Source organism: Shewanella sp. HL-SH4 (genome assembly GCF_051164845.1).
Classification (GTDB): Bacteria; Pseudomonadota; Gammaproteobacteria; order Enterobacterales; family Shewanellaceae; genus Shewanella; species Shewanella glacialimarina.
Genome location: NZ_CP195037.1, coordinates 2150245 through 2207915 on the forward strand (window position 1 = coordinate 2150245; position 57671 = coordinate 2207915).

A 57671-nucleotide genomic window follows, 5' to 3' on the forward strand; every position below is an offset into this window, starting at 1 on the left:
TGAGGTGTTTGAAGCAATAATCGCATCTTCAGATACATAGCCTTCAACTTCAGCCAGTACAGTGGCCTTCACTTTTGGATGTTCAACAACCGCTTCTACAACGATGTCGCTATTTTTGATAGAGGCATAATCTAGTGACGGCGTGATGTTGTTTAATACTTTAGCCATTTTCTCTGGCGTAGAGCGACCGCGTGCAACTTGTGTTGTTAGAATTTTAGCCGCTTCGTTCAAGCCTAACTCTAATGCTGGCTGAGCGATGTCTTTCATGACAATTGGCGTGCCTTTACTGGCGCTTTGGTAAGCAATACCACCGCCCATAATGCCTGCACCTAATACCGCAGCTTGGTTAACATCTTTCGCTAATTTACCTGCTTTTTTCGCTTTGCCTTTAACTAATTGGTCATTTAAGAAAATACCAATTAATGCCGTCGCAACGTCAGTTTTAGCCAGCTTAATAAAGGCCTGTGCTTCAACTTGTAATGCACCAGCGCGATCTAAAGTCGCCGCTTTTTCGATAACATTCACAGCTGCCATTGGCGCTGGATAATGTTTACCGGCAATAGAGAACACCATGCCTTTGGCTGTGGTGAACGACATCATAGCCTCAAGCTTACCTAGTAGCAGCGGTGATTGCTTTTGCTTACGACGAGCTTGCCAATCTAAGTTACCCGCTAATGCGTCATGTAACATCTGAATAGCTGCTGTGTGTAGGTTTTCTGGAGCGACTACCGCATCAATAGCACCCACTTTAAGTGCATCGTCAGGACGTTGTTCTTTACCTGATGTGATCCATTCTAATGCATTGTCAGCACCGATTACGCGAGGTAGACGAACCGTACCACCAAAGCCAGGAATTAAGCCTAATTTGGTTTCAGGTAAACCGATAAGTGCATTGGTATCAGCAACACGTAAGTCGGTTGCTAGAATCGTTTCACATCCACCGCCTAAAGCAAAACCGTTAATCGCTGATACGGTAGGGAAAGGTAAATCTTCAAGCTTATTGAATACTGCATTAGCTTGTTCAACCCAAGCGAGCAGTGTGGCATCGTCTTGCTTAAATAATTCTAAAAATTCAGTGATATCAGCGCCCACAATAAATGTGCTTTTAGCTGAGGTAAGTATTAATGCTTTGATATCAGTCTTTTGTTTGATGCTATCTAGTGCAGCATCTAAAGAGGCTAGAGTCTCTCTGTCAAATTTGTTTACCGAGCCCGGTGCGTTAAAGCACAGCTTGGCAATATTGTCTTCAAGTAACTCAACCTGGATGGTAGGGCTTTGGTAGATCATTGCTTGCTTCCTTATTGCTTAAAGCGATTTCAACATCTTTATAATCGTGTAGTTATCAAGCTTGTTTCACAGCAGTATAGGCCATCATTTGACCAGTTACACAACAGTGTGCGACTAAATGACAGAAATTACAACACCCAATTTAAACGACCGTTTAATTTTTGTCTACTAAGGTGATTTTTATCCTTTGTGGTAAACTGTGAGTGTTTGCCAACTACTGAATAGGAATCAAAAAATGGATCAGCTGGATAGCTTATATCATGCACATATTGCCGAGTTAAATCGTCGGGTTGCTGAGATCACCCGTCGTGAGAATTTTGCTGGCGTCGTTATTCATTCAGGACAACCCCATCGTCAGTTTTTAGATGATATGAATTATCCATTCAAGGTGAATCCTCATTTCAAAGCATGGCTGCCTATTCTTGATAATCCAAACTGTTGGGTTATTGCCAACGGGATTGATAAGCCTGTATTGGTCTTTTATCGTCCAGTGGATTTCTGGCATAAGGTTAGCGATGTGCCAGAGGCATTTTGGACTGAACATTTTGACATTAAGCTACTAACCAAAGCAGATAAAATTGCTGAGTTTTTACCGAAAGATTTGAGTAATTGGGCTTACATTGGTGAGCATTTAGATGTTGCTGACGTATTAGAGTTTAAGTCCCGTAACCCTGATGCGGTAATGAATTACTTGCATTACCACCGAGCTGATAAAACGCAATATGAGCTTGAGTGCTTACGTCGAGCAAACAAAATTGCAGTTAAAGGTCATAAAGCGGCCAAAAGTGCATTTTTTAATGGTGGCAGTGAGTTCGAGATCCAGCAACAGTATTTAGCTGAAATCAGCCAAGGCGAAAACGAAATGCCATACGGCAATATCATCGCCTTGAATCAAAATGCGGCTATTTTGCATTACATGACATTAGCCCACGTAAAGCCAAAGCAGCGTTTATCGTTTCTTATTGATGCAGGTGCAAGTTACCATGGGTATGCCGCTGATATTACCCGTACTTATGCGTTCGAGAAAAATCGTTTTTCTGAACTTATTACGGCGTTAAATCAGCAGCAACTGGCCATTGTCGATGCAATGAAACCCGGGGTGAAATATACAGATTTGCATATTATGACCCATGAGCGAATTGCGCAGTTATTGATAGACTTTGAATTGGCTCATTCTGATGTGGCTGCGTTGGTTGATTCTGGTGTCACGCGGGCATTTTTCCCCCACGGATTAGGTCATATGCTTGGTTTGCAGGTACATGATATGGGCGGATACTCCCATGATGAGCGCGGCACTCATATACCAGCCCCCGAGAATCATCCTTTTTTACGCTGTACTCGAACTTTAGCGGCCAACCAAGTGCTGACGATTGAACCTGGTATTTATATTATTGACACCTTGCTCAATGATTTAAGTGACCATGCTAAGCAGTTAGTTAACTGGCAAGCAGTTGATGTAATGCGACCTTTTGGCGGTATTCGCATTGAAGATAATGTGATTGTGCACAGTGATCGAAATGAAAACATGACAAGAGAGTTAGGTCTTGACTGAGAGTTACTCAATACCTGATTCCAACTTGTTGATTGAAGAGGAGATAAAGCATAGTCGCTTTATCTCTTTTCTATTTCATTGCCCAGACCAAGATGTTATGAAGTTAACACTTACTAACATGAAGCGCGATTACCCAGGGGCGAGTCACTATTGTTATGCCTTTATAGCCGGAGAGCCCAATGAGATGGTTAATATTGGTTCCAGTGACGATGGCGAACCTGGTGGTAGCGCTGGACGCCCTATGTTAGCAAGCTTACAAGGCGCCAATGTGGGTGAGGTTGGTGCAATAGTTGTACGTTACTTTGGTGGCACAAAGCTTGGCGTTGGCGGCTTAATGCGTGCTTATAGTTCAGGCATAAAGCTGGGCATTAGTCAGTTAAGTCTACGGACTAAGAATATTCGTTACCCGATCACCCTAAACTGCAACTATGCACAGTTAGCGGATGTTGAATATTTAGTGGCTCAATATGACGGGGTTATTTTAGCGAAAGCGTTCAGTGACAAAGTCGATATGACATTCGAGTTAGCAAAAGATGCCTTAGCTGATTTTAATACTCACTTAGCCACAATGACGCAAGGAACGCTTCAAGTGAAGTTTACTGTATGAGCTGGGCTGAACTTATGCCAAAATGCCTTACAAAGTTAATTTTTCATATTTTTATAACATCGAACTAACAGAAGCCTTTAATGCAATATAAAACAATTATAAGAATCACAGGTTTGCTGATGGCCTTGTTCTCTATCACTATGCTTCCGCCTGCTTTGGTGGCGGTGTTTTATAAAGATGGTGGCGGTACTGCGTTTGTTCAGGCGTTTTTTGTCAGTTTATTTTTAGGTTTTTTACTTTGGTATCCCAACCGTAAGCATAAAAGTGATTTACGTACTCGTGAAGGCTTTCTTATTGTGGTGTTGTTTTGGACGGTATTGGGATCCATTGGGGCACTGCCGTTTATTTTCTCCAAAGTGCCTGATTTAAGTTGGACCGACAGCTTTTTTGAATCCTTTTCTGCGCTGACAACCACTGGGGCGACTGTTATTGTCGGCCTAGATGACTTACCTAAGGCGGTATTGTTCTATCGCCATTTATTACAGTGGATGGGCGGCATGGGTATCATCGTGCTCGCCGTGGCTATTTTGCCGTTACTGGGTATTGGGGGCATGCAGCTATTTAAAGCCGAGATCCCTGGGCCAGTTAAAGACAGTAAAATGACCCCAAGAATTGCCGAAACCGCCAAAGCGTTATGGTACATTTATTTGATGTTAACTATCGCCTGCGCCACAGCATTTTATTTTGCCGGTATGAATGCTTTTGATGCTATTTGTCATGCGTTTTCCACTATCGCCATTGGTGGTTTTTCCACTAAAGATGCCAGTATTGGCTATTACGATAGTTCGGCGATTAATATTATCTGTGCGGTATTCTTACTCATTGCCGCGGTTAACTTTAGCGTGCATTTTGCCGCTTTCACCCGTCGTGGAATTAACTTTAAAATTTACTTTAAGGATGCTGAGTTTAAGGTATTAATCGGCGTTCAAGTGGTGCTAACTGCCATTTGTTTTACCACTTTATATTACTCGGGGGTTTACGACACCGCTGAGCAGACATTAGATTATGCTTTTTTCCAGGTGGTTTCGATATCAACTACCGCTGGCTTTGGCACCGAAAGCTTTCACTCCTGGCCGCTGTTTTTACCCGTATTACTGATATTTTCAAGCTTTATTGGCGGTTGTGCTGGTTCAACTGGCGGGGGGATGAAGGTTATTCGACTTATCCTGTTGGTATTGCAGGGCTCGCGTGAGCTTAAGCGTTTGGTTCATCCTAAAGCTATGTATTCTATCCGTATTGGCGGTGCAGCATTGCCAGACCGTATCATTGATGCGGTATGGGGCTTCTTCTCGGCTTATGCGTTAGTGTTTGTTATTTGTATGGTGATCTTAATGGCGATGGATATGGATGCTATTACCGCATTCAGTGCGACTGCTGCGAGTTTGAATAACCTTGGTCCAGGGCTAGGCGATGTTGCCAATAACTACGCTAGTATTACCGATGGCGCTAAGTGGGTGTTGGTTATTGCCATGCTATTTGGTCGTTTAGAAGTGTTTACTCTTTTGGTGTTATTTACGCCGACATTTTGGAAAAACTAATGCAAAGTTTAATGGTTTACTCAACTGTGGATGGTCAAACGCTTGCCATTTGCCAGCGTATTAAGCAACAACTTGAGCAATCTGGACATGTTGTTACATTAAAGGATGTCGCTCAGGTCTCTCAGAAAGATATCGAAAGTGCCACGCAAATTATTATTGGTGCGAGTATTCGTTATGGTAAACATCGACCCGCATTATATGATTTTATTGCCAGAAATAAGGCCGCAATTGAAAGCAAAGCTAATAGCTTTTTTACGGTCAACGTAGTCGCAAGAAAACCTGAAAAAAACACCCCTGCAACTAATCCTTACATGCAAAAGTTTTTACTGTTATCACAATGGCAACCACAGTTGTCTTCTGTGTTCGCAGGTAAGATCGACTACCCTAAGTATGGTTTTGTCGATAAGTTTATGATCCGCTTTATTATGTGGATGACCAAGGGCCCTACGGACACATCTGCCACGTTTGAGTTTACTGATTGGAATAAAGTAGATGATTTTGCGGCTCAGTTGGTGCAACAAGCTTAATCCAACAAGCTTGCTGCATTAAGCTATATGTACAATATCGATAATAAAGTGGAAGTGTCGATAACAGAAGTAAATATTTAGGCGCAATAACGGCGATGTAAAATAGAAATCACCTCAGTCACTTGCTCGTTTTTTAACGTATAAAACACCACTTGCGAACTCTTACGAGTGTTAACTAAGTCTTCTGCGCGTAATACGGCTAAGTGCTGTGATAAAGCAGACTGACTGAGTGGCACGGTCTCATTCAACTCAGTTACGCTGAGCTCTTTATCCAACAACAAGCACAGAATCATTAAACGATAAGGGTTTGCTATCGCTTTCAGCCATTTTGCAGCTGTTTCTGCGTTTTCTAGCATCGATGAAATATCGATATTTTGCTGCATGGGAGGATCCTTGGATACGAGTGATATCCGAATCATACTCGTGCTGTGTGTAGATCTCAATTATCGGTGCTAATAATATGAGCTAATTCTAATTTGTGATCACTTCATCGGTATCTTAAGTCTTTTTTTGCCACACTCATTCTTTCTTTATCAATAGAGGTTCACTATGTCCAAAGTTTTGGTGTTGTATTATTCTCGAGGTGGCCATACTGCACAAATTAGCCGTGCTATCGCGCAACAAATATTGGCCAAAGGAGGAGAGTGTGATGTGCTCAATATTAATGAGGTTAAGCATAATATTGATTGGACCCAATACCATGCCATCGCATTAGGCGCCTGTGTACTTTATGGTTCATACCATAAATCGGTATTTGAGTTTGTCGAACGTTATCAGGCTGAATTGGCAAAAGTGCCCAACAGTTTCTTTTGCGTTAACGTTGTTGCCCGAAACCCAGAAAAACGTGTACCTGAAAACAATAAGTACCTACAAAAATTTTTACAGCTTTCACCTTGGCAGCCACAGGATGTCAAGATTATCGCAGGTAAGGTCGATTATCCTTCTTGGCCCTGGTACGACAGTTTAATGATCCGTCTTATTATGAAAATGACTGACGGCCCAACGGATCCTAAAGCGATTATAGATTATACCGATTGGGAGGATGTTAAGCGTTACGCTGAGCATGTGTTAGCTATGACTTAATAGCGTTGAAAAATTAACTAAATTGGGCATTAACCGGCGGCTATTGTGGGCGCTAGACCCTTACTACCAATTTACTTAGCGATTTACGCTGCAATTATATTAATAACGCCAAAATTGTGGATGACAAAGCACCGCGACGGTTAAGATTTCAAGGCGTCCCAATAACATACCAAAAGCTAACGCCCACTTAGCCACATCAGATAAGCTTGAGAAGTTACCAGCAGGACCGATAATTGGCCCCAAACCAGGACCTACATTGGCAACCGCAGTAATAGCACCGGTAAAGCTGGTTATAATATCTAAGCCTGTTAGCACTAAAATCATTGATAATCCCAAAATAACGATGAAAAAAAGCATAATGAAGGTGACTAATGAGCGAACAATATCTTCACTGACTTTATGGCCATTGAAGGTATCTTTAAACAAGCCTTTAGGGTGGAATTGCTGTTTAATTTGCTGGCGCATAATGACCATTGAAATTTGAAAACGAAATATTTTAATGCCACCTGAGGTTGATCCCGAACAGCTGCCGATCAACATCAAAAACAAAAATGCGGTACTGGCAAACGCACCCCATGCTTGATAGTCGGTTAAGCCATAACCTGTAGTGGTTACCACTGAAATAACATTAAAACTGGATAAACGCAGTGCATCGATAAAGCTTAAGTTTTTGTGCAATGACAGCCACAACGCAATACTGAAAGATACTGTAGCCACAAACAATAAGAAGCCCTTTACTTGCTGATCATTCCATATTGAAATATTGCGTTGCTGTATTGACTGGACAAACATCAATAGGGGCAGACCTCCTGCCAACATAAAGACAATACCCACCCAATGTGCCGCATTAGAGAAGTGAGCCATTGAGTTATCTGATGTGGAATAACCACCGGTAGAGAGGGTGGTCATGGCATGATTAATCGCTTCAAACCAGTTCATACCTGCCTGGTGATAGCAAAATGAACACAATAAGGTTAAACAGCCATAAACCCAGAAAAGATTTTTAGCCATATATTGTGTTCTGGGAGTAGCTTTGTCGCTCCAGTCGGATGATTCAGTTCTAAATAAACGCATGCCACCGACGTTTAAAAAAGGTAATACCGCGACGGCCATGACAATAAAGCCAATGCCGCCCAGCCATTGTAATAAAGAGCGCCATATTAGAATGCTGTGATCCATATTATCTAAGCCAGACAATACGGTTGACCCAGTGGTGGTGATCCCTGACATAGTTTCAAAGAAGGCGTCGGTATAAGTGATACCGTGATATAGCGCAAAAGGTAATGCTGCACAAAGGCTCACCGCTAGCCAGGTGGCGCAAGTCAGGACGAACATATCGCGAATGTTTAACCGAATATCATGTAGACGACCAGATTGAATACAAAAAATAGCTACACTGCCGGTAAATATAGCCGATAGCATGAAGTCACCTATGGTTTCTTCACCATAGATGAGTGCAAAGCTCATAGGGATTAGCATGAATCCGGTTAAGATTGACAAAAATATGCCAATCACAAACACCAATTGCTTGATATTTATCATGTTGGATTAAAAGAAAAACGCGCTCGGTTGGAACAGTTTTTCAACATCGCCAATAAATTTCTTATTTACTAAGAAAAGAATCACATGATCCCCTTGTTCAATAACGGTTTTGTCGTGGCCCATCAGCACTTCATCATTACGCACAATTGCGCCAATGGTCGTGCCTGGTGGCAGTTTGATATCACTAATTTTTTTGCCCACGACTTTAGATGTGCTGGAGTCTCCGTGAGCAATCGCTTCAATCGCTTCAGCTGCACCACGGCGTAATGAATAAACGTTACAAATATCGCCCTGGCGAATATGTGTCAGTAATGCTGAAATAGTCGCTTGTTGTGGAGAAATAGCAATGTCGATATTAGCTTCTTGGACTATATCGACATAGGCTTCGCGCTGAATTAACACCATGACTTTCTTCGCACCTAATCGCTTAGCAAGCAGGGCTGACATAATATTGGCTTCATCATCATTGGTGACCGCAATAAATACATCTGTTTGGTCGATATGTTCTTCAGTTAGCAGCTCTTGATCCGATGCGTCACCACAGAAAACCGTGGTGTTTTCAAGCTTTTCTGACAACATTTCAGCACGCTCTTGGCGATGCTCAATCAACTTAACAGAATGATTTTTTTGTAACCGCTTAGCTAAACCAAAACCAATATTACCACCGCCAGCAATCATAATGTTGCGATATGAGTTATCCAGCTTTTGCATTTCACTCATTACCGCACGAATATGGCGGCTGTCGGCAACAAAAAACACTTCATCATCGGCTTCAATAATGGTGGTACCACGGGGCATGATAGCTTTACCTTGACGGAAAATAGCTGCAACCCGGGTATCAATATTGGGCATATGTTCACGCAGGGTAGCAAGCGCGTTACCGACTAAGGGGCCGCCATAGTAGGCTCGTACCGCCACCAGACTCAGCTTACCTTCTGCAAATTCAAGTACTTGCAGTGCGCCTGGGTATTGGACTAAACGATGTATGTAAGCAGTGACTAACTGTTCTGGTGCGATGAGTTCATCAATGATAAAACCGCCACGGGGTTTGGTATCACCGGATTTTACTTCAGAGTTAATAAATAGTTTATCGCGCAGATCTAAATAAGGTTCTGAGCGGATGCGGGCAATTTTAGTGGGAGTACCAAACAGTGAATAAGCAATTTGACAGGCTGCCATATTACATTCATCACTGTTGGTGACCGCAATTAACATATCGGCATCTTCTGCACCGGCTTCTTTTAATACGCTAGGATGCGCCCCATGGCCTACCACTACGCGTAAATCAAACTTGTCCTGAAGTATTCTTAGTCTAGCTCGGTCATTGTCAACGAGGGTTATGTCGTTATTCTCACCGACTAAGTTTTCTGCCAATGTGCCGCCAACTTGCCCTGCGCCCAAGATAATAATTTTCATAACCTTGCAAATATCCTTACTGTGCTTTAACTAAGCGAGCGTAGTAGAAACCATCCATATTGTCTTGGCCAGGAAGGATCTGCCAGCCAATATCCTGTGCATTTGATTGCTGACTAATTGGCACTAATTGCGCATCGGGTGTGCGCGCTAAAAATTGTGTCACCTGCTGGCTATTTTCTTCGGGCAAAATAGAACATGTTGCATAAAGTAATGTGCCACCCGGTTTTAACCACTGCCAGCAATGATCAAATATTTGCTGCTGTAATATGGCTAATTCTTCAATATCTTTATTCTTACGTAACCATTTAATATCAGGATGACGGCGAATCACTCCGGTTGCTGAGCATGGTGCATCGAGTAAGATGCGGTCAAACTTTTCACCTTGCCACCATAGATCAATATTAGCTGCATCACCATGAATAACTTGCGCTTTTAAATTCAATCTGTCGAGGTTTTGTTGTACTCTCACCAAACGTTTTTCGTCAAAATCGACCGCTATGACGTTTGCTTGGGGAGCTTGCTCAATTATGTGACAGGTTTTACCGCCGGGGGCAGCACAAGCATCTAATATGAGCTCGCCATTTTGTGGTGCTAGCAAGGTTGCCGCCCATTGCGCCGCACCATCTTGTACTGAAGCTGCGCCATCCATAAAGCCTGGCAAGGCGTTTACATCTTTTGGGCTGTCGAGCAAAATAGCATTTGGGCTTGGACCTTCGCTGGCATCAATATTATGCTGTGCTAACGTGGCTATATACGCCTCTCGACTGTGTAATTGCTGATTGTTGCGCAACCACATAGGCGGGCGCTGGTGGCTTTGTTCAATTATATCTTGCCATTGTTCAGGGTAAGCTTGTTGTAATCGCTTAATGAACCAGGCTGGCGTGTTATAGCGCAAGGTCTCGATATCTGTATTGAGCGGCATTTCATTACGTTGAATATTACGCAGTACGCCATTGACCACTTTAACCAAACCGTCAAACTTCAGTTGTCTGCAAGCTTCAGCTGTTTCTGAAATAGCTGCGTGGGCGGGTATACGGGTAAAGTAAAGTTGATAACAGCCAACAAGTAACAGCTGATAAACAATGCGCTGTTTACCTTTAAACGGTTTTTCTAGGCAGTCGCTGACGCATTTGTCTAGTTGAGGTAACTGGCGCATCACCCCATAGCAAATTTCCGCCATCAAGGCTTTGTCTTTACCACTGTCTAAATATTGCTGTTTATCGGGTAAGGCTACCGATAATGATATACCCTTTTCGAGTACGTCAAAAATGGCTTTGGCGGCTAATGCACGCACATTCATGCTAGTTAGCCTCTGAATTTAATTGGGTGCCAACACTAAACCAATCGGCACGTGAATTAAGAATGTCAGCGACCGACAAGGGCTTTTTATTGGGGAGTTGCATTGTTTCAACAATTAAGCTGCCGTCGGCTGTTGCAATGACAATGCCGTGCTTATCTGCTTGAGTAATAGTGCCGGGCATGGCATTGTTTGGTGTCGTGTCATACCGTACTTGCCACACTTTAATGCTACTTTGTTGGTGCTCGAAATAACTCACTGGCCAAGGATTAAATGCACGTACTTCTTGCCATAACTGTTTAGCGGATTTATGCCAATCTAGTTTAGCTTCTTCCTTTGACAGTTTCTCGGCGTAATTGACCAAAGACTCATCTTGTTTTTCAGCAGGCAGCATATCTTGGCTTAATTTTGCTAAGGCATCAATTAATGCATCCGGTCCTTGGAGAGCCAGCTTTTCATATAGGCTTGCTGAGGTATCAGTATCTTCAATTGGCAGTGATGTTTTAAGTAGCATGTCACCGGTATCTAAGCCAATGTCCATTTGCATAATAGTCACACCGGTTTCTGTATCGCCAGCCCATAATGCGCGTTGAATAGGTGCAGCACCTCGCCAGCGTGGCAAAATAGAACCGTGAACATTGATACAACCTAAGCGCGGCATGTCTAACACCACCTTAGGTAAAATAAGACCATAAGCTACTACCACCATAATATCGGCGTTTAGGGTAGCAAGTTCTGCTTGGGCGTCTTCAGTACGCAATGAGGGTGGCTGAAAAACGGCAATGTTATTTTCAACCGCTAATTGTTTCACTGGACTTGAGGTCAGCTTTTTGCCACGCCCAGCCGGTCTATCTGGTTGAGTGTAAACGGCACAAACATTGTGCTCTGATGAGATCAGTGCTTGTAAATGACGCGCAGCAAAATCTGGCGTACCAGCAAAAATAATGTTTAACGGTTTCAAATTCAGTCCTATGCGTCTTTAGCGGCGATACGAGCTTCTTTTTCAAGCTTGGTTTTGATGCGTTGGCGCTTCAGTGGCGATAAGTAATCCACAAATAGCTTACCTTGTAGGTGATCCATTTCATGCTGGATACAAATCGCAAATAGCTCGTCTGCTTCCACTGTAAACTCTTCACCATGGCGATTAAGCGCCTTTAAGGTGATATGCTCGGCACGGTCTACTTTAGCGTAAACACCCGGAACAGAGAGGCAACCCTCTTCGTTAGCAAAGTCGCCATTTGAGGCGACTATTTGTGGGTTAATGAAGATTGTTGGGCGTTCAATTTCGTCCTGCAGGTCCATAACAATTAACTGCTGATGAAAATCAACTTGAGTCGCTGCTAAACCAATACCTTTTTCGTGGTACATTGTTTCAAGCATGTTATCGATTTGTGTTTGCAATTCTGAGCCAAAGTCGCTCACAGGCTTGGCTACAGTGCGTAAACGCTCATCCGGAAAACGTAAAACATTAAGTAATGACATATATAAACTCTTAACAAGTCTGACAAATTTTAGCTAGTTAGCTATACTGACGGTAGAAAATAGGATAATTTTAATCCTTACCGACCTTCAATAACAGTAAAAAGCTCAATTAAAGGGCTTAATAACATGGACAACACCATGAAACGGATATTACTACTTGCTTTTATAACATTGAATATCTTTGGATTAAATGCAGATACACTGACTTTAAAAGCGGGACATCCCGACACATATGTCGTTAAAAAAGGCGACACGCTTTGGGATATATCAGGGTATTTTCTCCAAGATCCATGGCGCTGGCCTACATTGTGGGGGGTTAATCCACAAATTGCTAATCCTCATTTAATTTATCCTGGCGATCGTCTTACACTGGTTTTTATAGATGGTCAGCCACGTTTAGTTAAAAAACAACATATCAAAAAGGGCGTGGAAGGGCATATTCTGCCCAAAGGTGGCGCAATTCCGGCAATCGACTTAGCGCTCATTGAACCTTATTTAGTGCAAAATCGTGTAGTTGAACAAAGCTGGTTAGATTCTCAGCCAATGGTATTAAGCGGTGAAAGCCCTTCTAAGCATCATATTCTTAATGATGTTATTTATGTCAATGCGAATATGCCAGTAGGTCAAAAGGTCGCTATTTATGAACATGGACGTGAATTTTTAGACACCCAAACCGGTGAGTTGCTTGGCCGAGAAATTATTCTGAGTGCCAGTGGTCGTGTAACGGCTGATGGCGATATTTCAAAGGTGAAGATACTGAGTAATTTACGTGAAACTGAAGTGGGATATTCGGTTATTCCTGTTGAAGATGACGCGTTAATGTCTGCCTACTTCACCCCTACAGCTGCAGAGCTAGGTGTGCCAGCCAGTGTTATTGCTACCGTAAGTACTAACCGTGAAGCAGGTAAGCTGGAAGTGGTTTATCTTGATAAAGGATTAGATGCGGGCGTTAAGCCTGGGCATGTTTTTGCTATTTATCGTGATGGCGAGGAAGTGGTAATAGGCAGTGATGGTCAGCCTGTACGGGCAATTGAACGTACATCGTATGACAAAGTAGTCGCTCATTTTTCAGATGATAAAGTATTTAAGGTACCTGACGTTTATCACGGTAATCTAATGGTTTTTAAAGTCTTTGATAAAACCAGTTTAGGTTTGATTATGATGAGTGATCGTCCTGTTAGAGTAAAAGATAAATTGGTTACGCCAGCCAATTTGACCTTTAAAGGTGAATAATTTCTGATAATCTGGTCGACTGGTTAGTTGTTTCTGCAGTATCCGGGCTAGGACCCGCTCGGATTAAACAATTATTAGTGCACATGGATGTTGAAGAGTTAAGGCAAAGGCTGCAATTTGAACCTGATGCCTTACCGCTTTCTTCTCAATCTTTGAGGGCGTGTAAAATCGATTTAGATAAAGTCGATAGCGCCCTCGACTGGCTTGAGCAAGCTGATAATCATCATCTTATCTGTTTATCTGACCCTTTATATCCTCCACTGTTACAGCAAATATATGACCCTCCCTCAATTCTTTTTGTCAAAGGGCAAGTAAACGGATTATTACCGCCTTCAATCGCTATAGTGGGTAGTCGTAATATGTCATTACATGGCGCAGATACGGCCGCCAGTCTCGCTCGTGGCCTTTCTTGTTCTGGGTTTAGTATTACCAGTGGGATGGCTGCGGGTATCGATGGTGCAGCGCATAAAGCTGTGGTGGCTAATAATGGCGTGACATTAGCAGTATTGGGTTGTGGGGTAGATGTTGTCTATCCTAAAAGGCACAAATCGTTATACGACAATATTCAGCAAGATGGCTGCATCATTAGTGAGTTTTGGCCTAAAGTGAGTCCGGTAGCGGGGCATTTCCCTAAACGTAACCGCATAGTCAGTGGGTTGAGTTTAGGGACTGTTGTTGTTGAGGCTGCGCGTAAAAGTGGCTCACTGATTACGGCTCGATTAGCAATGGAGCAAAACCGCGAAGTTTTTGCTGTTCCAGGGTCGACGGTGGCGGGATATCATCAAGGTTGCCATGATTTAATTAAAAATGGGGCAAAACTTGTGGAGGATGCTGCCGATATAATAGAAGAATTAGGGTGTTTATCTGAGTATCACCTTGTACAATTGCATCATCGTCACCATATACAAGCAAGCGAAATGAGTAATTTGCCATTTCCTTCGCAGTTAGCTAGTCTGTTAACAAGTGTAGGGTATGAGACTACAACAGTTGATGCAGTAGTCGAGCACAGTGGAAAACCGATAGATCTGGTGTTAGTAGAATTGCTTGAACTTGAGTTACAAGGGTGGGTTGCAGTAGTGCCCGGTGGTTACGTCAGACTAAAGAGGAGTTAGCCATGTTTGATATCCTCATGTATTTATTTGAGAACTATGTCCATAGCGAAATAGAGTTATTGGTTGATGAAGATGAATTAACCAAGGAACTGACACGTGCCGGTTTTCATCAGGTCGATATTATTAAAGCCTTGGCATGGCTTGAACGTTTAGCGGACTTACAAGAAAGTGATAAACCGTATTTATGTAACCATGCACAGCATTCTTTCCGTATTTATACTAAACAAGAGGCAGCCAAGTTAGATGTGCAATGTCGCGGCTTCTTATTGTTTCTAGAGCAAATCCAAGTCTTAAGTGTTGAAACCCGAGAAATGGTTATCGACAGGGTTATGGACTTAGATGAGCCGATATTGGTATTGGAAGATTTAAAATGGGTGGTATTGATGGTGTTATTCAATGTCCCTGGAAATGAATCCGCTTATGAACAAATGGAAGATTTAATCTTCGAGCAGCCAGATGGCCATTTGCATTCGTAGTGTTGCTAAGCATTAAATAAAAAGGAGGCTATGCCTCCTTTTTCGATCCCGATAGGGTAAAATTGTTCTAATTTAGATAAAGCCTATTCAAATCAAACATAACAATTAGATGAGTCATGTCAAAAATTGATCAACAATTATTTACTGCCCATGAGCATGCTTTAGAAAAAGAGTATGAACTCTGCCCAAAGTGTGGCTGCGAGTTATCGCTAAAGCATAGCAAACATGGCAGTTTTGTTGGTTGTAATAATTATCCGACATGTGATTATACCCGGCCTTTAGTACAACACGAGTCGATAGAGACCCAAGTGATTGCTGGTTCAAGTTGCCCTGAATGTGGGCATGAATTGGCGGTTAAATCAGGGCGATTTGGTATTTTTATTGGTTGTACTCACTACCCGGAATGCCATCATATTGAAAAGCATGATCACAGTAATGAAGCGGAAGCGATAACATGTCCACATTGTCAAAAAGGACAGTTAGAGTCGCGTACTAGCCGCTATGGGAAAACGTTTTTTGCCTGTAACGCTTACCCAAAATGCAAATATATTGTTAATTACCCGCCTGTTAATGAGCCGTGTCCTGATTGTGGTTTTGGCATTTTAGTCGAACGCAAAGGGGCTGCAGGCTATCGTTTAGAATGTCCTCAAAAAGCCTGTAAATACAAACGGTCACTATAATTTAACTTGTGTTAAGGATTAATCATGTTGCAATTGCAACCCGATGCTGTAGTTAACGTTATTTCTAAAGGTGGCGTAATTGCTTACCCAACCGAGGCTGTATTTGGATTAGGCTGTGATCCCGATAACGAGATTGCTATACAAAAACTACTCGATGTAAAGCAACGGCCATGGCAAAAAGGACTAATCTTGATTGCCAGTCATTATGAGCAATTAGCTAACTATGTCGATGAGTCTCAGTTAACCTCAGTTCAGCTTGAGTTTGTGCTGTCTAAATGGCCTGGTCCATTTACGTTTGTAATGCCCATTAAGTCGAATGTTTCATCATTATTGTGTGGCGAATTCTCTTCTATTGCCGTTAGGGTATCAGCGCATCCTACTGTGCGAGCCCTTTGCGACACGCTGCACAAACCGTTAGTATCAACCAGTGCTAATCTAGCTGGAGAAGCGCCCGTAATGCAAACAAGGCAAATTTTAACCGATTTTAACGGCAAAATAGATGCGCTGGTGCTGGGAGCATTAGGCGAACAGCACCAACCTTCGACTATTATTGATGCACGCACTGGACACGTTATTAGAAATGGAAACTAATTTTATGCAAAAAGGCTCAGATACCTTAGTTGTACCTAATGTAGAACAAGTAAAAACATTTTTATTGTCACTTCAGCAACGAATTTGTCAGCGTTTAACTGCGCTTGATGGTAAGTCAACTTTCAATGCTGAGTCTTGGAAGCGTGAAGAGGGTGGTGGCGGCACCAGTATGGTGTTAACTCAAGGTAACGTATTCGAACAAGCTGGGGTGAACTTTTCTCATGTTATGGGCGCGGCAATGCCTGCGTCGGCAACTGCACATCGTCCTGAATTAGCAGGTAGAAGTTTTGAGGCTATGGGAGTGTCATTAGTTATTCATCCAAATAATCCTTATATTCCAACAACCCATGCTAATGTGCGCTTTTTTATTGCCAGTAAAGAAGGTGCAGATCCTGTGTGGTGGTTTGGTGGTGGATTTGATTTAACGCCTTATTACCCGTTTGAGCAAGATGTTGTTAGTTGGCATCAAACTGCACATGATTTATGTCTGCCATTTGGTGAAGACGTTTATCCTAAATATAAAAAATGTTGTGATGAGTATTTCTTCTTACCCCATCGTAATGAAACTCGTGGTGTCGGTGGATTGTTTTTTGATGATCTGAATGAGCCAGGATTTGAACAAAGTTTTGCGTTTATGCAAGCTGTGGGTAATGGTTTTATTGAAGCCTATGAGCCTATTGTTGAGCGTAATAAGGCATTGGAATACCAAGATGAAGAAAGACAATTTCAGCTTTATCGTCGTGGACGCTATGTTGAGTTCAATCTAGTTTATGACCGAGGCACTTTGTTTGGCTTACAAACGGGGGGGCGCACAGAGTCTATTTTAATGTCTATGCCGCCTTTAGTTCGTTGGGAATATGGCTTTACGCCAGAAGCGGACACTCCAGAGGCTGAATTATATGAGTACTACCTTAAACCGCAAGACTGGCTAGGGCTGAACAAGTAAGTGTTAGCTATTTACTGATTACGCATGTGATCAGCTAAAGTTGAAATAGCCTGAATAATCGCCTGACGATGTTCAGGCTTTTTTATACATTTATCAATAGCTGCCCGCATACAAATTAGCCATTGGTCACGCATAGACTCATCTATTGAAAATGGCATATGTCTGGCCCGCAGTGCCGGATGACCATATTTTTGTTGATAAAGTGGTGGTCCGCCGAGCCAACCAGTTAAAAATTCATATAGCTTGGCTTCAGATTCTGCTATTGGTGCGCGATGAAGTGCCAGTAGTGTTTGAGTTTCTGGTCGTTGTTGCATTTGTTGATAAAATTCATGGGCAATCGCTCTTATCACTTTATCACCACCAATTAAATCATAAGCATTAGATTGCTCAGCATCTCTGTGATGATCTACTTGCTGTTTTTCGAAAATTTTCTTCAGCCAATTCATTGTGATACCGTCTATTTGTTTGTTAATTATTATATATCATTTAATCTTTTTCTTACCAGTAACAACCAATGACAACTTTGGGTTAATGTTTTGAAACGATTTAGTTAAATCTTTTTATGTTGTTTGTTCGACTATCTTGCTAAATTGACCTCAATTTCAAAGGAGAACAATAATGACTAAGATGATGCCATCTTTAGTGATGATTGCTGTCACTGCTGCCCTTATGGGATGCAACCAATCAGAAGCTCAAGATCCAAAAGTAACAATTAATAAAAATCCTTATCCGAGTACTTATCAAGCCTTACCCAGTAAAAAAACGATAATCAAAAATGCAACAGTGTTAACTGGTACTGGTGAGAAAATCGAAAATGCTGACCTGATTATTATTGATGGCAAGATTAGTGCTGTTGGGCAAAATCTAGTTGCAGATGACGCCACTGTCGTCGACGCGAAAGGCAAGTGGGTCACTCCTGGTATTATTGATGTGCATTCTCATTTGGGGGTTTATCCTAGCCCTAATGCTGAGTCGCATAACGACGGTAACGAAATGACCAATCCTGTGACGGCGGAAGTATGGGCTGAACACAGCGTATGGCCGCAGGACCCCGGCTTTAATCGGGCTAGAGAAGGTGGCGTAACCACGATGCAGATCTTGCCTGGTTCAGCTAATTTAATCGGTGGTAGAGGTGTGACATTAAAAAATGTCCCATCTGAAAGCATGCAAGGCATGAAGTTTCCAGATGCGCCCTATGGTTTGAAAATGGCCTGTGGTGAAAACCCTAAGTCGCTTTACGGTAGCCGCAATGAACCACCGATGACACGTATGGGCAATATGGCGGGTTATCGCCAGGCGTTTATTGAAGCGACTGAATATAAGCGTGCTTGGGATAAGTATGAAGCCGATTATGCTGCAGGAAAAAATGCCGTTGCACCTAAGCGCGATTTAACCCTAGATACTTTACAAGGAGTGTTAGAAGGTGAAATCCTGATTCATAATCATTGTTATAAAGCCGAAGAAATGGTGATGATGATTGATTTAGGCAAAGAGTTTAACTATCACTCTGGCACATTCCACCATGCAATTGAAGCTTACAAAATTGCCGATACGTTAGCTGAAAATGGAAACTGTGCTGCTATGTGGCCAGACTGGTGGGGATTCAAGTTAGAAGCATACGATATGGTACTTGAAAATGTTGCCATTGTTGATGCTGTTAAAAACTCCTGTGCGGTTGTGCATTCAGATTCTCCTGTCACGATTCAACGCTTGAATCAAGAAAGTGCCAAAATCATGCACAATGCAAATGCCAATGGTTTTAATTATACAGAAGAACAAGTCATTAGCTGGATTACGACTAACGCTGCTAAGTCTTTAGGCATTGCCGATAAGACAGGTTCATTAGAAGTAGGTAAGAACGCTGATGTAGTTATTTGGAACGTAAATCCGTTTAGTGTCTACGCTAAAGCTGAGCAAGTATTTATTGATGGTGCAAAAGTCTTCGATGATAAAGATGCGCGCTATCAAGCTCAAAGTGACTTTTTACTTGGACAGGAATAAGGCCAATAACATGAAGAAAATGACAAAAACGTTACTTGCCTTATCGATGGCAAGTGCCATGTTAGGTACATCGGGTTTGGCGTTAGCTGAATCATTTGCAATTACTAATGCCACTGTACATACAGCCACAGAACAAGGCGTACTAGAAAACGCTGTAGTTGTCGTTAAAGATGGCATTATTACTGCGGTAAATACGGCAAATAGCCTTGCAGCATATGAGGTCGATAAGGTTATCGATGCCAAAGGGGGCGTTGTTACCCCTGGGTTTATAGGTTCGATGAACATACTGGGTCTAGTTGAAATCAGTGCGGTAACTGAATCTGGCGATGCTCAAGATAAAAAAGCGGATATTACTTTTGATCCTAGCTATGCCTACAATCCAAAAGCCAGCAGCATAGCGTTTACTCGCAAAGGTGGCATTACCCGCAATGTTGTTACTTCAGGTGGTGGTGAGGATATCTTTGCTGGTCAAACATTTGTTATTGATTTAACAGGTGGGTGGGATAGTGTTAAACAAACTAATACCGCAGTATTTGTTGAGCTAGGCGCTAACCATGAGGGATCTCGAGCGACGTATTTACAGCAATTAGTTACTCAGCTTGAAAAAGCGCAAAAGTCACTTGAAAAGACCGCTAAAGGCAAAAAAAGTAAAGATAATGAAGACGCTGAGCCAGAAGCCGCTGACGAAATTATCAATCAGTTACTTGCAGGGGAAAAGCCGCTTATCGTTGCCGCCGATCGTGCTAGCGACATGTTAGCCGTGCTCAAAATTAAACAGCGTTTTAAGCTAAATGTTATCTTTGTTGGCGCAGCGGATGCGGTATTAATTGCTGATGAAATTGCTAAAGCCAATGTGCCGGTGATTATTGATGCAATGCGTAACTTACCTGAAAGCTTTGACTCTTTGCATAATGATTTAAGCAATGCGGGCAAATTAAATGCCGCGGGTGTCAAAGTTATATTATCCAATATAGGCGATAGCCATAATGTGTATAGCCTACGTTATAGTGCAGGCAATGCCGTTGCTAATGGTATGGATTATAATGCGGCTTTAGCATCAATGACGGCAAACGTCGCAGATGTGTTTAACATCGACAGCGGTAGAATTGCTGAAGGTAAAGTTGCTGATATTGTTATCTGGAATGGAGACCCATTCGAATACAGTAGTCATGTAGTCAAAATGTACATTGATGGAAAAGAGCAAAGTACGCAAAGTCGTCAGGACAAGTTACGCGAACGTTACACCACACCATCTGACTTACCGCGTGGTTATACAAAGTAAATCCAATTGAGTATGAACATGCTGTATTAGAGAGAAGATAATTGATGACCGATTTATATGCCGTATTAGGTAATCCGATTGCACAAAGTCAATCACCGTATATTCATAGTGAGTTTGCTAAGCAAACCCAGCAAAATATGAGTTACCAAACAATACTTGCACCGGTCGATCAATTTGAGGAAACCCTGCGCACCTTTATAAAAAAAGGTGCGAAAGGTGCCAATATCACCGCCCCGTTTAAAGAGCAGGCTTATGCGCTTTGTGATGAACTCAGTGAGTTAGCTCAATTAGCGGGTGCGGTGAATACGTTGACGTTTACTGAAGATGGTAAAATATACGGCGATAATACCGATGGGGTGGGGCTGGTAAATGATCTTGAAAAGCAGTTCGGGCCACTCAAAGATAAGCATGTATTATTAATTGGAGCTGGTGGCGCTGCAAGAGGGTGTATATTGCCAATTTTACAGCATCATGTTGCTCAATTAGTTATCTGTAATCGAACTCATGAAAAAGCACAACAGTTGCAAACCTTGTTTTGCGATTATGGTAACTTTTTTGCTAAACCGATTGAGGAAATCCAGTCACCATTTGATTTAGTGATTAACTCAACCTCAGCAGGTTTATCAGGGCAATTAATATCTCTGCCGAGTGTTATTATCGATGAAACAACAGACTGTTATGACATGACTTATAGTCAGCATACTACGGTCTTCAATCAGTGGGCCAAAGACCAAAACGCACATCAGACAGCTGATGGTTTAGGGATGTTGGTTGGTCAGGCAGCTAAAAGCTTTAACCTATGGCGTGGAGTTACTCCTGATACCGATTCTGTTATGGAAAAACTGCGACAGTCACTTGCTCAAAAGGTGTCGAGTTAATGAATCAAAGTGTGATTTTTACCGATCAACTCTATATGGAAACAAATCAAGTGAGATTTATTGCTCAGCAGCAGGGAATGCATATTAACTGTTTTGCAAGCTTTGCTGTAATCAGTGCGCTTTGCGACCATCAAGTGGTTAATGAACATAACGCGGTTCACTTGTTTGAACAATGTCGATTTGATTTAGAAGATAAAGCCGAAGCGCTGATTGAAAAGGAAGCTTTCAGTGATAGTGGTGACATATTGCTACTATTATAATGGTGCAACTTAAATAGGCTAATTGAGTTTTTAGCTTAGTTTGTTTTTGATGCTGTTTTTTTAAACTCCTTTTGACTGTACATATTGTTGTCTGCTTGCTTAAACGCACTCTCCCAATCTTGCTCATACTGTGCAAGACCATAGCTAAAATGAATTGCAGGTGTTAACTGCGTTAGTTCATCTTGCATTTTTGTCATTTGTCTCATCAATATTTCAATTGGGCCATGGCATAACGCGACAAACTCATCACCACCATAACGAGCGACTAAAAAATGTGGATGCCACATTGACTTTAGCGAGTTAGCCAACATTTTCAGTGCATCATCACCCGCTTGATGCCCATGTTGATCATTTAATGGTTTTAAGTTGTCCATATCCAAAATAATGATGTAACTCCCTAAATTGGGATCATGTTGCCATTGCAGAACGGCAGCATCAAATTTTTTACGATTATAAAGTTCGGTTAATCCGTCATTATTAGCCAAACTTTCTATTTCTTTCGACTTCTGATACAACGAAATCGCGTTAGCGGCCTCGGATGTTAAAATATTGACTAAACTAATATCGTAGTCCCCAAAAGTTCCCGCCTTAGTACTGTCTAAATTCATCATTCCATAAAGTTGTCCTTTAATCCTAATTGGACTGGATAATGTTGAACAAATAGGTTTTGTTGATGCATCTGGTAGAAAAAATGGGTCATCGTTTTTGGCGCTTTTAGCATTGATGTTACTAATGACAACCGTTTTATGAAAACGCCCCTTAGTTAAACGATATAGAAAGGTTTCTTTTAGCGTAAAGTTAACATTTTGCAGGGCATCCATATTTAGGCCTATAACGGAGGCAAACTGTAACCGATCAGTCATATTGTCTACCAATATAATACTGCCCATTTCTGCATCATCTACAGCGGATACCGCTTTTTGTAATAGTGCGTCTAGAAATGATTTTTCAGAGTCATACTTATTCGATAAATTAACTAACTCGTAGGTTGTATCATTGATATGGATAACCTGTTCCAAATGCTGCCAAAGTCGTAACATATTTTGCTTATATATGTAAAAGCTAATTGCATAGCTGGCCAGATACCCGCCAATAATCAACGTTAAGTATAAATAAGTTTGTTCAATAGCTGGGGTAAAAATGATAATAGTGCAAATAAGACACAGAGGAAGAGCGAGCAGCAGAAGATGTTGCTTAAAATCAATATAGGCGATGTGTTTATTGTTAATTCGATTTTTAGTTTGCACTACACTCATCCTAAGTAAAAAATGAAGTCCAGTAACCGATAAGGTGGGGGACTTTAAACGGTCTGTATAACGATTTTTCAATACTAAAGTGACAATCTTTGCTAAATATAGACTAGAGTCACGACTTATACACAACTAAGATATAATCATTTATTAATTGATACGATAAATAAAAGTGTTATAAGCATTAAGAGTTTAAATTAAATGGACCAAGCTTATATTGGCCCATATTAGGCTTCGTCATTAGCTCGACTGTTGTAAGTCCACTAAGTATTCATTTTTTAACCGAACATAATTATCAGCAGACTGCGGTAAAAAAGCACGTTCTGCATCCGTTAAGGCTCTAATCTGCTTACAAGGGCTGCCAACATACAAATAACCGCTTTGCAAAATCTTATTCGGTGGTACTAATGAGCCCGCACCGACAATGACATCATCTTCTACTACTGCACCATCAAGTAAAATCGCGCCCATGCCTATTAATACACGATGACCAATCTTACAGCCATGTAACATTGCTTTATGCCCAATGGTGACATCGTCACCTATAATTAAGGGATGTCCATCAGGATTAGCAACTGATTTACGGGTTACATGCAATATACTGCCATCTTGTACATTACTGCGTTTACCAATACGGATCTTATTTACATCACCACGCGCGGCCACTAATGGCCAAATACTTGCGTCATGGTCTAATTTTATGTCACCCACAAGCACGGCTGACTCATCAACATAGACATTATCAGCTAAATTAGGGTGGATCCCTTGGTAAGTTCTTACATTAGTAGACATAACAATCCTTATATATTCATGGTTTGAGACAGTATAATGCTTAAAAACTAGCTGGTCAGGCTAAATTATCCGCAAACAGGCCAAAAATAACAAATAACTTTTAAAAAGGGGTTGCGTGGTTTCAGAATCTCCCTATAATGCGCATCCACTGACACGGCACAGCGCGAAAGCAAAGTAGCGAGTTAGGTTGATTTGAAAGGATAAAAACTTCGGTTTCATCATCAAATCAACAGCGAAAAGAAAGTTTGAAAAAACACTTGACGCTGACAACAGGGTCTGTAGAATACGCAGCCCAAGCCAACGACCTAGCGTCCAACGGCGATGTTTGAAAAATTAACATCAACGCTCTTTAACAACTTAAACAAGAAATCTGTGTGGACATTCACAGGTATTGAGTTATTCGAAATTGCTTCTTCTTAGGGAGAGCAATCAAAAAATTTAAACTCAATGCAACGATGAATGTTCATAGCAATATGTACAAAAAGACTTTGTTAACTTCGGTTGATAAAGCAATCAGAATTCATTGAGCCGAAACCTTCGGGTTTCAAAAAAACTTTAATTGAAGAGTTTGATCATGGCTCAGATTGAACGCTGGCGGCAGGCCTAACACATGCAAGTCGAGCGGCAGCGGGAAGATAGCTTGCTATCTTTGCCGGCGAGCGGCGGACGGGTGAGTAATGCCTAGGGATCTGCCCAGTCGAGGGGGATAACAGTTGGAAACGACTGCTAATACCGCATACGCCCTACGGGGGAAAGGAGGGGACCTTCGGGCCTTTCGCGATTGGATGAACCTAGGTGGGATTAGCTAGTTGGTGAGGTAATGGCTCACCAAGGCGACGATCCCTAGCTGTTCTGAGAGGATGATCAGCCACACTGGGACTGAGACACGGCCCAGACTCCTACGGGAGGCAGCAGTGGGGAATATTGCACAATGGGCGAAAGCCTGATGCAGCCATGCCGCGTGTGTGAAGAAGGCCTTCGGGTTGTAAAGCACTTTCAGTAGGGAGGAAAGGCAGTAGTTTAATAAACTATTGCTGTGACGTTACCTACAGAAGAAGGACCGGCTAACTCCGTGCCAGCAGCCGCGGTAATACGGAGGGTCCGAGCGTTAATCGGAATTACTGGGCGTAAAGCGTGCGCAGGCGGTTTTTTAAGCCAGATGTGAAAGCCCTGGGCTCAACCTAGGAATTGCATTTGGAACTGGGGAACTAGAGTCTTGTAGAGGGAGGTAGAATTTCAGGTGTAGCGGTGAAATGCGTAGATATCTGAAGGAATACCGGTGGCGAAGGCGGCCTCCTGGACAAAGACTGACGCTCATGCACGAAAGCGTGGGGAGCAAACAGGATTAGATACCCTGGTAGTCCACGCCGTAAACGATGTCTACTCGGAGTTTGGTGACTTAGTCACTGGGCTCCCAAGCTAACGCATTAAGTAGACCGCCTGGGGAGTACGGCCGCAAGGTTAAAACTCAAATGAATTGACGGGGGCCCGCACAAGCGGTGGAGCATGTGGTTTAATTCGATGCAACGCGAAGAACCTTACCTACTCTTGACATCCAGAGAATTCGCTAGAGATAGCTTAGTGCCTTCGGGAACTCTGAGACAGGTGCTGCATGGCTGTCGTCAGCTCGTGTTGTGAAATGTTGGGTTAAGTCCCGCAACGAGCGCAACCCCTATCCTTATTTGCCAGCGAGTCATGTCGGGAACTTTAGGGAGACTGCCGGTGATAAACCGGAGGAAGGTGGGGACGACGTCAAGTCATCATGGCCCTTACGAGTAGGGCTACACACGTGCTACAATGGCGTATACAGAGGGTTGCAAAGCCGCGAGGTGGAGCTAATCTCACAAAGTACGTCGTAGTCCGGATTGGAGTCTGCAACTCGACTCCATGAAGTCGGAATCGCTAGTAATCGTGAATCAGAATGTCACGGTGAATACGTTCCCGGGCCTTGTACACACCGCCCGTCACACCATGGGAGTGGGCTGCAAAAGAAGTGGGTAGTTTAACCTTCGGGAGAACGCTCACCACTTTGTGGTTCATGACTGGGGTGAAGTCGTAACAAGGTAGCCCTAGGGGAACCTGGGGCTGGATCACCTCCTTACCTATACGACTAACTCAATACCTAAAGTGCAGAGATGCATGTGAGTGTTCACACAGATTACTTGTTAACTTCTTCGGAAGTAGAGTGAAACACACCGCTTGCCGGTTAAGTGTTGTTCTTTAACAATTTGGAAAGCTGATAGTACTAACTAAAGGCGCATAAATGATGATTCGTTGTCGTTTTTGTGATTAGGTTAGTGCGAAAATAATATTGATGTGAAAGCATCAGTATCTTGAGTTCTCAAAACACTGTTTAAGTGTCTTGAATATTCTAAAAACTAAGGCGAGTCACACTTCCTGGTCGGGAGTGAGACAAGTAAAAACCAGCTAGTTGCGATACAGTCCGATTAGTTCACGCAAGTGAAACTCATTTGGGTTGTATGGTTAAGTGACTAAGCGTATACGGTGGATGCCTTGGCAGTCAGAGGCGATGAAGGACGTAATAACTTGCGAAAAGCGTTGGCGAGCTAGTAATAAGCATTTGAGCTAACGATATCCGAATGGGGAAACCCGGCCACATAAGTGGTCATCATACAGTGAATACATAGCTGTATGAGGCGAACCTGGGGAACTGAAACATCTAAGTACCCAGAGGAAAAGAAATCAACCGAGATTCCCCTAGTAGCGGCGAGCGAACGGGGATTAGCCCTTAAGTCTATGGGGTGTTAGTGGAATGAGTTGGAAAGCTCAGCGGCACAGGGTGATAGCCCCGTACATGAAAACTAACCATAGATGAAAACGAGTAAGGCGGGACACGTGACATCCTGTTTGAATATGGGGGGACCATCCTCCAAGGCTAAATACTCCTGACTGACCGATAGTGAACCAGTACCGTGAGGGAAAGGCGAAAAGAACCCCTGTGAGGGGAGTGAAATAGAACCTGAAACCGTATACGTACAAGCAGTGGGAGCGGTTCTTGAGACCGTGACTGCGTACCTTTTGTATAATGGGTCAGCGACTTACGTTTTGTAGCGAGGTTAAGCGAATAGCGGAGCCGTAGGGAAACCGAGTGTTAACTGCGCGTTTAGTTGCAAGGCGTAGACCCGAAACCGAGTGATCTAGCCATGGGCAGGTTGAAGGTTGAGTAACATCAACTGGAGGACCGAACCGACTTATGTTGAAAAATGAGCGGATGACTTGTGGCTGGGGGTGAAAGGCCAATCAAACTCGGAGATATCTGGTTCTCCTCGAAAGCTATTTAGGTAGCGCCTCGAGCGAATACCATTGGGGGTAGAGCACTGTTAAGGCTAGGGGGTCATCCCGACTTACCAACCCTTTGCAAACTCCGAATACCAATGAGTACTACTCGGGAGACAGACAGCGGGTGCTAACGTCCGTTGTCAAAAGGGAAACAACCCAGACCGTCAGCTAAGGTCCCAAAGTGTATGTTAAGTGGGAAACGATGTGGGAAGGCTTAGACAGCTAGGATGTTGGCTTAGAAGCAGCCATCATTTAAAGAAAGCGTAATAGCTCACTAGTCGAGTCGGCCTGCGCGGAAGATTTAACGGGGCTAAACATACCACCGAAGCTACGGGTTTGCAGTTTACTGCAAGCGGTAGAGGAGCGTTCTGTAAGCGGTTGAAGGTGAAGGGGTAACCCACACTGGACGTATCAGAAGTGCGAATGCTGACATGAGTAACGATAAAGGGAGTGAAAAACTCCCTCGCCGAAAGACCAAGGGTTCCTGTCCAACGTTAATCGGGGCAGGGTGAGTCGACCCCTAAGGTGAGGCCGAAAGGCGTAATCGATGGAAAACAGATTAATATTTCTGTACCTCTGCTAACTGCGATGGAGAGACGGAGAAGGCTAGGCTAGCGCGGCGTTGGTAGTCCGCGTTTAAGGTAGTAGGCGGTGTTCTTAGGCAAATCCGGGAACACGTACTTAAATGTACACGTTGAGAGCTGATGACGAGTCACTAAGGTGATGAAGTAGTTGATGCCATGCTTCCAGGAAAATCTTCTAAGCTTCAGGTTAGTAGGGATCGTACCCCAAACCGACACAGGTGGTCGGGTAGAGAATACCAAGGCGCTTGAGAGAACTCGGCTGAAGGAACTAGGCAAAATGGTACCGTAACTTCGGGAGAAGGTACGCTGCTGTTGGTGATGGGACTTGCTCCCTAAGCTGACGGCAGTCGCAGATACCAGGTGGCTGCAACTGTTTATCAAAAACACAGCACTGTGCAAAATCGCAAGATGACGTATACGGTGTGACGCCTGCCCGGTGCCGGAAGGTTAATTGATTGGGTTATCGCAAGAGAAGCTCATGATCGAAGCCCCGGTAAACGGCGGCCGTAACTATAACGGTCCTAAGGTAGCGAAATTCCTTGTCGGGTAAGTTCCGACCTGCACGAATGGCGTAATGATGGCCACGCTGTCTCCAGCCGAGACTCAGTGAAGTTGAAATTGCGGTGAAGATGCCGTATACCCGCGGCTAGACGGAAAGACCCCGTGAACCTTTACTATAGCTTGGCACTGAACATTGAACCTACATGTGTAGGATAGGTGGGAGACTTTGAAGCTTCGTCGCTAGATGGAGTGGAGTCAATCTTGAAATACCACCCTTGTAGTTTTGATGTTCTAACTCTGGCCCCTTATCGGGGTTGAGGACAGTGCCTGGTGGGTAGTTTGACTGGGGCGGTCTCCTCCCAAAGAGTAACGGAGGAGCACGAAGGTTGGCTAAGTACGGTCGGACATCGTACGGTTAGTGCAATGGCATAAGCCAGCTTAACTGCGAGACATACACGTCGAGCAGGTACGAAAGTAGGTCATAGTGATCCGGTGGTTCTGAATGGAAGGGCCATCGCTCAACGGATAAAAGGTACTCCGGGGATAACAGGCTGATACCGCCCAAGAGTTCATATCGACGGCGGTGTTTGGCACCTCGATGTCGGCTCATCACATCCTGGGGCTGAAGTCGGTCCCAAGGGTATGGCTGTTCGCCATTTAAAGTGGTACGCGAGCTGGGTTCAGAACGTCGTGAGACAGTTCGGTCCCTATCTGCCGTGGGCGTTGGATGATTGAGGGGAGCTGCTCCTAGTACGAGAGGACCGGAGTGGACGAACCGCTGGTGTTCGGGTTGTCATGCCAATGGCATTGCCCGGTAGCTACGTTCGGAATCGATAACCGCTGAAAGCATCTAAGCGGGAAGCGAGCCCCAAGATGAGTCATCCCTAGAGCTTTAAGCTCTCTAAAGGGCCGTAGGAGACTACTACGTTGATAGGCAAGGTGTGTAAGCGTTGTGAGGCGTTGAGCTAACTTGTACTAATGACCCGTGAGGCTTAACCATACAACCCAGATGGGTTTTACTAACCTTAGTTGTTAGGATGGGACACTTAGACAGTGCGAACTCAAGAAGCTCTAATGAGCAATCAGCTTTCCGAATTATTATTTAATGCTAGTTAATAGCGTTAGATAAACCAAATTTGTCTGGAAACCATAGAGCTGTGGCACCACCTGATCCCATTCCGAACTCAGAAGTGAAACACAGTATCGCCGATGGTAGTGTGGGGTCTCCCCATGTGAGAGTAGGTCATTTCCAGGCGCCAAATAAAACAGCAAGGCCACTCTAATTGAGTGGCCTTTTTGTTTTGTATTGAGTCACTATTCTTAAGCATAAGTCATACAATTTACATTAAACATAGTGTGGCCGATATGCCCATGTGAGAGTAGGTCATTTCCAGGCGCCAAGTAAAACAGCAAGGCCACTCTAATTGAGTGGCATTTTTGTTTTGTGTCGAAAAATTATTCTTAAGCATAAGTCATACAATTTACATTAAACATAGTGTGGCCGATATGCCCATGTGAGAGTCGATCATTTCCAGGCGCCTAATTTACTCGCAAGAGTAGTGATAAGCCCGTTGCTAATGCAACGGGCTTTTTTACATCTGCAATTTATTGTGAATATGGAGGTATTTTGAGATGTTTGAGATTATAACGTCATTATTCAAGTCACGTTGATGCCAGCCAGCTCCGTCCATGATGGCTTCAGTTGCTCCCATTTCTGGGCATACTGCTTCGTAAAAATATGCTAATCCAAACCGTTACTACACAAATCTTGCTTCGTTTTGAAACCAATTATTAATGAGATCGAGTATCAGAGAACAGGGAATATTAAGGGTACTGAATCTGAAGGTTTTTAAAAGCGTCCTAAATTGATTCTGATTACCCTGGGTGACGAGAGTGAGAGGTTATCCATGACAATCTTGATTGATCAGAAAACGGTTTGTATTTGTTTGCATGACACGTAAAATTTAGACTAGATAAAGATGATTATATCTTGACTTGGATGGGCAGTTATCTAGTTTTTAAAAATGGCTCTGGCGGCCTTTAACATGTTGGTAAATGCTGTTCGAAAAAGATTCTAGTTAAAATAAAATCAAGTGAAGTAGCGCTGATTTTTCGGTGCACTTTTTTGATTGATAAGTACAACGACGTAGAGATTTTCAATTAAGAATAATTTATTTAACCTCAACTGGGGTTAAGAGATAGGCTCAACAAGCTGAAATCAACAGATTTAGCTTATTTTGTAGCAAGCTTGTCGTTTGTTTTGAAAACAAGGCGAATTAACACGTCCATAGCACGTACTCTTGTGTAAAAAATAACGCAGTTATCAAGACAAAGGGCTGTTTGGTAAGCGTTTATTATCCCGAACTGAGGTTATTTAGTTAAAAAGAACGGCAAGTAATGGTTTAACCATTTATTCTGCTTGATAAAATAAAGGACCAAACGTTTGCACGTTGGGTCCTTTATGTTCTGCAAAATACCCTTACTCAAGTATTTTTCGAATGGTATTAAGCGTCAGGTTTATTGCTTGTTGGAGCTGATTCTACATTGACTGTTTCTGGCTCAGTTTGGCTTTTTCTCTTACTGAAAATCCTTTCAACCACCACAAAGAACAATGGAATTAAGAAAATACCTAGGAATGTCGAACTCATCATGCCACCTAATACACCGGTGCCAATGGCGTTTTTACTGCCGGAACCGACACCAGTACTAATTGCTAATGGGACCACACCGAAGCCGAATGCTAATGATGTCATTAGAATAGGACGCAAACGCACGCGAACCGCATGCAGTGTTGCTTCGATTAATCCCGCCCCTTTGTCGTAGAATTCTTTAGCAAACTCAACAATTAAGATAGCGTTTTTAGTTGCCAGCCCGACGGTTGTTAATAGGCCTACTTGGAAGAATACGTCGTTAGGTAAACCACGGCCGTTCATAGCAAGCAATGCACCAATAACCCCTAGAGGTACGACTAATACGACGGCAAATGGCACCGACCAGCTCTCATAGAGTGCAGCAAGGACCAAAAACACCACTAGAATTGACAAAGCATATAATGCAGGTGCTTGGTTACCCGACAAACGTTCTTCATAGGACAGGCCATTCCACTCAACTCCAAACCCAGGTGGCAATTGTTCGACCATTTTCTCTATCGCAACCATAGCATCACCGGTACTGTAACCAGGCACGGTAGCACCTTGAATATTGACAGCAGGTAAACCATTAAAGCGTTGTAACTGTGGCGAACCAAAGTTCCAAGAGCCTGTCGCGAAGGCTGAAAAGGGCACCATTTCGCCCTCTGAATTACGGACATACCAAGTGTCTAAATCACTGGGTTGCATACGATATTTAGCTTCACCTTGTACGTATACCTTCTTAACGCGACCACGGTCAATGAAGTCATTCACATATGAGCCACCCCATGCGGTAGCGAGTACGCTGTTGGCACTGTTTATATCAATACCCAGTGCGCGTACTTTTGCTTGGTCGATATGAATTTCGTACATTGGTGCATCTTCCTGGCCATTGGGACGAACGCCCACCAAGCTTGGATTTTGTGCCGCCATACCCAGTAACTGGTTACGTGCCTCAATTAATGCATCATGGCCTTTACCGCTTCTATCTTGCAGATATAAATCGAAACCATTTGCTGTGCCTAACTCAATTACCGCAGGTGGAACAAACGCAAACACCATGGCTTCTTTTATTTGCATAAAGCGGCCCATTGCACGACCTGCGATAGACTGCACATCTTGACCTGGTTCTTCTCGTTCGGCCCAATCTTTTAAGCCAACAAACGACATCCCCATGTTTTGGCCCATACCCGCAAAGCTAAAACCTGCAACACTGAACACAGAGTTTACCGAATCGCTTTCCTGTGTTAGATAGAAATCATTGATTTCGTTTAACACTTTAACGGTACTTTCTTGGGTTGAGTTGGTTGGCAAAATTGCTTGGGTGAATAAAATCCCCTGATCTTCATCTGGTAAGAATGCAGTTGGCATGCGTAAGAAAATCCACGCTGTAGCAATAACTAGCACAAGATATATGCCCATCATGCGGAAACTGCGTTTAAGAATTTTAGCCACGCTCGCTTCATAGCGAGATGTCATGCGATCAAACATACGGTTAAACCAACCAAAAAAGCCGGTATTAATATGGGTATGACCTTTAGGTAATGGCTTTAACATGGTTGCACATAAAGCAGGTGTTAAAATCAACGCTACTAAAACAGACAGTGCCATCGCTGACACGATAGTGATTGAGAACTGGCGATAAATCACCCCGGTAGAGCCTGACATAAAGGCCATAGGCACGAATACCGCAGAAAGTGTTAAACCAATACCTACAAGTGCGCCAGTAATTTGATCCATCGACTTACGTGTTGCTTCAAGTGGGCTTAACCCCTCTTCAGACATTAATCGTTCAACGTTTTCTACTACCACAATGGCATCATCGACCAGTAGACCTATTGCCAGCACCATAGCGAACATGGTGAGGGTGTTAATAGAGAACCCTGTTGCCGACAAAATAGCGAATGTACCCAGTAGTACTACGGGTACTGCAATCGTTGGGATTAACGTTGCCCTGAAGTTCTGTAAGAACAGATACATGATCAAGAATACTAATACGATAGCTTCGATTAACGTATGAACCACACCTTCAATAGATTTCTCAACAAATGGAGTAGTGTCATACGGATAGTAAATTTCTAACCCTTCAGGAAAATAGGTTTTTAAATCATCTAAACGGTCGCGAATATTATTAGCTGTATCGAGTGCGTTTGCACCTGTTGCCAACTTAAAAGCTAGACCAGATGCAGGTTTACCATTATAGAAGGATTCAACCGCGTAGCTTTCGGCACCAAGTTCAACTCGAGCCACATCTTCAAGATAGACATTTGCGCCAGAAGAGTCTGATTTCAGAATAATACGTTTAAATTGTTCAGGTGTTTGTAAACGGCTTTGTGCGGTAACCGTGGCGTTTAACTCTTGGCCAGGCATTGCAGGTGAACCGCCTAATTGGCCAGCCGATATTTGAGCATTTTGCTCTCTAATCGCTGCCATTACTTCAATACTGGTTAAATTGTATTGGGTTAACTTTAGCGGTTCAAGCCAGATGCGCATTGCGTACTGTGCACCAAACAACTCGAGTTCACCAACACCTGGTACTCGACTCATAGGGTCTTGAATATTGGCAGCAACGTAATCAGAAATATCGTTTTTAGCCAGCGAGCCGTCTTCAGACACAAACGCCACAACCATTAAGAAACCCGCGCTGGATTTGTTAACGTTTACACCTTGTGATTGTACTTCTTGAGGTAAGGAGGTCATTGCCGACTGCAGTTTATTCTGCACTTGAACTTGAGCAATATCGGCATCGGCTTCGGCATTAAACGTTAAGGTAACAGTCGCGTTACCAAAACTATCACTGCTAGAAGAAATATAGCGTAAATGGTCAATACCTGTCATACGTTGCTCAATAACTTGAGTCACGGTATCTTCCATGGTTTTGGCCGATGCACCAGGATAAAATGCGGTAATGACTACCGTTGGCGGTGCAATACTAGGGTATTGAGCAATGGGCAGGCCTTTAATGGCCAGCACCCCTGCTAACATAATAAGAATTGCGATCACCCAAGCAAAAATAGGGCGATCGATAAAAAAGCGAGCCATAATAATGTCCTATTTTTGTGGAGTGTCTGCAGTTAATACCTGTGGTGATACCGCCGCACCGGGACGAATTTTTTGCAAGCCTTCTACAATTAATTTATCGCCAGCTTGGAGACCATCAATAATGCGCCATTGGTTATCAATTACTTCAGCAGTAGTGACAATACGCACTTCGACATTGTTATCTTGATTAACAATCATCGCCATTGCCTGACCTTTGGTATTACGAGTAATGGCGCGTTGAGGTACTAAAATAGCTTGTGGATCCGTACCTGTATCTAAGCGTGCACGCACATACATACCTGGTAACAGCACACCATCAGGATTAGGGAATTCAGCACGTAATGTGACAGACCCGGTAGCTTCGTCAACACTGACCTCAGCAAATTGCATCGTACCTTGCTGATCATAAGTGGTACCGTCTTCTAAAATCAGCGTAACAGTAGCATTGTCACTTTTTTGTAACTTACCCGCTTTTAGCTTACTTTTAAGGCGTAATAACTGCACACTAGATTGAGCAATATCAACATTGATAGGGTCTAATTGTTGAATCGTCGCCAAAGTGCTGCTTTGATTTGCGGTAACTAAAGCACCTGCAGTTACTGATGATTTACCTATGCGACCCGCAATTGGGGCTTTTACTTCAGTATATTCAAGGTTGATTTTAGCTGTGTTAATAGCGGCTTGCGCAACGGTTACAGATGCTAAGGCTTCTTTATAAGCAGCTTTTGCTTCATCAAAATCTTGTACACTGACCGAATTAGTTTTTACCAATGTTTGGTAGCGTGCCGCTTTCGCTTTAGCAGATTCTAAACCTGCGTTAGCACTGGCTAAATCAGCTTCTGCACTGACTAAAGCCGCTTTGTAGGTAGCAGAATCGATTTGATAAAGAGATTGACCTTTAGTGACCTCTTTACCTTCAACAAATCCACGTTCAGTAATAATACCAGACACTTGTGGACGAACTTCAGCTTCTAAAAACGATTTGCTGCGACCCGGTAGCTCTACTTGAATAGACTGCGACTGTGCTGTCACCACCATTACACCAACCGGAGTAGGTGGGCGCTCTTGTTGAGCCTGCGCTCCTTCGTCTTGTTTGCCACAGGCTGTTAACCATAACGTCGCAGTTATCACTGCGGCAATTTTCAATGCTTTGTGCATGAGAGCTCCTACTCTAATGTATCCACACACAACTAGGTTACTGTGTGAAAAAGGCTATTTCAATTCTAACTGTATATTTTGCTACGCAATTAACATTGCTCATAGAAACTATTCGCAAAGCCAATGGGCTAAATTGTAAATAAATACGTTAACCCGATTGATTGATAACTGTTTGTTAACGAATTTGGACCAAAAAACTTGTTTTATGAGTAATCTAACTAAAAATGTTTACTCAGTGTGTGATTAATTTAACAGCTATATATTGCAATTACACTGACCAACTAAGATAACCTTGTTGAAAGTTATTATAGTATTCCACTATTAATGGTTTATGTCTGTTAGCTCTTTTGGTTAGTTTTGCTTATTTTTATTGTAAAACAGGTATTTGTTGCGTTAATTTCGCTGAATTTTGTCATCAAAGATTATGTGCTTGTGGGGTTGCCATGCAAATCAGTCGGCCAAATTCAGGAATAATCAGCTCAACACGATGTTGTTTAGCAAGGGCAGTTGTCCGTTTTGTAAACGCAAGACTCTTGAGCATATTGCAAACATCAGATATTCCTTTTTGCTAATCTACAGCTTGGTTTTCGACACAATTAACCATTGAAATATCCCAATGGATATACTCATGATTAACAAGACTGGTACGACAATAATCAACATTTTCATTATTAGCCAAAAAGTAAACTATACGGTGTAGTTTATTTCGATCCAGTTGAAAAGTAAACTGGTCAGTGTAAAATAACTTTTATCAATTTTTTGAATATAAAGCGACATGGATACTGAAAAGAAAAGCCGCAGTCAGTTAAAACGACAAGCCATTATTGATGCAGCCAAGCGCACCTTTAAATCAATAGGTGTCGCAGCGACCAGTATGGACAAGCTAGCTGAAGAGGCGCAAGTGTCTAAACGCACGGTTTATAATCACTTTGCCACCAAAGAAGCCTTAGTGATGCACCTGGTGAGTGAATTGTGGCTTGACGCTATGGCACGTAATCAGGGTCAATATCAAGCCGACAAAGATTTACTGCAACAATTTACGGCCATTATTTTGACCGAAATTGAGTTTATTAATTCACAAGAACATATCGATATGGCCCGAGTCGCATTTGGGCACTTGTTTTACAATAGTGAAGACATGAACCGAGAGGTTGAGAAAATGAAGCTGCTTGAAACGGCGTTACTGCGCTGGATAAAAGCCGCCGTAAGCGATAATAAGTTAGCACTAACCGATGTTAATTTTGCTAATGAACAGCTAATGCACTTAATTAAAGGGCATTGTTTCTGGCCACAACTATTGGCTTATAAACCCTTACTCACCACTGAAGAACGTCAGCATCTGGCCGATGAAACAGCACAAATGTTTCTAAGCCGTTATCATGTAACAGCTTAATACCCATTATCACTTCTACAGATAATTATCACCGACGCCGAGTGAAATAATTCGGCTGATTTCAGCTAATGTCAGGCCTGACTCTTGTTGCCATGTATTGAATGCGGCTTGAGTTTGTTTAAGGCCTGTTTGTGAACTAAATCCAGCATCAACAACGTTTTTAGCTTTTAAATACCCTTGTACGTCGTTGGATAAAATGAAAGTATCTTTGCCAATCGAGCGTAAAAAATAAGCGCCAGTATTGCCGCCTAAACGAGTACCTTGTTTTTTCAGTAACTGCCATAAGCCAATAATGTCTTCGGTTGGCCAGTGGGCGATGAGTTCAGCAAAGCTGCCGTGTTTAGCCGCCAATGATTGCACCATATAGGCATTATCCATAATAGCCTGGGTCTTCTTTTGGTGGCGGATCAGTGTTGCGTCGGATGCCCGTTGTTGAATCTGCTCAGGTGATAGCATCAGCACTTTTTGTGGCTCAAAATCAAAGAAGGCTTTTTCATAAGCGGGCCATTTATTGTCGACTACGCGCCACACAAAACCACTTTGAAAAACCCGCTTAGACATAGCTGATAATAATTGTGCATCACTGTATTGGGCTATTTCACTACTGGATAATGTGTTGGGTAACAAAGCTTCAACAGCCGCCATTCCACCTTTGCGTTCACAGGCACGTAACACGATATCAGCAAATTTTTCTAGCTTAGCCACAATATGGTCCTCAGGTATTTGATTGTCATTTAGCGTTTGAGTTATGAGCTAAATTAATCTATTTAAATGATTATATGGCACAAACAAAACAGCCATCTATACGATGGCTGTGGTTGTTTAGATTAACATTAGGCGTTAAATGTTTCTTTCTTTTTTAAGTTGTAAAAATTGCTTCCACTTTACCACTTCTGGTGGTAACTCTGGTGTTGCACCTTCATACCCCGCTTCTAACACTAAGGTGTCAATCGGCACTTGTTTGCCTTTACATATAAATACGCCACGGACATGAACAATACAATGCAAACCGCGTGCGGTGACAAAACGCTGCTCAATATAGAAATATTTTTCGTCCCATCCAACCACTTTAGTTTCAACTTCAAACTTTTCAAATGGCTTAATATCACGGATATAAGTGAACTCAGATGCATTAACAATTGGCATCCACTTCATCTTAAGAAATTTTTTCATTAATCCCATATCGGCGATCATATAGGTACGTGCCAAGTCCATAAATGCAGGGTAGCGTGAGTTAGTGAGATGCAGATTTACATCGCAATCAAACGGCAGCGCTCGATAACTAATCTTGCTAGTGCCTAAAAAACCAATGCCAGGACAATGGCGAATGCGCCACATGAATAACCACACTAATCGAAAATAAAGATTCATTTACAACCACTCCTTTATGAGTGCCACAGGCTAGCAGAGGTCATACCAGCGAGCAAGTAGAGTTTTCGCGATTTTCGTGGGTGTTTGTGCGTTGAGTTGATTGAACTTATGTGGCTAGGACATTATTATAGCGCTGCTGAATTTCAGCATTAATTCTCAGGGCGGGGCGAAACTCCCCACCGGCGGTAAATACTTATGCCTACTTATATGGTGTAAGCATAAAGCCCGCGAGCGCTCGATTCGTCGAGGTCAGCAGATTTGGTGACTTAGTTTATTACTATTTGGTAATAGCTAATATTCCAAAGCCGACGGTTAAAGTCCGGATGAGAGAGAATAGCAACACCATCAGTAGACTCTGTCCACTGATGCAATTCTATTTGGCGTAAAAACCCTCTTCAAAGCCCTGGTTCTGGTATTTTTTAGGAGTAAACCATGAATCAGTTATCTTTACTTGCACCTTTTGGTGATCCAATCGAACGCGTTGAAAAAGCTATTATTGCCTTACAACAAGGTCGGGGCGTGTTATTGCTTGATGATGAAGATCGTGAAAACGAAGGCGACATTATCTATTCAGCACAGCACCTAACCACAGAGCAAATGGCATTAATGATCCGTGAATGCAGCGGTATTGTGTGCTTATGCTTAACCGATGAGCAAGCTAATAAGCTTGAACTGCCACCTATGGTGATGGATAACAACAGTGCTAATCAAACGGCATTTACGGTATCGATAGAAGCCAAAGTTGGCGTGACCACAGGTGTTTCAGCAGCTGATCGTGTTACTACAGTTAAAACGGCAACAGCAGTACATGCTAAAGCCAGCGACTTAGCAAGACCGGGGCATGTGTTTCCACTGCGCGCCCGTGCTGGTGGAGTGATGTCGCGTCGCGGCCATACAGAGGGCACAGTTGATTTGATGCAAATGTCAGGTTTAGCGCCTGCTGGTGTGTTGTGTGAACTAACCAATGAAGATGGCACTATGGCTAAAACACCACAAATTGTTGCCTTTGGTTTAAAACATAACATGCCAGTTCTAACGATAGAAGATATGGTAATGTATCGCTTAAAGCATGATTTGAAATTAGCCTAGTTGATTTAACGGACTTAATAGCTTTGTGAAGTACTATTGCTGGAAAGAGGCGCATAAGCGCCTCTTTTATTATCAGCCAGCGTACTAGATTAAGCCTGCTTATATGAGGGGTAATGACATTAAAGTGCATCTATAAAGACTTGGTATTGGGCCATTGTCTTAGCCTCAGTTAACATTCCTTTGTGGATCCACACTTATAAAAGATGCCATATACCAGAGTGTTTTTTCATCCATCCAGTCGTTGGGAGTGAGTATTTAGTCAAAATAGCTACAGTGCTAAGGGGAAATAATATAGATTATTTGACTGAAGTGTCGATGACTGACATTACAATTCGATAAAGAGTTGGTTCAATAACTTTTTGATCTGTTCATCATCTTCTTTAAATTGAATGCCTACATTTACTTTGCCATTTTCAAAACGACTATTACATACTCTGGCGGGAATGGTAATTTCAAGATCGCTAGGTGAGCGAAGCACAACAAAGATATCTTTTTGGTTTACGGTCACTTTAGGGTTATCGGTTTTAAAAACAAAACCACAACCTTTTGCGGAAATATCAGAAATAATGCCCTTTAATTGGGCTGCTTTTTTAACCTCTTGTTCGCCTCTTGCGACAAGAGATGCCGGTAAATGGGTGACATAACGTTGATGAGTACGTAGTTGTCTATTTTCAATTTTTTCTGGGTAGGTTAAAAATATAAATTTTTCAGGAATCTTAGTGATATTTCGAATGGTGGCTTTAAACGCGTAACACTCCCCTTGTTGACCTTCGAGTAGATAACGAACAACAACCACATTGCCTTCGGTCAACACATCGCTGTAGTTATTCATATTCTGTGGGGCGGGATGTTTTAAGATAATATATTGGCCTAAATCATAACCTGCTAACGTCGCTTTTATACGTAGTTTAACAGGATGGTCAATTTGTAAATCGACGATTTTTCCTGGTTTTAAATCAAAGAAAATAGGCTGTATATTGGCTGTCAACGTTCAAGTCCGTTCATAGATTATTATTAGTATGGAGGCCTGTTAATGTATTGTGATAATCCCTATAAGGCAATTCTTTTTATGCCAATAATGGATAAACGCCCTAAGTTATCAAGTGTGGATGTTTCAATTTAAAGAAAAGCGCCATTAAGGCGCTTTCGTTGTTTACAGTATTTTGTTAAGCAGCAATACCACTATGTCTTAATAGGGCATCGGTATTAGGTTCACGTCCCATAAAGCGTTTAAATAGCTCCATGGGTTCTTCACTGCCGCCCATTTCGAGTATGTTGTGTAAGAAACTTTTGCCTGTTTCTGAGTTGAAAATACCTTCATCTTCAAAGCGCGAAAATGCATCTGCAGACAATACTTCAGCCCACTTATAGCTGTAATATCCCGCGGCATAGCCACCGGCGAAAATATGGGCAAAGCCATGTTGGAAGCGGTTAAAACCAGGCGGTGTTAATACCGCAATCTTACTGCGTACTTCATCTAAAATACCCTGAATATCGGCGCCCTTAGCAGGATCAAACTCATGGTGCATTCTAAAGTCGAATAACGAGAACTCCAACTGGCGCAACATCATCATGCCAGATTGGAAGTTCTTTGCTGCTAACATTTTATCCAGCAATGCTTTAGGAAGTGGCTCACCGGTTTCAAAGTGGCCTGAAATTTCCGCTAATGCTTCTTCTTGCCAGCACCAGTTTTCTAAAAACTGACTTGGTAATTCAACCGCATCCCATGGCACCCCATTAATACCTGATACGCCGCCAACATCAACTTTGGTGAGCATATGGTGAATGCCGTGGCCAAATTCATGGAATAAGGTAATCACTTCATCATGGGTAAATAAAGCCGGTTTACCATTTACAGGGCCATTAAAGTTACAAGTTAAATAAGCAACTGGCTTTTGTAGGCCAGTAGAGGTAATACGACGACCTCGGCAGTCGTCCATCCATGCTCCACCACGCTTACCTGTGCGGGCATATAAGTCGAGGTAGAAACTGCCTCGGTGAATATTTTCTGCATCAAAAATATGGAAAAAACGCACATCTTTATGCCAAGTATCAAATTGTTTTTCTTCTTTAATGGTTAGCCCAAAAAGCTTGTTTACCGTAAAGAAAAGACCTGATAAAGCTTTGTTTTCAGGAAAGTACGGGCGTAACACTTCTTGGGATACTTCATACTTATGCTGTTGCAGTTTTTCGGCATAGAAGCTTAAATCCCACGACGCCATTTCGGTCACATTGAAATGTTCTTTTGCGAAGGCACGAAGTTCAGCCAACTCGCTAGCAGCTTGATTTTTTGAGCGTTCACCTAATTCATTTAAAAAGCCCAGTACTTGCTCAGGGGTTTCAGCCATTTTGGTTGCCAAAGATTCATCGGCATAGCTTTTAAAACCTAATAAGTTAGCAATTTCATGACGTAGTGCAATAATTTCATTCATGTTGTTGCTGTTATCAAACTCACCGGCATTCGGGCCCTGGTCTGATGCGCGTGTCACAAATGCACGGTAGCATTCTTCACGTAACTCACGGTTTTCACTGTAGGTCATAACAGGTAAATATGATGGAAAATCTAAGGTGAATAACCAACCTGCTTGCTCATTTTCTTCAGCCATGGCTTTTGCTGCTGCTATAGCGGACTCAGGAAGACCAATTAACGCTGATTCGTCAGTAATTAATTTTGTCCATGCTTGAGTTGCATCGAGTAATTGGTTGGAAAAATTGCTGGTCAGTTCTGAAAGACGTTTCACTATGTCGCCATAACGGACTTTATCTGCATCACTTAAGCCAATACCCGATAATTCGAAATCACGTAGGCTTTGTTCAATCACCATTTTTTGTGCCTGGGTTAATTGGCCAAAATCCGCGGACTGGTGAATCGATTTATACGCTTCATATAAGCCTTGGTGTTGGCCGACATAGGTGCCGTAATCCGATAATAGTGGTAGGCAGTCATCGTGTGCTTCACGCCATTCATCATTACTAACAACTGAATTCATATGAGAAACCGGCGACCAGACTTTACTGAGCTCATCATCAACTTCTTCGAGTGGCGCAATTAAGTTATCCCAAGTATATAGACTATTCTTTGCGAGGAGTTCATCAATGCTGTTGCGGCAGTTTTCGATGGCTTGTTCTACAGCTGGCTTGATGTGTTCAGTTTTTATTTGTGAAAAAAGCGGTAATTCTGTGCCACTTAGCAATGGGTTGCTCATAATGTTTCCTCGAAGAGTAGGCGTATATGATCTTTATTAGGGCGACAGGGTTGAATTTCAAGTCAAATAGGCTGTTCGGATAAATCGGAGTATGCCTAAGAATACTCTATCAGGCATTACCTAGGTTAAAAACTGACTAAAAAAAGTGATTTTGCTCCCGATTTGCATTTACATGCTATTTGCGGTGCAACTATTGACAACTAGATCGCAAATGCAATTCGTTATTATTATCTTTCTTACGGCTATTAGTTAGTATTATTAAAATTGTTAATTTCTGTTTCGATGAGTCAATAATCATTATGGCAAAGTTACCTTCTGTTTCAGCAAGCATGAGTACTTATATTTTAAGTCAGGTTTATCTTTTGCGAACCGCGATGATGGGGCTCACCTTGGCAGGTATCCTTTTAACATCGTCAGTTCAAGAACTGTCAGCGTCTGAGTTTGCATTAGATATTGCTTGGGATAGCGAGTATATCTCCGAAGGGCGCAATAACCTCGATAAAGGCGGCATTGCCTGGGGCGTTGCGAGTGTGATTCAAGATGATTTAATGGCTTTTGTAGCATTAGGCCGCGGTGACCAAACACATTATATTGAGTGGGATTTTGGTGTTGAATACACTGTTCATTTACATGAATACCTTGACGCTACGGTGGGTTATCAGCGTTTAGAATTTTATGGCGATGAACGCGGTTCAGACAATGAGTTATTTAGCTCAATAACTTATACCGGAATAGATTGGTTAGTGCCTGCAGTGAGTTACACCTATGCTACTGAAGCCGCTGGATTTTTTGTTGAAGCAAGTTTACATAGCCCGTGGGATATTACTGAACAATTTATTGTGACGCCTTATATTCTCCAGGGCTTTGACTTTCAATATGCAACTGAACAACATGATGGTGCCAACCACATACAGTTCGGTGTTGAAGCGGGTTATGCACTATCTAATAATGTTGAATTGTCTGCGCATTTTAGTCGTACCAAAGCATTAGAGGATATTAAGCGTGAAGCGTTAGCTGATGGCACGACAGGCAGTTTAAGCGAAACCTATGGCGGCGTGCATATTAACTGGGTTTTCTAATTCGGCTAATGCGATGTGCCTCCTTTATTTGAAAATTTAGTCTACACTTTAAAGCGCAACAGGATGGTTGTGTTTTTTATTACCTCAATTTTTGCAAGGATGCATTATGAAGCGCCTCATTTTATTTTGTTTTGTCCTATTTTCTCTAATTTGCCTATTAAGCCTAAATCAAAGTGTTGCCGGCGATGATTGGGCAGAGCTAACTGCCAATACAAAGTTAAAACAAACTGAGCTTAATAATCAATCAGCAGTAAAGCTTGGTAAAGATGGTGTTTATGACAGTGAAGGTAAACCTATTAAGATAAGTCAGCCTTCATTTTCACTTGAGTATGATGCTGAAGAAGCATTAGTTGCGCCATATCGGTTACAAAATGCCACAAAATCCATTAAAGGGTCAGGAAAAACATCCTCCAAAACAAAATCATCCGCAGCCGCTAAAATGGCCGATGATCCCAGTTGTCGCTGGTTGCATAATCGTATTACCTATTTGCAAGGTAAAGTTCGAACAGAAAACCGCCATCAACAACATTTTGAAAAAGAGTTGTCCGCTAGGTTATCTGAGTGGAAATGTTTGCAGTGCGCAGGAAAAGGCCCTTCTCAGGGTGATCACGACCGATGCCAGTACAAACGTTAACGCGAGTTTATTAATGGCACCTAGCATCCAAGTCGTTTCCTCCCTACAATAGCCATATCAATTGCAGCGGAGATTATCATGGCTCAACATTTTGACTATATTGCTTTGGGTGCCGGCAGTGGCGGTATCGCATCAGCAAATCGTGCAGCAATGCGCGGTGCAAAAGTATTAATTATTGAAGCAAAACATGTGGGTGGCACCTGTGTAAACGTAGGGTGCGTGCCTAAAAAAGTGATGTGGTATGGTGCGCATGTCGCAGATGCCATGAATCTTTATGCCAAAGATTATGGTTTTGATGTCACAGTTAATAAATTTGATTGGAACACCTTAGTTGATAATCGTGAAGCTTACATTGGACGTATTCACGAAGCCTACGGCCGTGGTTTTGCTAGCAACAAAGTGACACTACTAAACGGTTACGGCAAGTTTGTTAACAACAACACCATTGAAGTGAATGGTGAGCATTACACCGCCGACCATATTGTGGTCGCAACCGGTGGTGCGCCGACTATTCCTGATATTCCAGGTGCCGAGTACGGTATCGATTCAAACGGGTTCTTTGAACTACGTCACCAACCAAAACGCGTCGCCGTGGTTGGTGCGGGTTATATTGCTGTTGAGCTAGCAGGCGTATTACATGCCCTTGGTAGCGAAACTCATTTATTAGTGCGTAAACATGCACCTTTGCGCAACTTTGACCCTATCTTAGTTGATGCGCTTGTTGAAGCAATGGCAACAGATGGCCCAACACTGCATACTCACAGCACGCCAAAGCAAGTGATTAAAAATGCTGATGCAAGCTTAACGCTAGAGCTTGAAAACGGTAATAGCATTACCGTAGACACGCTAATTTGGGCGATTGGGCGTTCACCAGCAACGGATAATATCGGTCTTGAAAATACTGATGTTACTTTAAATGCCAAAGGTTATGTAGTAACCGATGAGCAACAAAATACTACCGCAAAAGGCATTTACTGTGTTGGCGATATTATGGAAGGTGGTGTAGAGCTAACTCCTGTTGCAGTCAAAGCGGGGCGTTTATTGTCAGAGCGCTTATTTGGTCAAATGCCGAATGCTAAAATGGATTACAGCCTGATCCCTACTGTGGTGTTTAGTCATCCTCCAATTGGTACTATGGGGCTTACCGAACCCGAAGCGATTGAGCAGTACGGTAAAGATAAGGTGAAAGTCTACACCTCAGGCTTTACCTCAATGTACACAGCTGTCACAGCACACCGTCAAGCTTGTAAAATGAAGCTAGTATGTGCTGGAGATAATGAAGTGGTAGTAGGTATTCACGGTATCGGTTTTGGTATGGATGAAATTCTGCAAGGGTTTGGTGTTGCCATGAAAATGGGCGCAACCAAAGCAGACTTCGATTCAGTAGTCGCTATACATCCAACAGGTGCAGAAGAGTTTGTTACTATGAGATAATAGCTATCGCTATTAATAGACAAAAAAAGCAAACGACAGCGTTTGCTTTTTTATTGTCTGAGCATTTATTCCAATCATGTCTTTCATATTCATGCCGTTGGCGGTGAGTCTAAATGATACTAAAGTAGGGTTTATCAACGCTTTAAAATCAATAGACTATGACAATCGATAAAAAGATCGTAACTCCTCATATTATCGTATAAGACTTAGATTAGCTAAATGCTTTTCATTGGTACTGCCAGATTAGGTGGTGATAGTAAAGTAACGATATAAAGGACATCGTATTTCGTATGTATAGTTTAAGCTCAAACCTCAAAATCAACCTTACCCATATCCCTCACTCGAATGCATTTATCTGGATTATTGATAACGTCATTGACGATTTCGATAAAGTGCTGCATTACTGCGATAAAATTGCTTATTTTAATCCTGTAGGCGCAGATGGAACGCTTTTTCCAGGCATGCGTGACGAAATGCCCAAGCCTTACTATCGATTGCTTTCCAGTTTATTCAACCGTTTAAGCGAGCACCCACAAGGGCATATTTTTAAACAGTTTCAGATCATTAAAAGCTGGTTGTCAAAAGTGACTTTGCCCCCAGAACAACTTGATGTAATACAAACAATGCCACATTTTGATTCATTATCAGTTAATCATATCGCGGCAGTGCATTACCTAAATGATAATTGTTTGGGAGGAACAAGTTTTTATCGTTATAAAGGCATCGATAAACTACAACTAGCGCATGAGGATAAAGCGGTGATTTTAAAAATGGTGGAAGAGGTGAAACAAGCCGCCGATGTAAGAGGGGGTTATATCAACGAAACGGATCAATTTTTTGAAAAAGTGTTTTCTGTTGATGCTAAATCTAATCGGTTAATCATTTATGCTAGCAATATTCTGCACAGTGCTAATATTACTGAGGCAGTGGAGTTTGACAAATCATCTTCTTACAATCGCACCACAATTAACTCTTTTTTCATTGTGAATTAAAGCCTTAGGTGATTGATTAGTTAGGGTTGACTTGTGCGTTCCTACTTTGACCTTGGGTTAATAACCAAGTTTTAAAGTCTTTCAACGCAGGGATACGTTTATTTGAATGACCTATCAATTGGGTTAGGGCGTAACTCAGCTGGTGGTATAGTTCAGGGGCATCATATTGCTTTTGTGCATCATCAATATTAATCAGCGCACCCCGCAAATATTGGATAACCAATTCCACTCGATCAAAACCGTTTATTTCACCAATTTCTTTAATCGCATCAGCATTCCAGTGATAATAAGCCGCTGCCAATGTTTTGAACTTCTCTTGAAATGCATCGCTGCTCTTACTGAGAATGTCATCATTGGGCAGTACCCGTTCAATAACAAACATCTTTTCAGATAAAATTGAATATAAGCGCTGGCAATGATGGTAGATAAACCGAGTATAAGGGTCGAGGTATACTTCAGAGTCTTTGCGCGCCTGTATTAACCAGCGCTCTAGTTGATCACACCCTACAGCTACGATTAAATCAGCTTCGCTATTAAAATGATTATAAATTGTTCCCTTTGAAATCTGGCTAGCTTGGACTAAATGAGAGCGGCATAAGTCAAAGGTTTTATGACCTTTTAAGCAACGCTGTGACACGTCAACTAAGTACTTACCACGTTGATCCCAGCTGCTCATATTACATTCCTCACACTTTATAAAAGATCTTTACTACAGCATCACATTTAAACAGTAACAAACTTCTAACTTGTTGGGCATTGAGTAATACTGGTAGCACTATGAATAATATCAATAGCCCATGTTAAAAATAGAATTGCTTGAAGGTTTTATCGCTGTTGCACAAAGCGGCAACTTATCAAAAGCGGCCGAAAAGATATGCCGAACTCAATCGACCTTGAGTTTGCAAATCAAAAAACTGGAAGAGAGTGTTGGCCAAGAATTATTGATTAGGGGTAACAAAGGCGTAACCTTGACTGAGTCAGGTAAAACGCTATTGAACTATGCCTATAAAATGACTCAACTGCATTTACAAGCGTTAGATGATTTGAAAGATTGCGTTAATCGTGAGGTTATTCGCCTTGGTGTGCCTACTGATTACATCAAACGATACTTAAAGAGTTGTCTGTTGGAGTTTATTCGTGAGTTCACCTGTATTGAGTTGGTTATTGATACCGACGTCAGTGGTAATCTTTATAAGCGTTTGAAGCAGGGGGACTTTGACTTAATAGTGGCAACACATTGGCAGCCACCCGTTCAAGGTGAATTGTTGTTTGAGCGAAAGTTTATTTGGGTTGCAGCTAAAAATGGCCAAGCACATTTACGTAGCACTATTCCAATGGCGCTTTATCCTGAAAATTGTCCCATTCGTGCCCAAGTGTTTGCTAACCACCAACTTTCAATGCGGCCGATCAACGTGCTGTTATCAACGCCTTCTCCTGACGCCTTGTGTATGGCGGTTGAAACTGACCTTGTGGTTGCGCCTATCGCAGAATTTAGGGTTACAGATAAAATGCAAATACTTGACCCGATAGAGCACGGATTACCGCCTTTACCGATGTTTAATGAGTCATTGTATGTTAATCCTGAAACACAGACAGCTACTACGCTACAACTTATTTCGTTGTTAAAATCGAATGTGCAAGAATTAGCAGACGTTCGCAGCGTTAATTAATCTCGATTAACGAACTTATAAAAATGCCAATCTTATTAAGATTGGCATTTTTAAAATTTAATCTTCATTACCGCTTTTACAAAGAATAAAACTGCAATGGAATTTATGCTATTTATTCCTTATGTTTATCGTACTTAAACGTATGGCAGTTGCTGCAGAGTGGTTTTTTAACTTTATGCTCACCATGACATTCTTGGCAAGGTAACTCTTTACCATAGTGAAGGTTATTATGTGGATTTTGCCACTTTTCTTCTTCACTTCTGGCGGTTTGCTTGGCCAAGTCATCAACATCATGGCACTGCAAACAGGCTTGATCTGAGGGATACTGTTTGATGCCATTGTCATGGCAGCTTTTACAATCTTTACCGATAACATCTTTGTGGTAATCTCTAATTTCTACTGCTTGAACTGATAAGCTGGTTAAGCTAAGTAAGCCCAGTGCAAGCATAATTTTTAATGTTTTCATCAATAACTCCTCTTGTATCTGGTCTTTACTAAACGGTCATCATGCTACGGGCAGCGGTCATTCCCATTACCATGCACTCTGGTATTGAACAGCTACCTAAGCGGCTAACACCGTGAATACCACCACACACTTCACCAGCAGCATAAAGGCCAGTAATCGGCGCGCCAGTGAAGCTATCTTTAACTTCCGCCTTGGTATTTACCATCACACCCCCTTGGCAGTAGTGTACTTTTGGCCATAAACGCACCACAGTAAAGGGGGCTTTAATATACTTGCCAGCAGCTTTAACCATATTCTTGCCAAACTGTGTGTCTTTACCCGTTTTGACATAGCCGTTATATTCTTCAATTTGAGCTTTTAATGGCTTAAGTGGCACATTAAAATGCTTTGCTAAATCTTCAATTGAATCAAACTTCCAACCTACATTGTACTTAATTACTTTTTCAGTATTAGGGTGCTTTTTAGAGTCTTCAAAACTGGTGATTAAAATAGGCGGTAATGGATTACCTTGCTCATCACGACAGGCTAATTCAGCATCTGCACGTATTTTTCTATCGGCAATTTCATCCATAAAACGCTGGCCGGTTAAACGGTTAACCGCGATAGAATGTGGGAAGTTGTAAATAGCATAGTTAGACACATAGCCAAAGCCACCTTCATCAGGTGATGCCCATGGACCAGATTGGATATGCGCAAGATGCACAGGAATTGCGCCAAGACGGAACATTTCAAACATTCCTTCACCTGTAGCGCCTGGAGCATTAGTGCAGCCCACTTAAGCGGTAAGCGTTGGGTCTTGTGCCATTCTTAAATTAACATTTTGTGCAAAGCCACCAGTGGCCATAATCACACCGCGTTTGGCGCGAATGTTGAGCACTTTACCAGGCTGGTCTTCACCAAAGTGGTAATTGTCACGCATTTTAACACCCAACACTTCGCCTTTATTACCGACAAGAAAGCCTTCAAATTTTGAACGATTGTGGGTTTTAACACCTAAGTCGCGACACTTATGCAAAAGTGGTTGGGTAATTCCTGCGCCACAGCTCACTGTAGTTTGGTAGGTTCTTGCTACAGAGTGGCCGCCTAGTTGCTGTAAATATGGATGGTATTCAGAACCCGCATCCAAAGTCATTTGCAATGCTTCCATTGCATGGGAGGCAACATGACGTAATAGTGCTTCGTCGGCAATACCACGACCTGACGCTAATTGGTCAGCCACCATGCGATCAACTGAATCGTCTACGCCTTCTGTCTTTTGCATCGGCGTAACGGGTGCGGCAAATAACCCACCATTGATAGATGAGTTACCACCAAAATAAGACATTTTTTCAAAAATATGAACGTCTTTAGCGCCTAACTTACTGGCTTCAATGGCTGCGGCTAAGCCTGCAAAGCCAGAACCAATAATGACAATTTCAACTTCTTCGTCCCATTTAACGCCATCCGCTTTTTCGGATATAGCCATTGCTGGTGCAACCATGGCTGCTCCTGCTGCTACACCTAGGCCCGCGATAAACTTACGGCGCCCTAATAGATCTACATTGCTCATGGCTCATCACCCCTTTCTAATATTCGACACAATAAGAATAAAGGCGGAATCAATTCCAAAATGGGAACTGATGGCCGTTTTAGGCTAATAAATGAACGGATTGTTAATACTCAAAAGTAGGTAGCAATTTTGTTGATGGTGTGAGCTTTCTCACGAGTTGGAATTGATTCCAAATAGTCATCGCGTCATTTTTGTCAGTTTGAAGTTCTGCTGCATAAATCGGTTAGAAGACCGTTGGCTGTAAGATCAGTTATGACCATCGCAAAGGCATAAATTGCTATACAAATAGGTGATAACTTTCAATAATACTCCCAATCATCTTTAGCTGGATCTCATTATATGACTGTCGAAATTGAACGTAAGTACCTTGTACATAATGACCAATTTAAATCACTTGCTCACCGCTCAACTCGAATTGTTCAAGGGTATTTAAACTCTGAAAAGTCACGCACGGTAAGAGTCAGAATAATGGGCGAGCAAGGCTTTTTAACCATCAAAGGCATTAGTAATCAAGCCGGTTTGTCACGCTTTGAGTGGGAAAAAGAAATCAGTGTGCAAGAGGCACAAGACTTGCTCAAATTATGTGAACAAGGGGTGATTGATAAAACCCGGTACTTGGTGGAATATCAAAACCAAGTATTTGAGGTTGATGAGTTTTATGGTGATAATCAAGGTTTGGTAGTGGCTGAACTTGAGCTAGAAAGTGAACAGCAAGTGGTGATAAAACCGGATTGGTTAGGTGAAGAGGTGACTGGCGATAATCGTTATTACAATTCTTCATTAATGAAACAGCCTTATAGCCAATGGGCTTAAGCTGTTATCGGTTTCATCTTTTGTAAGCGAATAAAATGCCGTTTAAATTGATATTTAAACGGCATTTTAATATTGGCAGTGTTTGAGTTAATTCTCTTCACATAAATTTTTACCAACAGCGTAACAACTTGGTTGTCTTGGGCACACTGCGCCGCGTGAGCAAATTAAGCGGGCGTCATTTTTAATGCCGCGTTCAATCCAATTAATGTTAAGAATTTTAGCCACACTGGTGAGATCTTGTTTGATGTGCCTTGGAATAACCACAGAGCCACCATTAGAGGCGCACGCTTGTTTCAAATCATTGGCAATCGACAGTGAATCTTTACCCTGGGCATCAATGGCTGGGTTTAAATCAATACCTGCACACAACACATGTGGATTACCCGCTGAGTCTTCAACCTTAATAGATTCACAGCAATATATTCGCGGTTGATTACCCACATTAAGAATCGAAATTTGCGCTGACGTACCAGATGACGGCTCATTAATCATTCTGAACACCGCCCAGTGCTGACAAGGGTCTTCCACTAAACGCATGTTGCCCCATGGCAGCGGAATACCATTGCCGCGATATACCGCTTTTAATTTGCCTGGCGCATAGGCATCAAAGAAGTGCCAATGTGGGTAAGGGGATACCACCGTCATACGGCGCATGGCAACTGATGCCGAAACCTGTAATTGCTTGTGCACGCTGATTTCATAGCCGTGACGATCAAGCAATTGCCTAAAGGGAACCTTGGGACACAATAAGGCACCGGCAAAAAAGCTTGATTCAAAATCACGCCAGGCATGCAAAATATCTTGAGCATTAAGGGTGTTTGACTGCGGAATACCGTTGTCATCACCTTCTTCTTTTCGCCCTGAGGTCATCACCGACTTTAAGCCATCTTTATTGTGTAATACACAATGGCCAATATGCACCGCTAAATCATATTTCAAACGATGAGGTCGATTCTTCAAGGTGTTGTTTAAGTAAATCGTGCCGGGTGGTTCAAAAAAAGAGGTGACTAATTGATGTGAACTTGCGCCCATTTCATCACGAATTTCTTGCGGAGTGCGGTCAATCCACTTAATCACTAATCCCATTCTGGCGGCAATGGTGAGCATGTCATCGGCCATTAAGGGCATACGTTTTAAACCCACATCTTCAGCGGCACGCTCTAAATCAGGAAAATGATTTTGGTGATGCTCTTGGTGCGCGCGGATTAGCAAGTGGGCAAACTGCCTGCCCGATGTACCGGTTTGCGACAGCATTTCGGGTATCGCAATTTGTAAAATATCATTAGAGAATAAAAAGCTTGGCTCTAGCGGCATACCACTAATGCCACCTTTATTGCCTTTTTCAGGCGTAATAGCGTGATCTTCTGGCACGTCATCCAGAAACCAGCCGACTTCTTTTTGGAAAACCACTGCGATAACCGCAAGCATATCGGCACTTGGCACACGCTTACCACGTTCAATCATAGATAAATATGACACAGAAGGTGAGTTGTTAGCGTCTACCCGCATACAGCGGGCAGATAAGTCTTCCATGGTTAAGTTGTTGCGTTTACGCAAGTTTCTTATTTTTGTGCCCAAAAAATGGGTCTTTCGCATCAAGCTTTTATCATTTCTCATTTTGTATAATTCACACTGTAAAATTTTTATTGTGAAATTCTTAGTAAAAATAGCATAGACTAAAAATCAAGCTGTGAACAAGGCTTAAATTAAAAACCATTTTGAATCATTATAAATAAAATAATGTGACCTACGATTAAAAGAAGAGGATAAGGCTATGAACATGTCTACTCAAGCAAGCAAAACATCTACCCAAAACCTTAACCACTTCATTGGTGAGCAATTTGTGGCAACTACTAACCCATTGGACCGCTCTATTAATGCGAAAGAATTTTTAGACGCTCAATTTCCATTAGCAACAGGCTCACACCAAGATGTGACTAGCTATGTGGTTTACTACACGCACTTGCTTGCATTTTTAAAAGATGGCACACAATGTGGTTTATTAAATCCTTGTCAATTTGTTGCGCTAACGGGTCATAAAAGCGAGCCAACATCAGTGGTATTAAAAAATAATGACACTCATATTGAAATTTGTTTCGACCGCCAGGGCGATATTGGCTCTGATGATTTGGCGAACATTGAAGATATTCAAATTGAAATGCCAATTAAGAATTTACCGACACCTTACAAACAATGGATCAGCTTATTACACTCAAGCTGCAAACCAACCGAAGGCCGTTGCAAAGTGTTTACCGCTAAAGATGGTAGCGATTACGCCATGCACCAGCGTTAAGCCTGTTGCTAACTTTAGCGTATTAAGAAAGCATTTAAGCAAGTAATCAAAAAGCCAGCGGGCTAACCCCGCTGGCTTTTTGATTACTTGCTTAAGTTGCTTGGCTAGAAAATTAGTTGCTGGGCCAGAAAAAATTAGAGTCTTGGCTGACTTTGTTTGATGGCGTGGCTTGGTCAGCAATATAGAAGCTGATGGTTTGTTTGCTCATCGCACTTGTGTTTTCTGACTGTTTACAGCGTAAAGTCACCGGATATTCAATTTGCTCGCCTGGTTGAATATGGACTTTGTTGTCGGTGATAAGGGTGAGATCGCAACCCGGATGTCGGCTATCAATACCAATAATATAATTGACGGGTTGCTGGGTTTTATTGCGGATTTTAAGTTGATAGCTATTTTCAACAAATTCTCCAACTTCGCGATAGAGAGTTTGACGGTCTCGTATCACATTGAGTTGAATTAAGCTGCGATTGGCTAAGTCTACTACCATTAATACGCACATAATGAGTAAAGCTGATGCGTATCCTAGCGCTTTTAATGATAGCTTTTTAGTTGGAATGCTGGGTTGTTGATCTTTATGGCTTTGAGTTATTTGGCTTTGGGGAGCCAGAATGGCGGGAGTTGGCTTTAGTGCATTCTCGCTGGTAAAACTAATTAAGTTGGGTTGATAACCAAATTTTTCCATTGTTTGATTACATGCATCAACGCAGGCACCGCAGTTGATACATTCATATTGCAAACCATTGCGAATATCGATACCTGTTGGGCAAACATCCACGCATAAATGACAATCTACACAGTCACCTAAATCGGTACTTTGTGAGCGTTTTCGTGGCCCTCTTGATTCGCCTCGGGCGGCATCGTAACTGACTGTTTTGGTATTTGAGTCAAACATCACCGCTTGAAAGCGCGAGTATGGGCAACAATGTAAACACATCATTTCGCGCATCCAACCCGCATTAATATAAGTAGATAACGCAAAAAACCATACCCAAACGCCAGTCCAAAACCCGCTAGAAAAAGTAAAAATATCAATATATAGATTTTTAGCAGGCATAAAGTAGCCCATAAACCCACAACCAGTAACTAATGCAGCAATGGCCCATAAACTGTGTTTGGTCATGCGTTTACGGATTTTGGATGCAGATAATGGGGCTTTATCTAATGTGGCACGATGGTGGTGGTTCCCTTCAACTTTTGCCTCTATCCACATAAACATAGCGGTCCACGCCGTTTGCGGGCATAAAAAACCACACCATACTCTGCCCCAATAAACGGTCACAAAAAACAACCCAAATGCCGCCGCCATAAACATCCAGGCCAGAATAGTGAAATCTTGCGGCCATAGGGTGATATTAAAAAAGAAAAACTGTTGCTGGGTAACATCAAGCAAAATGGCCTGACGCCCTTGGTAGGTTATAAAGGGCAACAGAAAGAAAACGGCAATCAATAAAGTATTACTGTATTTTCTAATGCGCTGAAACACACCATATTGTTCGCGCACATGAATTTTACCTGAGGGAGATGAGCTGACATTCACAATTGGGATGCGTTGGGATGATGGTAATCGACTTGATTCTGGTGCTGACATGTTGTTTTCCTAAAATGACATTACGTCGTTATGTAGCAATAGGTAAGCCAACATAGTTTTTATTTATCAAGCTGATTTTAATAGAGAAATATTTTTTTGAGTTGATGATGCATCACGATATATCGCAATTAAGCGAAATGTCGTGATCTGGCGGCAATGATGTTTAAGTGAGTCGCTTGATGAATCCAATATTGATTAAGCGTCAGGCTAACGGTTAATACCGAGTTTTTTCATTCGAGATCGCAATGTGCTGGGCGGCAATGCCAGCATGGCTGCTGCGCCATTTGGGCCTGATATTCGCCATTGAGTCAATTCTAGTATGTCGATAATATGCGCAGCCTCGGCTTCTATCATGGTTAAAGGTTGCTTAATGGCAGTATTGTTATCTTTGAGTGTTGGAAGCTGTAAGCTATTAAATGTTAACGTGTTGTCGTGGGTTAGAATGATTTCTCTTTCGATTAAATTTTGTAGTTCACGCACATTTCCCGGCCAAGGGTATTGTTGTAACTTGTGTAAGCCTTTTGCGCTTACTTTGGTGATTTTCTTTGCCAGTTTTTGACTGAGTGATGCGACCAAATCACTCACCAAGTTAGGTAAATCGTCTTGTCGATCGCGCAGGGGAGGAACCTGAATAGGAAAAACATTGAGGCGGTAAAACAAATCCATTCTAAACAAACCCTGCTCTACACGAGCTTGTAAATCATGATGCGTTGCTGCAATAAGACGAATGTTAACCTTAATGGTTTCGCTGCTACCAACCCGTTCAAAAGATTGCTCTTGAATGACGCGCAATAACTTTGATTGCGCTTCAAGGCTGAGTTCGGCAATTTCATCTAAAAATAATGTGCCATTATGGGCTAATTCAAAGCGACCTTTGCGTCGACTAATGGCCCCAGTGAACGCGCCTTTTTCATGACCAAATAACTCACTTTCTAAAATTGACGCCGAAAATGCAGCGCAATTGACGCTTACCATGGGGTGGTTTTTACGGTGGCTTAATTGGTGCAGACTGCGGGCGACTAGCTCTTTTCCTGTGCCATTTTCACCGCAAATTAACACTGTGCTGTCGGTATTAGCAACGAGGTTAATTTGCTGAGTTAAATGGTTTATGGCTTTACTGTTGCCAGACAAGCCCATAGCGCCTTGCTTACCTTGTAGTTCGGTGAGTAAGTATTGATTCTCTGAGGTTAATCGCTCAGATAAGGCTTGTACTTGTGCGAGGGCTTTGCGTAATGAATCTTCAGTATGCTTTTGAATACTCACATCGCGAAAGATGGCGATAACACCAATAAGAATATTATTATCATAAACCGGTGTTGAGCTGTAATAAACAGGGAAACAACTACCATCTTTACGCCAAAACACATCGTCACTAACTTGACGGGCAATACCGTCATGTAATGTGCGATATATCGGACAATCTTGCTGAGGATAATGGCTACCATCTGCATGACTATGATGGTGACAATCATGAATATTTTTGCCGATTAACTCTTCAGCATTCCACCCAGTCATTTGCTCTGCTGCTGGGTTGATGAACACAGCGTTCCCTTTAAGGTCAAAGCCATAGACACCTTCAGTCATTGCATTGAGTAGCAAGGTATTTTCTGGCAGAAAATGGCTGGTGGTTAAGCTGGATTTTTCGGTCATATTTAAGCTTATAAAGACTGATCAACAAGAAATATCAATCATTATAACTAAGTCACGATATTTCGCGACTTAAATGTCGCCCACAGCAGTCGGTTCCTCTTACCTAGTTTGAATGCTGCTGGAGACAGCATTCAATTAACCGTTACCTAGCTAGGCATAATTTGTGTAGTGGGTTGAAATTATCCACTATAAACATCGTTTGAGTACAATCAAGTTGTTACAATAGCGGATTGCTTTTTTAACGTGTTATTCCATGACTAACTTATCTACTACACATTATAAAATGTGGTTGTTTGTCGCAGTGGGCTTGTTGTGCCTCACGCCGCTAATATCTTCTCCGGTAGCTTTACTGATGGGGTTTACACTAGCGAGTATCGGTTTGGTGCCTGACTGTATCGATTTAGGTAAGTGGACTAAAAAGTTACTGGCGTATTCGATTGTTGGTTTAGGTTTTGGGATTAACTTACCTGAAGCGATTGACGCCAGCAGTCATAATCTTGGCCTTATTGTGGGGTCAATTTTCTTTACTTTGATTTTGGGTTACGGCCTGACACGATTAATGGGCTTAGACAATAAAACCGGGCATTTAATTAGCTGTGGTACTGCTATTTGTGGCGGCAGTGCTATTGCTGCGGTCGCACCGGCGATTAATGCGAAGAATGATCAAATTGCTGTGTCGTTAGCCTGCGTATTCTTACTCAATTCAATCGCCTTGTTTGTGTTTCCAACGATTGGCCATGCGCTGCAATTGTCTCAATATGATTTTGGCGTGTGGAGCGCTATCGCTATCCACGACACTTCGTCGGTTGTAGGCGCCGCGGCGGCCTATGGTGATGAAGCGTTAAAAATTGCCACCACAGTTAAGCTAGCTAGAGCGTTGTGGATTATCCCTATCGCATTATTAAGTGCCATTGCCTTTGGTGGTGATAAAAGCAAAATTACCATTCCATTTTTTATTCTGTTTTATTGTGTCGCCATTTTAGTTGCCTACTTTATCCCCCAGGGGCAACCGGTTTATAACCTATTGTTTGTTGTGTCTAAACAAGTGTTAGTCTTGTGTTTGTTTTTAATTGGCGCGGCGATTACAGTCAAAAAAATGCGCGCTAATGGTCCTAAACCGTTACTGTTAGGCGTCTTGCTGTGGTTTGCTATTGGCAGCAGTTCATTGTTTTATATTGTGACATTTTAGATATGAAAGCTTTAGAGTAATGATATTGAATTTGCAGTGCAGTTTTATGCATAAAAAGATGCTGAAATCGGTAAATAAAATCTATCACAAAGACATGAATAACTTGAACGAGGGAATGAGCGGTAGCAAAACCTGTGTAAGGCTTAACCGTTAGGCGTCGTGCTGTTTAATATCAGGTTTGCTTAATGCTAGCCAAATAAGACCACCG

Annotated in this window: 47 protein-coding genes, 3 rRNA genes, 1 pseudogene and 1 riboswitch (2 of these 52 only partly in view); of the genes and pseudogenes, 28 read left to right on the top strand and 23 right to left on the bottom strand. The window is 42.3% G+C overall.

Features of this window, described 5'->3' with window-relative positions; translation table 11 throughout:
- A protein-coding gene (gene fadB, locus ACRWQL_RS10425) for a fatty acid oxidation complex subunit alpha FadB (protein WP_434949807.1) crosses the window boundary here: on the bottom strand, window positions 1–1287 show its 5' portion. Its footprint begins 864 nt before the window's first position; 1287 of the gene's 2151 nt are visible here — the first part of the coding sequence; its start codon is at window positions 1285–1287; its stop codon lies off the left edge, out of view.
- A gap of 235 nt (window positions 1288–1522) precedes the next feature.
- Between fadB and pepQ the strand changes: the two genes are divergently transcribed.
- From pepQ to hemG (ACRWQL_RS10445), 4 genes are all read left to right on the top strand, one after another.
- Window positions 1523–2839, top strand: a complete 1317-nt coding sequence (gene pepQ, locus ACRWQL_RS10430) for a Xaa-Pro dipeptidase (RefSeq protein WP_434949809.1) — start codon at window positions 1523–1525, stop codon at window positions 2837–2839.
- Window positions 2832–3446 carry a YigZ family protein gene (locus ACRWQL_RS10435; RefSeq protein WP_434949811.1) on the top strand — a complete coding sequence of 205 codons (615 nt, stop codon included), beginning with the start codon at window positions 2832–2834 and terminating at the stop codon, window positions 3444–3446. Before pepQ ends, ACRWQL_RS10435 begins: the two co-directional genes overlap by 8 nt.
- A gap of 80 nt (window positions 3447–3526) precedes the next feature.
- Complete coding sequence (locus ACRWQL_RS10440) at window positions 3527–4984, top strand: TrkH family potassium uptake protein (protein ID WP_434927657.1); 1458 nt, start codon at window positions 3527–3529, stop codon at window positions 4982–4984.
- Window positions 4984–5511 carry a menaquinone-dependent protoporphyrinogen IX dehydrogenase gene (gene hemG, locus ACRWQL_RS10445; protein WP_434949813.1) on the top strand — a complete coding sequence of 176 codons (528 nt, stop codon included), beginning with the start codon at window positions 4984–4986 and terminating at the stop codon, window positions 5509–5511. The genes ACRWQL_RS10440 and hemG (ACRWQL_RS10445) overlap by 1 nt, the downstream gene beginning before the upstream one ends.
- A gap of 77 nt (window positions 5512–5588) precedes the next feature.
- Here hemG (ACRWQL_RS10445) and ACRWQL_RS10450 read toward each other — a convergent pair whose 3' ends face one another.
- Window positions 5589–5894 carry an ArsR/SmtB family transcription factor gene (locus ACRWQL_RS10450; RefSeq protein ID WP_434927655.1) on the bottom strand — a complete coding sequence of 102 codons (306 nt, stop codon included), beginning with the start codon at window positions 5892–5894 and terminating at the stop codon, window positions 5589–5591.
- Window positions 5895–6060: 166 nt separating this feature from the next.
- On the opposite strand from ACRWQL_RS10450, the gene hemG (ACRWQL_RS10455) reads away from it, so the two are divergent.
- Window positions 6061–6594: a menaquinone-dependent protoporphyrinogen IX dehydrogenase gene (hemG, locus tag ACRWQL_RS10455; RefSeq protein WP_434927654.1), complete on the top strand. Its 534-nt coding sequence runs from the start codon at window positions 6061–6063 to the stop codon at window positions 6592–6594.
- Between the two features lie 99 nt (window positions 6595–6693).
- Here the strand turns inward: hemG (ACRWQL_RS10455) and ACRWQL_RS10460 are convergent, their stop codons facing one another.
- The 5 genes from ACRWQL_RS10460 to def are packed head-to-tail and all read right to left on the bottom strand — an operon-like array spanning window position 6694 to window position 12331.
- The gene (locus ACRWQL_RS10460; RefSeq protein WP_434949815.1) at window positions 6694–8136 is read right to left on the bottom strand and encodes a TrkH family potassium uptake protein; all 1443 of its coding nucleotides are present in this window, start codon (window positions 8134–8136) and stop codon (window positions 6694–6696) included.
- 6 nt (window positions 8137–8142) lie between these two features.
- Complete coding sequence (trkA, locus tag ACRWQL_RS10465; protein WP_434927652.1) at window positions 8143–9552, bottom strand: Trk system potassium transporter TrkA; 1410 nt, start codon at window positions 9550–9552, stop codon at window positions 8143–8145.
- A 16-nt stretch (window positions 9553–9568) separates the two neighbouring features.
- Window positions 9569–10852 (bottom strand): 16S rRNA (cytosine(967)-C(5))-methyltransferase RsmB, encoded by a 1284-nt coding sequence (gene rsmB / locus ACRWQL_RS10470; RefSeq protein ID WP_434927651.1) that lies wholly within the window; start codon window positions 10850–10852, stop codon window positions 9569–9571.
- Window position 10853: 1 nt separating this feature from the next.
- Window positions 10854–11810: a methionyl-tRNA formyltransferase gene (gene fmt / locus ACRWQL_RS10475; RefSeq protein WP_434930835.1), complete on the bottom strand. Its 957-nt coding sequence runs from the start codon at window positions 11808–11810 to the stop codon at window positions 10854–10856.
- Between the two features lie 8 nt (window positions 11811–11818).
- The gene (gene def / locus ACRWQL_RS10480; RefSeq protein WP_434949817.1) at window positions 11819–12331 is read right to left on the bottom strand and encodes a peptide deformylase; all 513 of its coding nucleotides are present in this window, start codon (window positions 12329–12331) and stop codon (window positions 11819–11821) included.
- A gap of 126 nt (window positions 12332–12457) precedes the next feature.
- Between def and ACRWQL_RS10485 the strand changes: the two genes are divergently transcribed.
- The 6 genes from ACRWQL_RS10485 (at window position 12458) to hemF (ending at window position 17369) form a co-directional block, all read left to right on the top strand.
- Window positions 12458–13564: a LysM peptidoglycan-binding domain-containing protein gene (locus tag ACRWQL_RS10485; RefSeq protein WP_434927648.1), complete on the top strand. Its 1107-nt coding sequence runs from the start codon at window positions 12458–12460 to the stop codon at window positions 13562–13564.
- A gap of 83 nt (window positions 13565–13647) precedes the next feature.
- Entirely contained in the window at window positions 13648–14676 is a 1029-nt protein-coding gene (gene dprA, locus ACRWQL_RS10490) for a DNA-processing protein DprA (RefSeq protein ID WP_434953362.1), read from the top strand.
- 2 nt (window positions 14677–14678) lie between these two features.
- The gene (locus ACRWQL_RS10495) at window positions 14679–15152 is read left to right on the top strand and encodes a DUF494 family protein (RefSeq protein WP_226412314.1); all 474 of its coding nucleotides are present in this window, start codon (window positions 14679–14681) and stop codon (window positions 15150–15152) included.
- A gap of 116 nt (window positions 15153–15268) precedes the next feature.
- On the top strand, window positions 15269–15832 hold the full coding sequence (locus ACRWQL_RS10500) for a DNA topoisomerase family protein (protein WP_434949819.1): 564 nt from the start codon (window positions 15269–15271) through the stop codon (window positions 15830–15832).
- Between the two features lie 24 nt (window positions 15833–15856).
- Complete coding sequence (locus ACRWQL_RS10505; RefSeq protein WP_434949821.1) at window positions 15857–16423, top strand: L-threonylcarbamoyladenylate synthase; 567 nt, start codon at window positions 15857–15859, stop codon at window positions 16421–16423.
- 4 nt (window positions 16424–16427) lie between these two features.
- Window positions 16428–17369, top strand: coding sequence for an oxygen-dependent coproporphyrinogen oxidase (hemF, locus tag ACRWQL_RS10510; protein WP_434949823.1), 942 nt, complete (start codon window positions 16428–16430; stop codon window positions 17367–17369).
- 11 nt (window positions 17370–17380) lie between these two features.
- Here hemF and ACRWQL_RS10515 read toward each other — a convergent pair whose 3' ends face one another.
- Window positions 17381–17815: a group II truncated hemoglobin gene (locus tag ACRWQL_RS10515; RefSeq protein WP_434949825.1), complete on the bottom strand. Its 435-nt coding sequence runs from the start codon at window positions 17813–17815 to the stop codon at window positions 17381–17383.
- 172 nt (window positions 17816–17987) lie between these two features.
- On the opposite strand from ACRWQL_RS10515, the gene ACRWQL_RS10520 reads away from it, so the two are divergent.
- From ACRWQL_RS10520 to ACRWQL_RS10535, 4 genes are read left to right on the top strand one after another with little or no spacing between them, the layout of a single operon-like run.
- Window positions 17988–19370 carry an amidohydrolase gene (locus ACRWQL_RS10520; protein ID WP_434949827.1) on the top strand — a complete coding sequence of 461 codons (1383 nt, stop codon included), beginning with the start codon at window positions 17988–17990 and terminating at the stop codon, window positions 19368–19370.
- Between the two features lie 10 nt (window positions 19371–19380).
- Window positions 19381–20652, top strand: coding sequence for an amidohydrolase family protein (locus tag ACRWQL_RS10525; protein WP_434927642.1), 1272 nt, complete (start codon window positions 19381–19383; stop codon window positions 20650–20652).
- Window positions 20653–20696: 44 nt separating this feature from the next.
- Window positions 20697–21530: a shikimate dehydrogenase gene (aroE, locus tag ACRWQL_RS10530; RefSeq protein ID WP_434949829.1), complete on the top strand. Its 834-nt coding sequence runs from the start codon at window positions 20697–20699 to the stop codon at window positions 21528–21530.
- Window positions 21530–21790: a DUF1488 domain-containing protein gene (locus ACRWQL_RS10535; RefSeq protein WP_434949831.1), complete on the top strand. Its 261-nt coding sequence runs from the start codon at window positions 21530–21532 to the stop codon at window positions 21788–21790. Before aroE ends, ACRWQL_RS10535 begins: the two co-directional genes overlap by 1 nt.
- Window positions 21791–21825: 35 nt before the next feature.
- Here the strand turns inward: ACRWQL_RS10535 and ACRWQL_RS10540 are convergent, their stop codons facing one another.
- Together ACRWQL_RS10540 and ACRWQL_RS10545 are read right to left on the bottom strand one after the other, a co-directional pair.
- On the bottom strand, window positions 21826–23037 hold the full coding sequence (locus tag ACRWQL_RS10540) for a diguanylate cyclase domain-containing protein (protein ID WP_434949833.1): 1212 nt from the start codon (window positions 23035–23037) through the stop codon (window positions 21826–21828).
- A 243-nt stretch (window positions 23038–23280) separates the two neighbouring features.
- Window positions 23281–23832 carry a gamma carbonic anhydrase family protein gene (locus ACRWQL_RS10545; protein ID WP_434930840.1) on the bottom strand — a complete coding sequence of 184 codons (552 nt, stop codon included), beginning with the start codon at window positions 23830–23832 and terminating at the stop codon, window positions 23281–23283.
- Window positions 23833–24388: 556 nt separating this feature from the next.
- Between ACRWQL_RS10545 and ACRWQL_RS10550 the strand changes: the two genes are divergently transcribed.
- The 3 genes from ACRWQL_RS10550 (at window position 24389) to rrf (ending at window position 29472) form a co-directional block, all read left to right on the top strand.
- Window positions 24389–25933 (top strand): 16S ribosomal RNA (locus ACRWQL_RS10550).
- 381 nt (window positions 25934–26314) lie between these two features.
- Window positions 26315–29217 (top strand): 23S ribosomal RNA (locus ACRWQL_RS10555).
- A gap of 139 nt (window positions 29218–29356) precedes the next feature.
- Window positions 29357–29472 (top strand): 5S ribosomal RNA (gene rrf, locus ACRWQL_RS10560).
- Together the 16S, 23S and 5S rRNA genes form the textbook arrangement of a ribosomal RNA operon.
- A 1249-nt stretch (window positions 29473–30721) precedes the next feature.
- Here rrf and ACRWQL_RS10565 read toward each other — a convergent pair.
- Both ACRWQL_RS10565 and ACRWQL_RS10570 read right to left on the bottom strand, forming a co-directional pair.
- The gene (locus ACRWQL_RS10565; protein WP_434949835.1) at window positions 30722–33889 is read right to left on the bottom strand and encodes an efflux RND transporter permease subunit; all 3168 of its coding nucleotides are present in this window, start codon (window positions 33887–33889) and stop codon (window positions 30722–30724) included.
- Window positions 33890–33898: 9 nt separating this feature from the next.
- The gene (locus ACRWQL_RS10570; protein ID WP_434927566.1) at window positions 33899–35047 is read right to left on the bottom strand and encodes an efflux RND transporter periplasmic adaptor subunit; all 1149 of its coding nucleotides are present in this window, start codon (window positions 35045–35047) and stop codon (window positions 33899–33901) included.
- A gap of 775 nt (window positions 35048–35822) precedes the next feature.
- Here ACRWQL_RS10570 and ACRWQL_RS10575 point away from each other — a divergent pair.
- Entirely contained in the window at window positions 35823–36440 is a 618-nt protein-coding gene (locus ACRWQL_RS10575) for a TetR/AcrR family transcriptional regulator (protein WP_434949837.1), read from the top strand.
- A gap of 15 nt (window positions 36441–36455) precedes the next feature.
- Here ACRWQL_RS10575 and ACRWQL_RS10580 read toward each other — a convergent pair whose 3' ends face one another.
- Both ACRWQL_RS10580 and ACRWQL_RS10585 read right to left on the bottom strand, forming a co-directional pair.
- Window positions 36456–37145, bottom strand: a complete 690-nt coding sequence (locus tag ACRWQL_RS10580) for a DNA-3-methyladenine glycosylase I (protein WP_434949839.1) — start codon at window positions 37143–37145, stop codon at window positions 36456–36458.
- 135 nt (window positions 37146–37280) lie between these two features.
- Window positions 37281–37811, bottom strand: coding sequence for a thioesterase family protein (locus tag ACRWQL_RS10585; RefSeq protein ID WP_434927564.1), 531 nt, complete (start codon window positions 37809–37811; stop codon window positions 37281–37283).
- A gap of 148 nt (window positions 37812–37959) precedes the next feature.
- A riboswitch (FMN riboswitch) is annotated at window positions 37960–38150 on the top strand.
- A gap of 93 nt (window positions 38151–38243) precedes the next feature.
- Between ACRWQL_RS10585 and ribB the strand changes: the two genes are divergently transcribed.
- Window positions 38244–38900, top strand: coding sequence for a 3,4-dihydroxy-2-butanone-4-phosphate synthase (gene ribB, locus ACRWQL_RS10590; RefSeq protein ID WP_434927563.1), 657 nt, complete (start codon window positions 38244–38246; stop codon window positions 38898–38900).
- Window positions 38901–39225: 325 nt separating this feature from the next.
- Here the strand turns inward: ribB and ACRWQL_RS10595 are convergent, their stop codons facing one another.
- Together ACRWQL_RS10595 and prlC are read right to left on the bottom strand one after the other, a co-directional pair.
- On the bottom strand, window positions 39226–39888 hold the full coding sequence (locus ACRWQL_RS10595; RefSeq protein WP_434927559.1) for a PilZ domain-containing protein: 663 nt from the start codon (window positions 39886–39888) through the stop codon (window positions 39226–39228).
- Window positions 39889–40066: 178 nt separating this feature from the next.
- Window positions 40067–42106 carry an oligopeptidase A gene (gene prlC / locus ACRWQL_RS10600; RefSeq protein ID WP_434949841.1) on the bottom strand — a complete coding sequence of 680 codons (2040 nt, stop codon included), beginning with the start codon at window positions 42104–42106 and terminating at the stop codon, window positions 40067–40069.
- 299 nt (window positions 42107–42405) lie between these two features.
- Between prlC and ACRWQL_RS10605 the strand changes: the two genes are divergently transcribed.
- From ACRWQL_RS10605 to ACRWQL_RS10620, 4 genes are all read left to right on the top strand, one after another.
- Complete coding sequence (locus ACRWQL_RS10605; protein ID WP_434949842.1) at window positions 42406–43185, top strand: hypothetical protein; 780 nt, start codon at window positions 42406–42408, stop codon at window positions 43183–43185.
- 106 nt (window positions 43186–43291) lie between these two features.
- Window positions 43292–43819 (top strand): hypothetical protein, encoded by a 528-nt coding sequence (locus tag ACRWQL_RS10610; RefSeq protein WP_434949844.1) that lies wholly within the window; start codon window positions 43292–43294, stop codon window positions 43817–43819.
- A gap of 78 nt (window positions 43820–43897) precedes the next feature.
- A complete protein-coding gene (gorA, locus tag ACRWQL_RS10615) occupies window positions 43898–45253 on the top strand; it encodes a glutathione-disulfide reductase (RefSeq protein WP_434949846.1) in 1356 nt (451 codons plus the stop codon).
- Between the two features lie 290 nt (window positions 45254–45543).
- Window positions 45544–46245, top strand: coding sequence for a DUF6445 family protein (locus tag ACRWQL_RS10620; protein WP_434949847.1), 702 nt, complete (start codon window positions 45544–45546; stop codon window positions 46243–46245).
- A 16-nt stretch (window positions 46246–46261) separates the two neighbouring features.
- Here the strand turns inward: ACRWQL_RS10620 and ACRWQL_RS10625 are convergent, their stop codons facing one another.
- Complete coding sequence (locus tag ACRWQL_RS10625) at window positions 46262–46921, bottom strand: TetR/AcrR family transcriptional regulator (RefSeq protein WP_434949849.1); 660 nt, start codon at window positions 46919–46921, stop codon at window positions 46262–46264.
- Window positions 46922–47042: 121 nt separating this feature from the next.
- On the opposite strand from ACRWQL_RS10625, the gene ACRWQL_RS10630 reads away from it, so the two are divergent.
- A complete protein-coding gene (locus ACRWQL_RS10630) occupies window positions 47043–47915 on the top strand; it encodes a LysR family transcriptional regulator (RefSeq protein WP_434949851.1) in 873 nt (290 codons plus the stop codon).
- 112 nt (window positions 47916–48027) lie between these two features.
- Here ACRWQL_RS10630 and ACRWQL_RS10635 read toward each other — a convergent pair whose 3' ends face one another.
- Together ACRWQL_RS10635 and ACRWQL_RS10640 are read right to left on the bottom strand one after the other, a co-directional pair.
- On the bottom strand, window positions 48028–48381 hold the full coding sequence (locus ACRWQL_RS10635; protein WP_434949853.1) for a cytochrome c3 family protein: 354 nt from the start codon (window positions 48379–48381) through the stop codon (window positions 48028–48030).
- Window positions 48382–48409: 28 nt separating this feature from the next.
- Window positions 48410–49930: pseudogene (locus ACRWQL_RS10640) on the bottom strand (flavocytochrome c).
- Between the two features lie 339 nt (window positions 49931–50269).
- Here ACRWQL_RS10640 and ACRWQL_RS10645 point away from each other — a divergent pair.
- Window positions 50270–50743, top strand: a complete 474-nt coding sequence (locus tag ACRWQL_RS10645; RefSeq protein ID WP_434949855.1) for a CYTH domain-containing protein — start codon at window positions 50270–50272, stop codon at window positions 50741–50743.
- A gap of 87 nt (window positions 50744–50830) precedes the next feature.
- Here ACRWQL_RS10645 and ACRWQL_RS10650 read toward each other — a convergent pair whose 3' ends face one another.
- Window positions 50831–52360, bottom strand: coding sequence for a DUF3612 domain-containing protein (locus ACRWQL_RS10650; protein ID WP_434927552.1), 1530 nt, complete (start codon window positions 52358–52360; stop codon window positions 50831–50833).
- Window positions 52361–52517: 157 nt separating this feature from the next.
- Here ACRWQL_RS10650 and ACRWQL_RS10655 point away from each other — a divergent pair, with 157 nt between their 5' ends.
- Window positions 52518–53036, top strand: coding sequence for a malate synthase (locus ACRWQL_RS10655; protein ID WP_226412508.1), 519 nt, complete (start codon window positions 52518–52520; stop codon window positions 53034–53036).
- 112 nt (window positions 53037–53148) lie between these two features.
- On the opposite strand, the gene ccoG is transcribed toward ACRWQL_RS10655, so the two are convergent.
- On the bottom strand, window positions 53149–54624 hold the full coding sequence (gene ccoG / locus ACRWQL_RS10660; RefSeq protein WP_434949857.1) for a cytochrome c oxidase accessory protein CcoG: 1476 nt from the start codon (window positions 54622–54624) through the stop codon (window positions 53149–53151).
- Between the two features lie 207 nt (window positions 54625–54831).
- Window positions 54832–56274: a sigma-54 interaction domain-containing protein gene (locus tag ACRWQL_RS10665; protein ID WP_434949859.1), complete on the bottom strand. Its 1443-nt coding sequence runs from the start codon at window positions 56272–56274 to the stop codon at window positions 54832–54834.
- A 253-nt stretch (window positions 56275–56527) separates the two neighbouring features.
- Here ACRWQL_RS10665 and ACRWQL_RS10670 point away from each other — a divergent pair, with 253 nt between their 5' ends.
- Window positions 56528–57463 (top strand): YeiH family protein, encoded by a 936-nt coding sequence (locus tag ACRWQL_RS10670; protein ID WP_434949861.1) that lies wholly within the window; start codon window positions 56528–56530, stop codon window positions 57461–57463.
- A 150-nt stretch (window positions 57464–57613) separates the two neighbouring features.
- Here ACRWQL_RS10670 and ACRWQL_RS10675 read toward each other — a convergent pair whose 3' ends face one another.
- Window positions 57614–57671 carry the final stretch of a hypothetical protein gene (locus tag ACRWQL_RS10675; RefSeq protein ID WP_434949862.1) on the bottom strand. The gene runs 125 nt beyond the window's last position, so 58 of the gene's 183 nt are visible here — the last part of the coding sequence; the start codon falls outside the window, past its right edge; it ends in the stop codon at window positions 57614–57616.

Excerpts from the sequence above, each read along its gene's own strand:
- pepQ (WP_434949809.1), top strand. The coding sequence starts at position 1,523 with ATGGATCAGCTGGATAGCTTATATCATGCACATATTGCCGAGTTAAAT.
- ACRWQL_RS10440 (WP_434927657.1), top strand. The coding sequence starts at position 3,527 with ATGCAATATAAAACAATTATAAGAATCACAGGTTTGCTGATGGCCTTG.
- hemG (WP_434949813.1), top strand. The coding sequence starts at position 4,984 with ATGCAAAGTTTAATGGTTTACTCAACTGTGGATGGTCAAACGCTTGCC.
- ACRWQL_RS10450 (WP_434927655.1), bottom strand. The coding sequence starts at position 5,894 with ATGCAGCAAAATATCGATATTTCATCGATGCTAGAAAACGCAGAAACA.
- hemG (WP_434927654.1), top strand. The coding sequence starts at position 6,061 with ATGTCCAAAGTTTTGGTGTTGTATTATTCTCGAGGTGGCCATACTGCA.
- ACRWQL_RS10460 (WP_434949815.1), bottom strand. The coding sequence starts at position 8,136 with ATGATAAATATCAAGCAATTGGTGTTTGTGATTGGCATATTTTTGTCA.
- trkA (WP_434927652.1), bottom strand. The coding sequence starts at position 9,552 with ATGAAAATTATTATCTTGGGCGCAGGGCAAGTTGGCGGCACATTGGCA.
- rsmB (WP_434927651.1), bottom strand. The coding sequence starts at position 10,852 with ATGAATGTGCGTGCATTAGCCGCCAAAGCCATTTTTGACGTACTCGAA.
- def (WP_434949817.1), bottom strand. The coding sequence starts at position 12,331 with ATGTCATTACTTAATGTTTTACGTTTTCCGGATGAGCGTTTACGCACT.
- ACRWQL_RS10485 (WP_434927648.1), top strand. The coding sequence starts at position 12,458 with ATGGACAACACCATGAAACGGATATTACTACTTGCTTTTATAACATTG.
- dprA (WP_434953362.1), top strand. The coding sequence starts at position 13,648 with ATGGATGTTGAAGAGTTAAGGCAAAGGCTGCAATTTGAACCTGATGCC.
- ACRWQL_RS10495 (WP_226412314.1), top strand. The coding sequence starts at position 14,679 with ATGTTTGATATCCTCATGTATTTATTTGAGAACTATGTCCATAGCGAA.
- ACRWQL_RS10500 (WP_434949819.1), top strand. The coding sequence starts at position 15,269 with ATGTCAAAAATTGATCAACAATTATTTACTGCCCATGAGCATGCTTTA.
- ACRWQL_RS10505 (WP_434949821.1), top strand. The coding sequence starts at position 15,857 with ATGTTGCAATTGCAACCCGATGCTGTAGTTAACGTTATTTCTAAAGGT.
- hemF (WP_434949823.1), top strand. The coding sequence starts at position 16,428 with ATGCAAAAAGGCTCAGATACCTTAGTTGTACCTAATGTAGAACAAGTA.
- ACRWQL_RS10515 (WP_434949825.1), bottom strand. The coding sequence starts at position 17,815 with ATGAATTGGCTGAAGAAAATTTTCGAAAAACAGCAAGTAGATCATCAC.
- ACRWQL_RS10520 (WP_434949827.1), top strand. The coding sequence starts at position 17,988 with ATGACTAAGATGATGCCATCTTTAGTGATGATTGCTGTCACTGCTGCC.
- ACRWQL_RS10525 (WP_434927642.1), top strand. The coding sequence starts at position 19,381 with ATGAAGAAAATGACAAAAACGTTACTTGCCTTATCGATGGCAAGTGCC.
- aroE (WP_434949829.1), top strand. The coding sequence starts at position 20,697 with ATGACCGATTTATATGCCGTATTAGGTAATCCGATTGCACAAAGTCAA.
- ACRWQL_RS10535 (WP_434949831.1), top strand. The coding sequence starts at position 21,530 with ATGAATCAAAGTGTGATTTTTACCGATCAACTCTATATGGAAACAAAT.
- ACRWQL_RS10545 (WP_434930840.1), bottom strand. The coding sequence starts at position 23,832 with ATGTCTACTAATGTAAGAACTTACCAAGGGATCCACCCTAATTTAGCT.
- ACRWQL_RS10565 (WP_434949835.1), bottom strand. The coding sequence starts at position 33,889 with ATGGCTCGCTTTTTTATCGATCGCCCTATTTTTGCTTGGGTGATCGCA.
- ACRWQL_RS10570 (WP_434927566.1), bottom strand. The coding sequence starts at position 35,047 with ATGCACAAAGCATTGAAAATTGCCGCAGTGATAACTGCGACGTTATGG.
- ACRWQL_RS10575 (WP_434949837.1), top strand. The coding sequence starts at position 35,823 with ATGGATACTGAAAAGAAAAGCCGCAGTCAGTTAAAACGACAAGCCATT.
- ACRWQL_RS10585 (WP_434927564.1), bottom strand. The coding sequence starts at position 37,811 with ATGAATCTTTATTTTCGATTAGTGTGGTTATTCATGTGGCGCATTCGC.
- ribB (WP_434927563.1), top strand. The coding sequence starts at position 38,244 with ATGAATCAGTTATCTTTACTTGCACCTTTTGGTGATCCAATCGAACGC.
- prlC (WP_434949841.1), bottom strand. The coding sequence starts at position 42,106 with ATGAGCAACCCATTGCTAAGTGGCACAGAATTACCGCTTTTTTCACAA.
- ACRWQL_RS10605 (WP_434949842.1), top strand. The coding sequence starts at position 42,406 with ATGGCAAAGTTACCTTCTGTTTCAGCAAGCATGAGTACTTATATTTTA.
- ACRWQL_RS10610 (WP_434949844.1), top strand. The coding sequence starts at position 43,292 with ATGAAGCGCCTCATTTTATTTTGTTTTGTCCTATTTTCTCTAATTTGC.
- gorA (WP_434949846.1), top strand. The coding sequence starts at position 43,898 with ATGGCTCAACATTTTGACTATATTGCTTTGGGTGCCGGCAGTGGCGGT.
- ACRWQL_RS10620 (WP_434949847.1), top strand. The coding sequence starts at position 45,544 with ATGTATAGTTTAAGCTCAAACCTCAAAATCAACCTTACCCATATCCCT.
- ACRWQL_RS10625 (WP_434949849.1), bottom strand. The coding sequence starts at position 46,921 with ATGAGCAGCTGGGATCAACGTGGTAAGTACTTAGTTGACGTGTCACAG.
- ACRWQL_RS10630 (WP_434949851.1), top strand. The coding sequence starts at position 47,043 with ATGTTAAAAATAGAATTGCTTGAAGGTTTTATCGCTGTTGCACAAAGC.
- ACRWQL_RS10635 (WP_434949853.1), bottom strand. The coding sequence starts at position 48,381 with ATGAAAACATTAAAAATTATGCTTGCACTGGGCTTACTTAGCTTAACC.
- ACRWQL_RS10645 (WP_434949855.1), top strand. The coding sequence starts at position 50,270 with ATGACTGTCGAAATTGAACGTAAGTACCTTGTACATAATGACCAATTT.
- ACRWQL_RS10650 (WP_434927552.1), bottom strand. The coding sequence starts at position 52,360 with ATGAGAAATGATAAAAGCTTGATGCGAAAGACCCATTTTTTGGGCACA.
- ACRWQL_RS10655 (WP_226412508.1), top strand. The coding sequence starts at position 52,518 with ATGAACATGTCTACTCAAGCAAGCAAAACATCTACCCAAAACCTTAAC.
- ccoG (WP_434949857.1), bottom strand. The coding sequence starts at position 54,624 with ATGTCAGCACCAGAATCAAGTCGATTACCATCATCCCAACGCATCCCA.
- ACRWQL_RS10665 (WP_434949859.1), bottom strand. The coding sequence starts at position 56,274 with ATGACCGAAAAATCCAGCTTAACCACCAGCCATTTTCTGCCAGAAAAT.
- ACRWQL_RS10670 (WP_434949861.1), top strand. The coding sequence starts at position 56,528 with ATGACTAACTTATCTACTACACATTATAAAATGTGGTTGTTTGTCGCA.